This is a genomic window from Enterobacter sp. 237C8, assembly GCF_034106865.1.
Taxonomy (GTDB): domain Bacteria; phylum Pseudomonadota; class Gammaproteobacteria; order Enterobacterales; family Enterobacteriaceae; genus Enterobacter; species Enterobacter asburiae_B.
In genome coordinates, this window is sequence record NZ_JAWNDF010000002.1 from 230135 (window position 1) to 286560 (window position 56426).

Annotated in this window: 57 protein-coding genes (2 of these 57 running past the window's edge); 45 read left to right on the forward strand and 12 right to left on the reverse strand. The window is 56.2% G+C overall.

Translation table 11 applies throughout. The features are described 5' to 3' along the window. The 3 genes from fadI to sixA form a co-directional block, all read left to right on the forward strand. Positions 1-658 carry the 3' portion of an acetyl-CoA C-acyltransferase FadI gene (fadI, locus tag USF70_RS11020; RefSeq protein WP_320735630.1) on the forward strand. Its footprint begins 653 nt before the window's first position, so the window shows 658 of its 1311 coding nt (coding positions 654-1311); the start codon falls outside the window, past its left edge; the stop codon is at positions 656-658. Continuing rightward, a complete protein-coding gene (gene fadJ / locus USF70_RS11025) occupies positions 658-2805 on the forward strand; it encodes a fatty acid oxidation complex subunit alpha FadJ (protein ID WP_320735631.1) in 2148 nt (715 codons plus the stop codon). Before fadI ends, fadJ begins: the two co-directional genes overlap by 1 nt. 209 nt (positions 2806-3014) lie before the next feature. Then, on the forward strand, positions 3015-3500 hold the full coding sequence (gene sixA / locus USF70_RS11030; RefSeq protein WP_032659231.1) for a phosphohistidine phosphatase SixA: 486 nt from the start codon (positions 3015-3017) through the stop codon (positions 3498-3500). Positions 3501-3546: 46 nt separating this feature from the next. Here the strand turns inward: sixA and smrB are convergent, their stop codons facing one another. Beyond that, on the reverse strand, positions 3547-4098 hold the full coding sequence (gene smrB, locus USF70_RS11035) for an endonuclease SmrB (RefSeq protein WP_033146105.1): 552 nt from the start codon (positions 4096-4098) through the stop codon (positions 3547-3549). A gap of 145 nt (positions 4099-4243) precedes the next feature. Here smrB and prmB point away from each other — a divergent pair, with 145 nt between their 5' ends. The 6 genes from prmB to USF70_RS11065 are packed head-to-tail and all read left to right on the forward strand — an operon-like array spanning position 4244 to position 8795. Further along, positions 4244-5176: a 50S ribosomal protein L3 N(5)-glutamine methyltransferase gene (prmB, locus tag USF70_RS11040; protein ID WP_087823066.1), complete on the forward strand. Its 933-nt coding sequence runs from the start codon at positions 4244-4246 to the stop codon at positions 5174-5176. Positions 5177-5236: 60 nt separating this feature from the next. After that, positions 5237-6322 carry a chorismate synthase gene (gene aroC, locus USF70_RS11045; RefSeq protein ID WP_045888688.1) on the forward strand — a complete coding sequence of 362 codons (1086 nt, stop codon included), beginning with the start codon at positions 5237-5239 and terminating at the stop codon, positions 6320-6322. Between the two features lie 2 nt (positions 6323-6324). Continuing rightward, a complete protein-coding gene (gene mepA, locus USF70_RS11050; RefSeq protein WP_024908935.1) occupies positions 6325-7149 on the forward strand; it encodes a penicillin-insensitive murein endopeptidase in 825 nt (274 codons plus the stop codon). Beyond that, positions 7149-7958 (forward strand): sulfite exporter TauE/SafE family protein, encoded by an 810-nt coding sequence (locus USF70_RS11055; protein ID WP_232937506.1) that lies wholly within the window; start codon positions 7149-7151, stop codon positions 7956-7958. Before mepA ends, USF70_RS11055 begins: the two co-directional genes overlap by 1 nt. Continuing rightward, the gene (locus USF70_RS11060) at positions 7958-8503 is read left to right on the forward strand and encodes an elongation factor P hydroxylase (RefSeq protein ID WP_039263241.1); all 546 of its coding nucleotides are present in this window, start codon (positions 7958-7960) and stop codon (positions 8501-8503) included. Before USF70_RS11055 ends, USF70_RS11060 begins: the two co-directional genes overlap by 1 nt. Positions 8504-8516: 13 nt before the next feature. After that, positions 8517-8795 (forward strand): YfcL family protein, encoded by a 279-nt coding sequence (locus USF70_RS11065; RefSeq protein ID WP_023312573.1) that lies wholly within the window; start codon positions 8517-8519, stop codon positions 8793-8795. A 58-nt stretch (positions 8796-8853) separates the two neighbouring features. Here USF70_RS11065 and mnmC read toward each other — a convergent pair whose 3' ends face one another. Beyond that, positions 8854-10851: a bifunctional tRNA (5-methylaminomethyl-2-thiouridine)(34)-methyltransferase MnmD/FAD-dependent 5-carboxymethylaminomethyl-2-thiouridine(34) oxidoreductase MnmC gene (gene mnmC / locus USF70_RS11070; RefSeq protein WP_167818393.1), complete on the reverse strand. Its 1998-nt coding sequence runs from the start codon at positions 10849-10851 to the stop codon at positions 8854-8856. A 158-nt stretch (positions 10852-11009) separates the two neighbouring features. On the opposite strand from mnmC, the gene fabB reads away from it, so the two are divergent. Further along, the gene (gene fabB / locus USF70_RS11075) at positions 11010-12227 is read left to right on the forward strand and encodes a beta-ketoacyl-ACP synthase I (RefSeq protein WP_023336433.1); all 1218 of its coding nucleotides are present in this window, start codon (positions 11010-11012) and stop codon (positions 12225-12227) included. A gap of 208 nt (positions 12228-12435) precedes the next feature. Next, positions 12436-13614, forward strand: a complete 1179-nt coding sequence (locus tag USF70_RS11080) for an MFS transporter (protein WP_320735632.1) — start codon at positions 12436-12438, stop codon at positions 13612-13614. 84 nt (positions 13615-13698) lie between these two features. Here the strand turns inward: USF70_RS11080 and flk are convergent, their stop codons facing one another. Beyond that, positions 13699-14703 (reverse strand): flagella biosynthesis regulator Flk, encoded by a 1005-nt coding sequence (gene flk, locus USF70_RS11085; RefSeq protein WP_033146097.1) that lies wholly within the window; start codon positions 14701-14703, stop codon positions 13699-13701. A 113-nt stretch (positions 14704-14816) separates the two neighbouring features. On the opposite strand from flk, the gene pdxB reads away from it, so the two are divergent. The 15 genes from pdxB (at position 14817) to hisP (ending at position 28889) form a co-directional block, all read left to right on the forward strand. Further along, complete coding sequence (gene pdxB / locus USF70_RS11090) at positions 14817-15953, forward strand: 4-phosphoerythronate dehydrogenase PdxB (RefSeq protein WP_032659211.1); 1137 nt, start codon at positions 14817-14819, stop codon at positions 15951-15953. A gap of 67 nt (positions 15954-16020) precedes the next feature. Then, the gene (locus USF70_RS11095; RefSeq protein ID WP_047060627.1) at positions 16021-17034 is read left to right on the forward strand and encodes an aspartate-semialdehyde dehydrogenase; all 1014 of its coding nucleotides are present in this window, start codon (positions 16021-16023) and stop codon (positions 17032-17034) included. Beyond that, positions 17034-17846, forward strand: coding sequence for a tRNA pseudouridine(38-40) synthase TruA (gene truA, locus USF70_RS11100; protein WP_023312566.1), 813 nt, complete (start codon positions 17034-17036; stop codon positions 17844-17846). The genes USF70_RS11095 and truA overlap by 1 nt, the downstream gene beginning before the upstream one ends. Before the next feature lie 28 nt (positions 17847-17874). Next, positions 17875-18534 carry a DedA family protein gene (locus USF70_RS11105; protein ID WP_039263236.1) on the forward strand — a complete coding sequence of 220 codons (660 nt, stop codon included), beginning with the start codon at positions 17875-17877 and terminating at the stop codon, positions 18532-18534. A 154-nt stretch (positions 18535-18688) separates the two neighbouring features. Then, positions 18689-19594: an acetyl-CoA carboxylase, carboxyltransferase subunit beta gene (gene accD, locus USF70_RS11110; protein ID WP_003861408.1), complete on the forward strand. Its 906-nt coding sequence runs from the start codon at positions 18689-18691 to the stop codon at positions 19592-19594. 70 nt (positions 19595-19664) lie between these two features. Next, on the forward strand, positions 19665-20933 hold the full coding sequence (folC, locus tag USF70_RS11115) for a bifunctional tetrahydrofolate synthase/dihydrofolate synthase (RefSeq protein ID WP_219939973.1): 1269 nt from the start codon (positions 19665-19667) through the stop codon (positions 20931-20933). Next, positions 20923-21609: a cell division protein DedD gene (gene dedD, locus USF70_RS11120; RefSeq protein ID WP_039263233.1), complete on the forward strand. Its 687-nt coding sequence runs from the start codon at positions 20923-20925 to the stop codon at positions 21607-21609. The genes folC and dedD overlap by 11 nt, the downstream gene beginning before the upstream one ends. A 228-nt stretch (positions 21610-21837) precedes the next feature. After that, a complete protein-coding gene (cvpA, locus tag USF70_RS11125; protein ID WP_000262116.1) occupies positions 21838-22326 on the forward strand; it encodes a colicin V production protein in 489 nt (162 codons plus the stop codon). Positions 22327-22359: 33 nt separating this feature from the next. Beyond that, positions 22360-23877, forward strand: a complete 1518-nt coding sequence (gene purF, locus USF70_RS11130) for an amidophosphoribosyltransferase (RefSeq protein WP_024908947.1) — start codon at positions 22360-22362, stop codon at positions 23875-23877. 89 nt (positions 23878-23966) lie between these two features. Then, positions 23967-24536 carry a UbiX family flavin prenyltransferase gene (locus tag USF70_RS11135; RefSeq protein ID WP_029740194.1) on the forward strand — a complete coding sequence of 190 codons (570 nt, stop codon included), beginning with the start codon at positions 23967-23969 and terminating at the stop codon, positions 24534-24536. 291 nt (positions 24537-24827) lie between these two features. Further along, positions 24828-25610, forward strand: a complete 783-nt coding sequence (gene argT / locus USF70_RS11140) for a lysine/arginine/ornithine ABC transporter substrate-binding protein ArgT (RefSeq protein ID WP_023312560.1) — start codon at positions 24828-24830, stop codon at positions 25608-25610. A 226-nt stretch (positions 25611-25836) separates the two neighbouring features. Continuing rightward, entirely contained in the window at positions 25837-26619 is a 783-nt protein-coding gene (hisJ, locus tag USF70_RS11145) for a histidine ABC transporter substrate-binding protein HisJ (RefSeq protein ID WP_023336423.1), read from the forward strand. A gap of 88 nt (positions 26620-26707) precedes the next feature. Further along, entirely contained in the window at positions 26708-27394 is a 687-nt protein-coding gene (locus USF70_RS11150) for a histidine ABC transporter permease HisQ (RefSeq protein ID WP_023336422.1), read from the forward strand. After that, positions 27391-28107 carry an ABC transporter permease gene (locus tag USF70_RS11155; RefSeq protein WP_008502590.1) on the forward strand — a complete coding sequence of 239 codons (717 nt, stop codon included), beginning with the start codon at positions 27391-27393 and terminating at the stop codon, positions 28105-28107. The genes USF70_RS11150 and USF70_RS11155 overlap by 4 nt, the downstream gene beginning before the upstream one ends. A gap of 8 nt (positions 28108-28115) precedes the next feature. Next, on the forward strand, positions 28116-28889 hold the full coding sequence (hisP, locus tag USF70_RS11160) for a histidine ABC transporter ATP-binding protein HisP (RefSeq protein WP_023312558.1): 774 nt from the start codon (positions 28116-28118) through the stop codon (positions 28887-28889). Positions 28890-29039: 150 nt separating this feature from the next. On the opposite strand, the gene USF70_RS11165 is transcribed toward hisP, so the two are convergent. From USF70_RS11165 to yfcG, 4 genes are all read right to left on the reverse strand, one after another. Continuing rightward, positions 29040-29549, reverse strand: a complete 510-nt coding sequence (locus tag USF70_RS11165; RefSeq protein ID WP_320735633.1) for a GNAT family N-acetyltransferase — start codon at positions 29547-29549, stop codon at positions 29040-29042. A gap of 44 nt (positions 29550-29593) precedes the next feature. Beyond that, the gene (locus USF70_RS11170; protein WP_033146089.1) at positions 29594-30487 is read right to left on the reverse strand and encodes a TIGR01777 family oxidoreductase; all 894 of its coding nucleotides are present in this window, start codon (positions 30485-30487) and stop codon (positions 29594-29596) included. Between the two features lie 13 nt (positions 30488-30500). After that, positions 30501-30869 carry a dihydroneopterin triphosphate 2'-epimerase gene (gene folX / locus USF70_RS11175; protein ID WP_023312555.1) on the reverse strand — a complete coding sequence of 123 codons (369 nt, stop codon included), beginning with the start codon at positions 30867-30869 and terminating at the stop codon, positions 30501-30503. A 75-nt stretch (positions 30870-30944) separates the two neighbouring features. Then, entirely contained in the window at positions 30945-31574 is a 630-nt protein-coding gene (gene yfcG / locus USF70_RS11180; protein WP_023312554.1) for a GSH-dependent disulfide bond oxidoreductase, read from the reverse strand. A gap of 141 nt (positions 31575-31715) precedes the next feature. On the opposite strand from yfcG, the gene yfcF reads away from it, so the two are divergent. Genes yfcF through yfcD form a run of 3 tightly spaced genes read left to right on the forward strand, consistent with a single transcriptional unit; the run spans position 31716 to position 33578 of the window. Next, positions 31716-32360, forward strand: coding sequence for a glutathione transferase (gene yfcF / locus USF70_RS11185; protein ID WP_032643441.1), 645 nt, complete (start codon positions 31716-31718; stop codon positions 32358-32360). A 56-nt stretch (positions 32361-32416) separates the two neighbouring features. Then, positions 32417-32968: a phosphodiesterase gene (yfcE, locus tag USF70_RS11190; protein WP_320735634.1), complete on the forward strand. Its 552-nt coding sequence runs from the start codon at positions 32417-32419 to the stop codon at positions 32966-32968. Between the two features lie 55 nt (positions 32969-33023). Next, positions 33024-33578, forward strand: a complete 555-nt coding sequence (gene yfcD, locus USF70_RS11195) for an NUDIX hydrolase YfcD (RefSeq protein WP_023312551.1) — start codon at positions 33024-33026, stop codon at positions 33576-33578. Between the two features lie 3 nt (positions 33579-33581). Here yfcD and USF70_RS11200 read toward each other — a convergent pair whose 3' ends face one another. Continuing rightward, a complete protein-coding gene (locus USF70_RS11200; protein ID WP_033146085.1) occupies positions 33582-34601 on the reverse strand; it encodes a LacI family DNA-binding transcriptional regulator in 1020 nt (339 codons plus the stop codon). 234 nt (positions 34602-34835) lie between these two features. Between USF70_RS11200 and USF70_RS11205 the strand changes: the two genes are divergently transcribed. The 5 genes from USF70_RS11205 (at position 34836) to USF70_RS11225 (ending at position 38818) form a co-directional block, all read left to right on the forward strand. After that, a complete protein-coding gene (locus tag USF70_RS11205) occupies positions 34836-35279 on the forward strand; it encodes a PTS sugar transporter subunit IIA (RefSeq protein WP_047060619.1) in 444 nt (147 codons plus the stop codon). 80 nt (positions 35280-35359) lie between these two features. Next, the gene (locus tag USF70_RS11210; RefSeq protein WP_003861447.1) at positions 35360-35632 is read left to right on the forward strand and encodes a PTS sugar transporter subunit IIB; all 273 of its coding nucleotides are present in this window, start codon (positions 35360-35362) and stop codon (positions 35630-35632) included. A 21-nt stretch (positions 35633-35653) separates the two neighbouring features. Continuing rightward, positions 35654-37045, forward strand: coding sequence for a PTS ascorbate transporter subunit IIC (locus tag USF70_RS11215; protein WP_320735635.1), 1392 nt, complete (start codon positions 35654-35656; stop codon positions 37043-37045). After that, positions 37042-37872 carry a transketolase gene (locus tag USF70_RS11220; RefSeq protein ID WP_320735636.1) on the forward strand — a complete coding sequence of 277 codons (831 nt, stop codon included), beginning with the start codon at positions 37042-37044 and terminating at the stop codon, positions 37870-37872. The genes USF70_RS11215 and USF70_RS11220 overlap by 4 nt, the downstream gene beginning before the upstream one ends. Then, complete coding sequence (locus tag USF70_RS11225; RefSeq protein ID WP_023312546.1) at positions 37865-38818, forward strand: transketolase family protein; 954 nt, start codon at positions 37865-37867, stop codon at positions 38816-38818. The genes USF70_RS11220 and USF70_RS11225 overlap by 8 nt, the downstream gene beginning before the upstream one ends. A gap of 74 nt (positions 38819-38892) precedes the next feature. On the opposite strand, the gene pta is transcribed toward USF70_RS11225, so the two are convergent. Together pta and ackA are read right to left on the reverse strand one after the other, a co-directional pair. Further along, positions 38893-41034, reverse strand: a complete 2142-nt coding sequence (gene pta, locus USF70_RS11230; RefSeq protein WP_023312545.1) for a phosphate acetyltransferase — start codon at positions 41032-41034, stop codon at positions 38893-38895. A 76-nt stretch (positions 41035-41110) separates the two neighbouring features. Continuing rightward, entirely contained in the window at positions 41111-42313 is a 1203-nt protein-coding gene (gene ackA, locus USF70_RS11235) for an acetate kinase (protein WP_033146081.1), read from the reverse strand. Positions 42314-42650: 337 nt separating this feature from the next. Here ackA and yfbV point away from each other — a divergent pair, with 337 nt between their 5' ends. From yfbV to USF70_RS11255, 4 genes are all read left to right on the forward strand, one after another. Continuing rightward, on the forward strand, positions 42651-43106 hold the full coding sequence (yfbV, locus tag USF70_RS11240; RefSeq protein WP_048975401.1) for a terminus macrodomain insulation protein YfbV: 456 nt from the start codon (positions 42651-42653) through the stop codon (positions 43104-43106). 92 nt (positions 43107-43198) lie between these two features. Continuing rightward, the gene (locus USF70_RS11245) at positions 43199-43693 is read left to right on the forward strand and encodes a YfbU family protein (RefSeq protein WP_008502874.1); all 495 of its coding nucleotides are present in this window, start codon (positions 43199-43201) and stop codon (positions 43691-43693) included. A gap of 11 nt (positions 43694-43704) precedes the next feature. Continuing rightward, entirely contained in the window at positions 43705-44364 is a 660-nt protein-coding gene (locus USF70_RS11250; RefSeq protein WP_320735637.1) for a sugar phosphatase, read from the forward strand. Positions 44365-44439: 75 nt separating this feature from the next. Beyond that, a complete protein-coding gene (locus tag USF70_RS11255) occupies positions 44440-46272 on the forward strand; it encodes an SLC13 family permease (protein WP_033146079.1) in 1833 nt (610 codons plus the stop codon). Positions 46273-46353: 81 nt separating this feature from the next. Here the strand turns inward: USF70_RS11255 and yfbR are convergent, their stop codons facing one another. Both yfbR and alaA read right to left on the reverse strand, forming a co-directional pair. Then, positions 46354-46953, reverse strand: coding sequence for a 5'-deoxynucleotidase (gene yfbR / locus USF70_RS11260; protein WP_182931011.1), 600 nt, complete (start codon positions 46951-46953; stop codon positions 46354-46356). Positions 46954-47047: 94 nt separating this feature from the next. After that, on the reverse strand, positions 47048-48262 hold the full coding sequence (gene alaA, locus USF70_RS11265; protein WP_008500204.1) for an alanine transaminase AlaA: 1215 nt from the start codon (positions 48260-48262) through the stop codon (positions 47048-47050). 937 nt (positions 48263-49199) lie between these two features. On the opposite strand from alaA, the gene lrhA reads away from it, so the two are divergent. From lrhA to nuoG, 7 genes are all read left to right on the forward strand, one after another. Continuing rightward, positions 49200-50138, forward strand: coding sequence for a transcriptional regulator LrhA (gene lrhA, locus USF70_RS11270; protein ID WP_029741933.1), 939 nt, complete (start codon positions 49200-49202; stop codon positions 50136-50138). A gap of 631 nt (positions 50139-50769) precedes the next feature. After that, complete coding sequence (gene nuoA / locus USF70_RS11275; RefSeq protein WP_014171000.1) at positions 50770-51210, forward strand: NADH-quinone oxidoreductase subunit NuoA; 441 nt, start codon at positions 50770-50772, stop codon at positions 51208-51210. 15 nt (positions 51211-51225) lie between these two features. Continuing rightward, a complete protein-coding gene (gene nuoB, locus USF70_RS11280) occupies positions 51226-51900 on the forward strand; it encodes an NADH-quinone oxidoreductase subunit NuoB (protein ID WP_003861482.1) in 675 nt (224 codons plus the stop codon). A gap of 89 nt (positions 51901-51989) precedes the next feature. Next, entirely contained in the window at positions 51990-53792 is a 1803-nt protein-coding gene (gene nuoC / locus USF70_RS11285; RefSeq protein ID WP_023312537.1) for an NADH-quinone oxidoreductase subunit C/D, read from the forward strand. Positions 53793-53794: 2 nt separating this feature from the next. Further along, complete coding sequence (nuoE, locus tag USF70_RS11290) at positions 53795-54295, forward strand: NADH-quinone oxidoreductase subunit NuoE (protein WP_006176513.1); 501 nt, start codon at positions 53795-53797, stop codon at positions 54293-54295. After that, positions 54292-55629, forward strand: a complete 1338-nt coding sequence (nuoF, locus tag USF70_RS11295) for an NADH-quinone oxidoreductase subunit NuoF (protein WP_023312536.1) — start codon at positions 54292-54294, stop codon at positions 55627-55629. The genes nuoE and nuoF overlap by 4 nt, the downstream gene beginning before the upstream one ends. A 55-nt stretch (positions 55630-55684) precedes the next feature. Further along, positions 55685-56426 carry the beginning of an NADH-quinone oxidoreductase subunit NuoG gene (gene nuoG, locus USF70_RS11300; protein ID WP_126327509.1) on the forward strand. The gene runs 1982 nt beyond the window's last position, so 742 of the gene's 2724 nt are visible here — the first part of the coding sequence; its start codon is at positions 55685-55687; the stop codon falls past the right edge of the window.

Here is a 56426-nt window from a genome sequence, read left to right on the forward strand (position 1 = left end):
GGAAGGCAAGCTGGCCGACGAGGTCATGACCGCCTATATTCCCCCCTACCGTGAACCGCTTGCGGAAGATAACAATATTCGCGGCACCTCAACGCTGGCGGATTACGCCAAACTGCGCCCGGCGTTTGACCGCAAACACGGCACGGTGACGGCGGCGAACAGTACGCCGCTGACGGATGGTGCCGCCGCCGTGATCCTGATGACCGAATCCCGCGTGAAGGAGCTGGGCATCACTCCCCTGGGCTATCTACGCAGCTATGCCTTCACCGCCATTGATGTCTGGCAGGACATGCTGTTAGGTCCGGCGTGGTCCACGCCGCTGGCGCTGGAGCGCGCGGGGCTGACGCTGGCTGATTTAACCCTGATTGATATGCATGAAGCGTTTGCCGCGCAAACCCTGGCAAACGTACAGCTGCTGGCAAGCGAGCGTTTCGCGCGCGATGTGCTGGGCCGCGCCCATGCCACAGGCGAAGTGGATCAAAGTAAATTCAACGTGCTGGGCGGCTCTATCGCCTACGGTCATCCATTTGCCGCCACAGGGGCGAGGATGATCACGCAAACTTTACATGAACTCCGTCGCCGTGGCGGCGGGTTTGGCCTCGTTACCGCCTGTGCGGCGGGTGGCCTTGGCGCAGCAATGGTTCTGGAGGCTGAATAATGGATATGCCATCTGCATTTAATCTGACGGTTCGCCTCGATAACGTGGCCGTTATCACTATTGATGTGCCTGATGAAAAGATGAATACCCTGAAGGCCGAATTTGGTGTTCAGGTGCGCGCGATGCTAAAGCAGATCCGCGACAACAAAGCGATTCGTGGTCTGGTCTTTATCTCTGCCAAGCCGGATAACTTTATCGCCGGCGCGGATATCAACATGATCGCCCGGGCGCAAAGCGCTCTGGAAGCCGAAGAGCTGGCGCGTCAGGGCCAGCAGGTGATGGCGGAGATCAACGGTCTGCCGATCCCGGTTATTGCCGCGATCCACGGTGCCTGTCTGGGCGGCGGGCTTGAGCTGGCGCTGGCCTGTCACAGCCGGATTTGCACCGACGATGCGAAAACGATTCTGGGTCTGCCGGAAGTGCAGCTGGGCCTGCTGCCTGGCTCCGGCGGAACGCAACGGCTGCCGCGCCTGGTGGGCGTAAGCACGGCGCTGGAGATGATCTTAACCGGTAAACAGCTGCGTGCCCGCCAGGCGCTGAAAGCCGGTCTGGTCGATGACGTCGTGCCGCAGTCCATTTTGCTGGAGGCCGCCGTTGAGCTTGCGCTGAAAGGGCGTCAGGCAAAACATCCTCTGCCGGTACGTGAGCGCGTGCTGGCCGGCCCGCTGGGAAGAACGCTCCTGTTCAACATGGTGGGCAAAAAGACCGAACAAAAAACCAAAGGCAATTACCCGGCGGCAAAGCGGATCCTCGAAGTGATCGAGACCGGGCTGTCGCAGGGAAGCAGCAGCGGCTATGCCGCGGAGGCCAAAGCCTTTGGCGAACTGGCGATGACGCCGCAGTCGCAGGCGCTGCGCAGCATCTTCTTCGCCAGCACGGAAGTGAAAAAAGATCCGGGCAGCGAGGCGCAGCCCGCTCCGCTGCGTGCGATTGGCGTACTGGGTGGGGGGCTCATGGGTGGCGGAATTTCTTTTGTTACCGCCAGCAAAGGCAAATTGCCTGTACGAATCAAAGACATTAATCCTAAGGGGATCAATCACGCGCTACAGTACAGCTGGCAGAACCTTGATCAAAAGGTCAAGCGCCGCCATATCAAGGCAAGCGAGCGCGACAAAACCCTGGCGATGATCTCCGGTACGACGGATTACAGCGGTTTTGCTCACCGCGATCTGGTGATTGAAGCCGTGTTTGAAGATCTGGCGCTTAAGCAGCAGATGGTGGCAGACGTTGAGCAACATTGCGCCCCGCATACCATTTTTGCCTCCAATACGTCGTCATTGCCGATTGGCGATATCGCGGCGAAAGCCGCGCGTCCTGAGCAGGTGATTGGGCTGCACTTCTTTAGCCCGGTCGAAAAAATGCCGCTGGTGGAAGTTGTTCCGCACGTGACTACCAGTCCGCAAACTGTTGCCACCGTGGTGAAGCTGGCGAAAAAACAGGGCAAAACCCCGATTGTGGTAGCGGACAAAGCTGGCTTCTACGTCAACCGCATTCTGGCTCCCTACATTAATGAAGCAATGCGGTTGCTGACGGAAGGGGAGAAGATTGAGCACGTCGACGAGGCGCTGGTAAAGTTTGGTTTCCCCGTTGGCCCAATCCAACTTTTGGATGAGGTGGGAATAGACACCGGCACTAAAATTATACCAGTGCTGGAAGCTGCATATGGCGATCGTTTTAGCCCACCTGCAAACATTGTTTCTGCGATTTTGAAGGACGATCGCAAAGGCAGAAAAAATGAACGCGGTTTCTATCTTTACGGCGCGAAAGGGCGTAAAAGCAGGAAACAGGTCGACCCTTCGGTATATGGATTCATTTCGACCACAGGTCAGGGAAAACTGTCCGCCGTTCAGTGCGCTGAGCGCTGCGTGATGATGATGCTCAATGAAGCGGCGCGCTGTTTTGATGAGCAGGTGATCAAGAGTGCACGCGATGGTGACATCGGGGCGGTATTTGGCATTGGTTTCCCGCCGTTCCTTGGCGGCCCGTTCCGTTACATGGATACGCTCGGCGCGGGTGAAGTGGTTGCTATCCTGCAACGTCTGGCTTCGCAATATGGTCCACGGTTTACACCGTGTGACGAATTATTGCAGATGGCGGAACGCGGCCAGACATTTTGGCCTGCAAGGGAAACTGTCCTCGTAAGCTGAGGTCAAAGAAGGGTAAATCCTGAAGTGAATGGACCTGTTCTGGCGATTTTGTAAACAGAGATTGACTATACTTACGCCATTGAGGTAAAAAACAGCGTTTCATTCACCGAATGGATCAGGCACAATGCCCGGCCATCGGGTTTTCTACCTCTTAGCATTTATCGCGGGTAGTTAACGCCGGTGATTCTGGTTAACAAAAGCGGTGCAATATGCAAGTTTTTATCATGCGTCACGGCGACGCGGCACTCGATGCCGCCAGTGACTCAGTACGTCCTTTGACCGTCTGTGGCTGCGACGAATCTCGTCTGATGGCGACCTGGCTTAACGGTCAAAAAGTGGACATCGAACGCGTTCTGGTGAGTCCGTTCCTGCGTGCAGAACAGACGCTGGATGTGGTAGGGGAGTGTATGAACCTGCCGACCAGTGTAGATGTTCTCCCTGAACTCACCCCGTGTGGCGATGTAGGCCTTGTCAGCGCTTATCTTCAGGCGCTGTGCAATGAAGGTGTCGCTTCCGCGCTGGTCATTTCCCACCTGCCACTGGTTGGCTATCTGGTATCTGAGCTGTGCCCGGGCGAAACCCCGCCGATGTTCACGACATCCGCCATTGCCAATGTTTCTCTCGACGAAACGGGCAAAGGTGTCTTCAACTGGCAAATGAGTCCGTGCAACCTGAAGATGGCAAAAGCGATCTGACGTGACGTGCGATATGGCGGGGTGCAATGTGCTTCCCGCCATTCTGTCAGGGCAACTCTGGCGGCTGCCACTCTTCCACTTCAATCAACACCAGCAACGCGGCATCTCCGCCGTACTCTTTAGGTGCCTGATGAAAAGCCATGACGTGTGGGTGCTGAGCCAGCCACAGCGGCGTCTGTTGCTTGAGGATATGTTTACCGTGGCCGTGCATCACGCAGGCGCAAAAAACATGTTCACGGCGACAGGCGGCGATCAACGCCCCCAGCTCCTGTTTCGCCTGCATCTGCGTTAAACCGTGCAGATCGAGAAACAGCTCCGGCGAATAATCCCCGCGGCGTAATTTTTTCAGCTCAAAATGGCTGACGTCTTCGCGTACGTACTTCACAGCCCCTTGCGTGTTGAGCAGCGGCTGAAATTCATCTGAAAAATAGTGGCTGTTATCGGCCTGCTCCTGCAGAAGACGCTTGACCGGTACTTCGCTGATTTTTTTACGCAGCGGGCGATGGACGATGGTGTCCTGCGTGATTTTACGCGTCCCGGTCATCAGCTGACGGAAGAGCGCCTGATCCTCCTCGCTGAGCGATGTTTTCTTTTTCATTCGTCATTCTCATCTCGTATTTCCGACAGTGTACCCGACTAAAAGCATTTTTTAACCTCAAGCGAGACGCGTCATTGCTGATTTATCGCCGTCTTCATGGCAAACTAGCCGCCGAAAATTATGCGAGCATGCCCTGGAGGAAAGAGTGGATAAAATTTTTGTCGATGAAGCAGTAAACGAGCTGCATACCATACAGGACATGTTGCGCTGGTCGGTTAGCCGCTTCAGCGCCGCCAATATCTGGTACGGTCACGGTACCGATAACCCGTGGGATGAAGCCGTACAGCTGGTGCTGCCGTCTCTCTACCTGCCGCTGGACATTCCGGAAGACATGCGCACCGCGCGCCTGACTTCCAGCGAAAAACACCGCATCGTTGAGCGCGTGATCCGCCGCGTGAACGAGCGCATTCCGGTCGCCTATCTGACCAACAAAGCCTGGTTCTGCGGCCACGAGTTCTATGTCGATGAACGCGTGCTGGTGCCGCGCTCGCCGATTGGCGAGCTGATCAACAACCACTTTGAAGGCCTGATTGGCCATCAGCCGCAGCACATTCTGGATATGTGTACCGGCAGCGGCTGCATCGCCATCGCCTGCGCGTACGCCTTCCCGGAAGCGGAAGTGGACGCGGTAGATATCTCCACCGACGCGCTGGCCGTGACCGAGCACAACATCGAAGAGCATGGGCTCATCCATCACGTTACGCCAATTCGCTCTGACCTGTTCCGCGATCTGCCGACGCTGCAGTACGATCTGATCGTCACAAACCCGCCGTACGTCGATGCGGAAGACATGTCCGATCTGCCGAACGAATACCGTCACGAGCCGGAGCTGGGTCTGGCGTCAGGCTCTGACGGCCTGAAGCTGACCCGCCGCATTCTGGCCTGCGCGCCGGATTACCTGACCGACGACGGCGTTCTGATTTGTGAAGTGGGCAACAGCATGGTACATCTGATAGAGCAGTACCCGGATGTGCCGTTCACCTGGCTTGAGTTCGACAACGGCGGTGACGGCGTCTTTATGCTGACTAAAGCGCAGCTGCTCGGCGCGCGCGAACACTTCAGCATCTATAAAGATTAATCCAGCGGGCTTCGGCCCGTTTCACAACGCTCAAACACAAACTACAACATCGGAGCCGTGATGGCAGGAAACAGTATTGGACAGGTATTCCGCGTGACCACCTTTGGCGAGTCGCACGGGCTGGCGCTGGGCTGTATCGTTGATGGCGTACCGCCAGGCATCGAACTGACCGAAGCCGATTTACAGCACGACCTCGACCGTCGTCGCCCGGGCACCTCTCGCTACACCACGCAGCGTCGCGAGCCGGACCAGGTCAAAATTCTCTCCGGCGTCTTTGAAGGTCGCACCACCGGGACCAGCATCGGTCTGCTGATCGAAAACACCGATCAGCGCTCCCAGGACTACGGCGCCATCAAAGACGTCTTCCGTCCGGGCCACGCCGACTACACCTACGAACAAAAGTACGGCTTCCGCGACTATCGCGGCGGCGGACGTTCTTCCGCGCGTGAAACCGCGATGCGCGTGGCGGCAGGGGCGATTGCTAAGAAATACCTGCAGCAGAAATTTGGCATCGTTATCCGCGGCTGTCTGACCCAGATGGGCGACATTCCGCTGGCGATCAAAGACTGGGATCAGGTTGAACAAAACCCGTTCTTCTGCGCCGATGCCGACAAGCTTGAGGCGCTGGACGAACTGATGCGTGGCCTGAAAAAAGAGGGCGACTCCATTGGCGCGAAAGTGACCGTGGTGGCAGACGGCGTCCCGGCTGGCTGGGGCGAGCCGGTATTCGACCGTCTCGACGCCGACATTGCCCACGCGCTGATGAGCATCAACGCGGTGAAGGGCGTTGAGATTGGCGACGGCTTTGACGTGGTTCAGCTTCGCGGCAGCCAAAACCGCGATGAGATTACGAAAGCGGGCTTCCAGAGCAACCATGCGGGCGGCATCCTGGGCGGTATCAGCAGCGGGCAGCAGATTGTTGCCAACATCGCGCTGAAGCCAACTTCCAGCATCACCGTGCCGGGCCACACGATTAACCGCGATGGCGAAGAAGTTGAGATGATCACCAAAGGACGTCACGATCCGTGCGTGGGGATCCGCGCGGTGCCGATCGCAGAAGCGATGCTGGCGATCGTGCTGATGGATCACTTCCTGCGCCAGCGTGCGCAGAATGCGGATGTGACGACCACCATTCCACGCTGGTAAACATGAAAAAAACCGCAATTGCTCTGCTGGCGCTGCTTGCCAGTGGAGCCAGTCTGGCCGCGACGCCATGGCAAAAAATCACCCACCCGGTGGCGGGGAGCGCGCAGTCCATTGGCGCCTTTTCCAACGGCTGTATCGTCGGTGCCCAGGAGCTTCCTCTCCAGTCTGATACCTATCAGGTGATGCGCACCGATCAGCGACGTTATTTCGGCCACCCGGATCTGGTGCTGTTCATCCAGCGTCTGGGAAACCAGGTGCATAACCTTGGGCTGGGCACGATGCTGATTGGCGATATGGGGATGCCTGCCGGCGGTCGCTTTAACGGTGGACACGCCAGCCACCAGACCGGACTGGATGTCGATATCTTCCTGCAGCTGCCGAAAACGCGCTGGACCTCCGCCCAACTGCTGAAACCGCAGGCGCTGGATCTGGTGGCGAGCGACGGTAAGCGCGTTGTGCCGTCCCTGTGGACGCGGGACGTATCCAGCATGATCAAGCTGGCGGCAGAAGATAACGACGTCACGCGGATTTTCGTTAACCCGGCCATCAAGCAGCAGCTCTGCCTGGATGCCGGAACCGATCGCGACTGGCTGCGCAAAGTGCGCCCGTGGTTCCAGCATCGTGCGCATATGCACGTTCGTCTGCGCTGCCCGGCGAATAGCCTGGAATGTGAAGATCAGCCGCTACCTCCGCCAGGCGATGGCTGCGGTGCGGAACTGCAAAGCTGGTTTGAGCCGGCAAAACCTGGAACCTCTAAGCCTGAGAAGAAGACACCGCCTCCGTTGCCGCCTTCCTGCCAGGCGCTACTGGATGAGCATGTACTTTAATGGATAATTTCGTCGATCTGTTTATGGTGTCGCCGCTGCTGCTGGTGGTGCTGTTCTTTGTGGCCATGCTGGCCGGTTTTATCGACGCGCTCGCGGGCGGCGGCGGGTTGTTAACCGTGCCAGCGCTGCTGGCGGCGGGCATGAGCCCGGCGCAGGCGCTTGCCACCAACAAGCTGCAGGCCTGCGGCGGTTCGCTCTCGGCGTCGCTCTATTTTATCCGCCGCAAGGTGGTGAGCCTTGCCGATCAGAAGCTCAATATCCTGATGACCTTTATCGGCTCCACGTCGGGCGCGCTGCTGGTTCAGCACGTGCAGTCCGATATTTTGCGCCAGATCCTGCCGATTCTGGTCATCTGCATCGGGCTTTACTTCCTGCTGATGCCAAAGCTCGGTGAAGAAGACCGCCAGCGTCGCCTGTACGGCCTGCCGTTTGCCCTGATTGCCGGGGGTAGCGTGGGTTTTTACGACGGTTTCTTCGGGCCGGGGGCGGGTTCATTTTATGCGCTGGCGTTCGTGACGCTGGCCGGGTTTAACCTCGCCAAATCCACCGCCCATGCCAAAGTGCTCAACGCGACCTCAAACGTCGGCGGCCTGCTGCTGTTTATCATCGGCGGCAAGGTTATCTGGGCAACCGGATTTGTGATGATGGCAGGGCAGTTCCTGGGCGCGCGCGCGGGCTCGCGTCTGGTATTAAGCAAAGGACAAAAACTTATTCGCCCGATGATCGTCATCGTCTCGGCCGTAATGAGCGCCAAACTTCTTTATGACAGCCATGGACAGGAGATCCTCACCTGGTTGGGGATGCGCTAATGAACAGTACGCATAGATACGAACAGCTGATTGAGATTTTCGACGGTTGTTTTGCTGACGATTTTAATACCCGTCTGATTAAAGGCGACGACGAACCGATCTATCTTCCTGCTGATGCGGAGGTTCCGTATAACCGCATCGTCTTTGCCCACGGCTTTTATGCCAGCGGCTTGCACGAGATTTCGCACTGGTGCATTGCGGGGAAAGCGCGGCGCGAGCTGGTGGACTTCGGTTACTGGTACTGCCCGGACGGACGTGATGCCGCCACTCAGGGCCAGTTTGAAGATGTGGAAGTGAAGCCGCAGGCGCTGGAATGGCTATTCTGCGTCGCGGCGGGTTTCCCGTTCAACGTCAGCTGTGACAACCTCGAAGGCGACTTCGAGCCAGACCGTATCGTCTTCCAGCGCCGCGTTCACGCGCAGGTGATGGAATATCTTGAGAAAGGCATCCCCGAACGTCCGGCACGCCTGATCGAGGCCTTACAGAATTATTACCACACGCCGGTTATCACGGCGGAATGCTTCCCTTGGCCGGAAGATCTTTAACAGAGGAAAGAAGATGATCGCAGAATTTGAATCACGCATTCTGGCGTTAATTGATGACATGGTGGAACACGCCAGTGATGATGAGCTGTTCGCCAGCGGTTATCTGCGTGGTCACCTGACGCTCGCGGTAGCCGAGCTGGAAGCGGGGGACGATCACTCTGCCGACGCCGTTCACGCCGAAGTGGCCCGCAGTCTGGAGAAAGCCATTCAGGCCGGAGAGCTCTCGCCGCGCGACCAGTCGCTGGTGCTGGGCATGTGGGACACTTTGTTCCAGCAGGCGAAAGCGAAGTAAGTGTTTCACCTCCCTCTCCCTGTGGGAGAGGGACGGGGTGAGGGCACCAGACCGCACCCTACTTAACCTTCTTCCCCTTCAGCAGTTTCCGTACCCACAATCGATTCGGATTCAGCCCCGCAAGCGTAACCCTGTCCAGCGGAATCGGCTCGCCGCTCATTTGCGCGGCTAACACTTCCGCCAGCAGCGGCGCGGAACAGAGCCCGCGAGACCCTAATCCACCCAGCATAAACAGCTCCGGATACACCGGCGAGGTCACCGCCGTTTCCTTGCGTTCAGCAAGATCCTGATAGGCCTCAAGCGTCGCGTCGTAGTCCGGCACATTTCCCGCCATCGGCAGATGATCGCGGGTGGCGCAGCGCACGCCGCAGCGCGCGTCACCCTCGCTGACGTCAACCTCTTTCGCCCACGCCGCATCCGGGAAACAGTCAATCAGGCGCTGGCGGTTCTGGGCCTGATCCGCTTCGCTGTAGCGCATATCCGTTTCGCCACGATGATAGCTGGCCCCGATGCAGTGGTGGCCGTTAGACGGATTTTGCGGCGTCAGATAGCCGTCATAGCACAGCACCTGACGCAGTTTGTTCAGTTCGGGCGCGGAAGGAATATGGCTTACCTGGCCGCCGACCGGATAAACCGGCAATGACTCTGTCTGGATAAACTGGCTGATGTTATGCCCGTTTGCCAGCACAACGCTGGCATGACTCGCCTCTTTGCCATCGGCAAAACGCAGATTCCAGCGTTCTGTCCGGCTCAACGATTCAACCTTGTGAGCATAATGCGCCGTCAGCCCGCGCGACTGCACCAGGGCAATGACCGCCGCGGTCAGTTCAGCCGGGCACAGCCAGCCGCCGAGTGGATACTGAATGCCCCCACACCCGGTTTCCACGCCAGCGGTCTCTGCCACCTCTTGCGCACTTACCGCACGGGCAATCTCGTCAGGCAGACCCAGCGACAGCATCTGCGTGATTTTTTGCTGGCTCTTTTCATCCCAGCCGAGCTGCGTCACGCCGCACCAGTCATGGTCAAACGCCACCGGCAGGATATCGTACAGGCGACGAGCGAAGGTAAATGCCGCCGGGAAAAACCGGAACAGGGCCGGGTCGTGCGCGCTTAAAAGCGGATAGAGCGCCCCCTGGCGGTTGCCGGACGCACCGCTTGCTGGCGCGTCGTCAGCACAGTAGAGCGTGACCTGCCAGCCGCGGTGGAGAAGCGCGAGAGACAGCAGAGCGCTGGCGATCCCCCCGCCGACTATCGCCACCTCACGGGATGCGCTGGCGCCGCGTGCAAACCAGGGGGCACTTGCGGGGATGTCCAGCGTCTGCTCCATTCTGCCGACCAGCATGTCGCGCTTGCGGCCAAAACCTTTGGTTTTCTGCATGGTAAAGCCCGCCTCCTGCAGTCCGCGGCGGACAAAGCCTGCCGAGGTGAAGGTGGCAAGCGTTGCGTCCGGGCGCGCCAGCCGCGCCATCGCGCTAAACAGATGCTGGCTCCACATGTCCGGGTTTTTGGCGGGGGCAAAGCCGTCAAGGAACCAGGCGTCCACCGTCTGATTCATCGAATCATCGAGCGTATCGGTCAGGTCATTGATGTCGCCAAGCCATAAATCCAGCGTCACGCGTCCGCCGTCCAGAATCAGACGGTGGCAGCCGCCGATGTGGGGTGGCCACTGCGCCTGAAGCTGCTCCGCCCAGGCTGCAAGCTCTGGCCAGCGCTGATGAGCGAGCCGCAGATCGTGCGCGGTGAGCGGGAATTTTTCAAAACTGATGAAATGTAATCTTTGTAGCGTAGCCTCAGGGTGGGCAGCGTGAAACTGGTCAAACGCCTGCCAGAGGGTCAGAAAATTGAGCCCGGTGCCGAATCCGCTTTCCGCGACCACAAACAGGCTCCGGGGATGCTCCGGGAATCGGGTGCTGAGCTGGTTTCCATCGAGGAAAACATAGCGAGTTTCTTCGAGTCCGTTATCATTAGAAAAATAGACGTCATCAAAATCTCGGGAAACAGGTGTACCCTCAGCGTTGAATTCGAGGTTGGCGGGTTGTATAGCGTTTTGTTTCACGTAAGTTACTCGTCTGACAGGCAGTGGCACGATCTTAACGATGTGAGTCCATCGGTGCAAATTTCCGCAGAAAATGTCTGATCGGACTTGTTCGGCGTACAAGTGTACGCTATTGTGCGACTCGAAACTTACTATAGTGCGACTTACAGAGGTATTGAATGAAACGTGCAGTGATTACTGGCCTGGGCATTGTTTCCAGCATCGGTAATAACCAGCAGGAAGTCCTGGCATCTCTGCGTGAAGGACGCTCCGGGATCACTTTCTCTGAAGAGTTTAAAGATTCAGGTATGCGTAGCCACGTATGGGGTAACGTCAAACTGGACACCACCGGTTTGATTGACCGCAAAGTGGTTCGTTTCATGAACGATGCCTCTATTTATGCTTATCTCTCCATGCAGGAAGCGATCAAAGATTCCGGCCTGAGTGAAGAGGTTTATCAGAACAACCCGCGCGTGGGTCTGATCGCCGGTTCCGGCGGCTCATCAAAAGCGCAGGTATTCGGCGCTGACGCAATGCGTAGCCCGCGTGGTCTGAAAGCTGTAGGTCCGTACGTGGTCACCAAAGCTATGGGTTCTGCGGTTTCCGCGTGCCTGGCGACCCCATTCAAAATCCACGGTGTGAACTACTCCATCAGCTCCGCGTGTGCGACTTCCGCGCACTGCATCGGTAATGCTGTTGAGCAGATCCAGCTGGGTAAACAGGACATCGTATTTGCTGGCGGCGGCGAAGAGCTGGGCTGGGAAATGGCCTGTGAATTCGACGCGATGGGCGCACTGTCCACCAAGTACAATGAAACCCCGGATAAAGCCTCCCGTACCTATGATGCGCACCGTGACGGTTTCGTTATCGCTGGCGGCGGCGGTATGGTTGTGGTTGAAGAGCTGGAGCATGCCCTGGCACGTGGCGCGCACATCTACGCTGAAATCGTGGGCTACGGTGCAACGTCTGACGGCGCCGACATGGTTGCGCCATCCGGCGAAGGCGCGGTGCGCTGCATGAAGATGGCGATGCACGGCGTTGACACCCCAATCGACTACCTGAACTCCCACGGTACCTCTACTCCGGTAGGCGACGTGAAAGAGCTGGGTGCGATCCGTGAAGTCTTCGGCGACAACAGCCCGGCAATCTCCGCGACCAAAGCCATGACCGGTCACTCTCTGGGTGCGGCTGGCGTGCAGGAAGCGATCTACTCTCTGCTGATGCTGGAAAACGGCTTTATCGCGCCAAGCATCAACATCGATGAGATGGACGAGCAGGCTGCTGGCCTGAACATCGTGACCAAACCAACGGAAGCGACGCTGACCACCGTCATGTCAAACAGCTTCGGCTTCGGTGGCACCAACGCCACGCTGGTTATGCGTAAGCTGAAAGCATAAGTTTTACGTTTGATTCCGGAAGGGAGCCATAAGGCTCCCTTTTTTTATGCATTGACAAGCGGCTGATCTCACAGGCAAACTTCACCCCTCAACATTATCCTCGCGATAATGCGTAAGCGTTCAACGTCAACCAACGCACCTTAATCCTGATAATCAGGTAGAGGGGGCGTGGCATTTCCCCGCCTTACTCTTCATTTCGGAGTAAAGCATGACTGCAGTAACTCAAACAGAAACAACCCCTTCAGCGAACGTCTCGCTGTTCCGTATCGCTTTCGCGGTATTTCTGACCTATATGACCGTCGGCCTGCCGCTGCCGGTGATCCCGCTGTTCGTTCATCAGGAGCTGGGCTATGGCAACACCATGGTCGGCATTGCCGTGGGCATTCAGTTTTTAGCCACGGTATTGACCCGCGGTTACGCCGGACGGCTGGCGGATCAGCACGGTGCAAAACGCTCGGCGCTACAGGGGATGTTTGCCTGTGGGCTGGCGGGCGGCGCATGGCTGCTGGCTGCTCTGCTGCCGGTAGACGCCGCGTATAAGTTTGCGCTGCTGGTGCTGGGCCGCTTAATCCTGGGCTTTGGTGAAAGCCAGCTGCTGACCGGCACCCTGACCTGGGGAATGGGGCTGGTGGGGCCTGCGCGTTCCGGCAAGGTGATGTCCTGGAACGGTATGGCCATCTATGGCGCGCTGGCCGCAGGCGCACCGCTTGGGCTGCTGATCAATAGCCAGTTTGGATTTGCGGCGCTGGCCGCAACCACGATGGTTTTACCCCTAGTGGCGTGGGCGTTTAACGGCTCGGTGCGTAAGGTGCCCGCGCACAAAGGCGTGCGTCCTTCCCTGTGGAGCGTGGTTGGCCAAATCTGGCAGCCGGGTCTTGGCCTGGCGCTGCAGGGCGTGGGTTTTGCGGTGATTGGTACCTTCGTCTCGCTCTATTTTATGAGCCGCGGCTGGGCGAAGGCCGGTTTTACGCTCACCGCGTTTGGCGGCGCGTTTGTGCTGATGCGCGTTTTCTTCGGCTGGATGCCGGATCGCTTTGGCGGCGTGAAGGTAGCGGTGGCGTCGCTGGTGATTGAAACCGTCGGTCTGCTGCTGCTGTGGAATGCACCCGTGGCCTCCGTTGCGCTGCTTGGTGCGGCGCTGACCGGGTGCGGCTGTTCACTGATCTTCCCGGCCCTGGGCGTTGAAGTGGTGAAGCGCGTGGCCCCACAGGTGCGCGGTACGGCGCTGGGCGGCTATGCGGCCTTTCAGGATATCTCATACGGGGTAACCGGGCCGCTGGCCGGGGTGTTAGCCACCTCGTTTGGTTATCCGTCCGTCTTTCTGGCCGGTGCGGTTTCTGCAGTGGTTGGGATCGTGGTGACGCTGGTGGCGTTTCGCAGATCGTAGTTTTTGCCCGGTGGCGCTTCGCTTACCGGGCCTACAACCGCACTAGCCGTAGGCCGGGTAAGGTGAAGCCGCCACCCGGCAGTGTTAAGCAACCAGCCAGAAAATCGCCAGCGCAATCAGTAACGCAATAAACATCAATCCCGGACGCGCAGAGAGCGTTCTGAACGTCTCCACGACTGGCGCAAACAGCGGGCTGTAGATCGGCTGAATGTTTCTCACCTCCGGCACGCCGCCCTCGCGCTCGGCGCGGCGAACGAAGATTTGATTGAGCAGATCCTGCACCTGCGCGGTGGTCAGTACCGTTTGCGGCGTAGCCTGCCAGTTTTGCTGGGCGTAATCCCGAATGACTTCAAACTCGTGCGGCTCAAGCGGCTGCTTCAGTGCCGCCTGGACGGTATGCAGGGTAGGGGCATTCTGTGTGCTGAGCGTCTGGCGCGCCTGGAGCCAGGTCACCAGATGCGTAAACTGTCTGGCCGGGATTAACTCACCCGCCTTCACGCCGGACAGCTCCAGCATGGATTGCCAGATAAGCTTCGTCGGTTCGCCGGTGGCCGCAGCCAGCTTCGTCACCATCTGCTTGAGCGTGTTGTGCTCGGCAGGCAGCAGCGGACGCTCGGTCGCCGGGCGCACCTGAGGCTGCGGAATAGACAGCTCGTTGTTCTGCAGCAGGGTCAGCACGGTTTTGAGCTGGTCGGGCGTCAGTTGGCCCAGCGCGGTCTGACCATACTGCTGGCGAATAAAATCGCTCACCGCCTGCCGGTTATTACCCTGGCCCAGCAGCTCCGTCAGCTGAGCGACAATCTGGCGCGTGGTGTGGTTCTGCTGCGCGGTATTAATACGCTGGTTCAGGTTTTGCTCGGCCGCAGGGAAATGGCGCGACTGCAGCGGTGCGTCGTTCCTCACGCCTAAATCATGCTTTACCCCGGCCCAGACTTCCGCGTTTTGCTGTGAAGTCAGCGCAATCAGGCGCGTGATCAGTCGCTCCAGCACGGTGCGCTGTTGCGTGGATAGCGGTTGTTCACCGGCAACGTTTGGCGTGACGGGGCCTTCACCCGGAGGGCGTGGCGGCGTACCTGAAATGGGCTGCATCGTCAAAAATCCTTAAAGTCAAAACTCAGCGTAAACCAGGCATACATATATGCCTGGCGGCCAGATTATGGCACACTTGGCAGGTTTTCTTCCTCTCAAACAGGTACTCAGACGTGAAAATCCTCGTTGATGAAAATATGCCTTACGCCCGTGAGCTTTTTAGCCGCCTGGGTAACGTTAAGGCTGTCCCAGGTCGCCCGATCCCGGTCAACGAACTGGATGACGCAGACGCGCTGATGGTGCGCTCGGTGACCAAAGTAAATGAGGCGTTGCTCGCCGGTAAAGCGATTAAGTTTGTCGGAACCGCAACGGCAGGGACCGATCATGTGGATGATAAATGGCTGAAGCAGGCCGGAATCGGTTTTTCCGCCGCGCCGGGCTGTAACGCCATCGCCGTTGTGGAATACGTTTTCTCCTCCCTGCTGATGCTGGCCGAGCGCGACGGGTTTGCGCTGAAGGACCGCACCGTGGGGATTGTCGGCGTGGGTAACGTCGGCGGGCGCCTGCAAAAGCGCCTGGAAGCGTTAGGGATCCGCACGCTGCTGTGCGATCCGCCGCGTAAAGATAACGGCGATGACGGGGATTTCCGCTCGCTGGATGAGCTGGTTGAACAGTGTGACGTGCTGACGTTCCACACGCCGCTGTTTAAAGAGGGGCCGTATAAGTCGCTGCATCTTGCTGACGAGGCGCTGATCCGTCGTCTGAAGGCTGGCACTATTCTGATAAATGCCTGCCGTGGTCCGGTGGTAGATAACGCCGCGCTGCTGACATGCCTGAACGAAGGACAAGACCTCAGCGTGGTGCTGGACGTCTGGGAGCCGGAGCCGGATCTCAACGTTGAGCTGCTTAACAAGGTGGATGTGGGCACGGCGCATATCGCCGGTTATACCCTGGAAGGCAAAGCCCGCGGTACCACGCAGGTCTTCGAAGCCTACAGCGCCTTTATCGGCCATCCGCAGCAGGTGGCGCTGGATACCTTACTCCCCGCGCCTGAATTTGGCCGCATTACCCTGCATGGTCCGCTCGATCAGGCAACGCTGAAAAGGCTGGTGCATTTGGTGTATGATGTGCGCCGCGATGATGCGCTGCTGCGTAAAGTGGCGGGGATCCCGGGTGAGTTTGATAAGCTGCGCAAGAACTACGTTGAGCGCCGCGAGTGGTCTTCCCTGTATGTCATATGCGACGACGCCCCGGCGGCGACGCTGCTGCATAAGCTGGGATTTAACGCCGTTCATCACCCGGCGCATTAATGTCTTCTTAATGCTCCCTGTCGGATACTCCGGCAGGGACGCTTTTTTATTTCTGGAGTAAACCACCATGTCTGAAGGCTGGAACATTGCCATTTTAGGTGCTACGGGTGCCGTGGGTGAAGCCCTGCTCGAAACCCTTGCTGAGCGTCAGTTCCCGGTGGGCGATATCTATGCGCTGGCCCGTACCGACAGCGCAGGTGAGCATCTGCGTTTTAACGGTAAATCCGTCATGGTTCAGGACGCGACCGCGTTCGACTGGACGCAGGCGCAGCTGGCGTTTTTCGCCGCGGGCGCTGAAGCGACGGCTGCTTACGTTGAAGAGGCGACCAACGCTGGCTGCCTGGTGATCGACCTGAGCGGTCTGTTCTCAATGGAGCCGGATGTGCCGCTGGTGGTGCCGGACGTGAACCCGTTTGTGCTGGCTGACTACCGCAACCGTAACGTCATTGCGGTTCCGAACAGCCTCACCAGCCAGCTGCTGACCGCGCTGAAACCGCTGATCGACGACGGCGGCCTGTCGCGCATTACCGTCACCAGCCTGCTGTCCGCGTCCGCGAACGGCAAAAAGGCCGTTGACGCGCTGGCCGGGCAGAGCGCGAAGCTGCTGAACGGTATCCCGATTGACGAAGATGATTTCTTTGGCCGCCAGCTGGCGTTCAACATGCTGCCGCTGCTGCCGGACCGCGAAGGGTCTGTACGCGAAGAGCGCCGTATCGTCGATGAAGTGCGCAAAATTCTGCAGGACGATGGCCTGATGATTTCCGCGAACGTCGTGCAGTCTCCGGTCTTCTACGGCCACGCGCAGATGGTTGGCTTTGAAGCCCTGCGTCCGCTGGCGGCAGAAGAGGCGCGCGACGCGTTTGGCCGCGGTGAAGACATCGTGCTCTCCGAAGAGAGCGAGTTCCCGACCCAGGTTGGCGATGCCACCGGCAGCGCGCATCTTTCCGTTGGCTGCGTGCGTAACGATTACGGCATGCCGGAACAGGTTCAGTTCTGGTCCGTTGCCGATAACGTTCGCTTCGGCGGCGCGCTGATGGCGGTCAAAATCGCTGAAAAACTGGTGCAGGAGTACCTGTACTGATGTCAGACGTGGAACAAAAGCCGGTCCATAGAATTGCCCTCGGAATTGAGTACGACGGCAGTAAATATTATGGCTGGCAGCGTCAGAACGAGGTGCGCAGCGTCCAGGAGAAGCTGGAGAAAGCGCTCTCTCAGGTGGCAAACGAGCCGATTAACGTCCTGTGCGCGGGACGTACGGACGCGGGAGTTCACGGCACGGGACAGGTGGTGCACTTTGAAACCACCGCCGTGCGTAAGGATGCCGCCTGGACGCTGGGTGTAAATGCGAATTTGCCTGGTGACATTGCGGTGCGTTGGGTAAAAGCTGTGCCGGATGATTTTCACGCGCGCTTCAGCGCCACGGCGCGTCGCTACCGTTATGTCATCTACAACCAGCGCCTGCGTCCGGCGGTGTTAAGCCAGGGCGTCACGCATTTTTATGAACCGCTTGATGCAGAACGTATGCATCGCGCGGCGCAGTGTCTGATTGGTGAAAATGACTTTACGTCGTTTCGTGCGGTGCAGTGTCAGTCCCGCACGCCGTGGCGCAACGTCATGCACATAAACGTCAGCCGTTTTGGCGCATATGTGGTGGTGGATATCAAAGCCAATGCCTTTGTACATCATATGGTTCGGAATATTGTAGGCAGCCTGATGGAAGTGGGTGCCGGACACCAGCCGGAGAGCTGGATTGCAGACCTGCTGGCAGCGAAGGACAGAACGCTTGCGGCAGCCACGGCGAAAGCGGAAGGATTGTATCTGGTCTCAGTAGACTATCCGGATCGATTTGACCTGCCGAAACCGCCAATGGGCCCGCTGTTTTTAGCGGACTAAACAAAGGTGCAATTAGGGCTTAGACAATATGGACGTAATACGTTTTCTGATTGATTTCATTCTGCATATTGATGTTCACCTGGCGGAGCTGGTCGCGCAGTATGGCGTCTGGGTTTACGCCATTCTGTTCCTCATTCTGTTTTGTGAAACCGGTCTGGTCGTTACCCCATTCCTGCCAGGGGATTCACTGCTGTTCGTTGCCGGGGCGCTATCGGCGTTACCCACTAACGATCTGAACGTGCATCTTATGGTTGTGCTGATGGTGATTGCCGCCATTGTCGGTGATGCGGTCAACTATACGATTGGACGGGTGTTCGGTGAGCGGCTTTTCAGCAATCCTGATTCGAAAATTTTCCGTCGCAGCTATTTAGATAAAACCCATGCGTTTTATGAACGCCATGGCGGGAAAACCATTATCCTTGCGCGTTTTGTGCCTATTGTGCGCACATTTGCACCGTTTGTGGCGGGAATGGGGCATATGTCCTATCGTCATTTTGCGGCATACAACGTGGTTGGCGCGCTGCTGTGGGTACTGCTGTTTACCTACGCAGGCTATCTGTTTGGCGATCTCCCGGTAGTGCAGGAAAACCTTAAGTTACTGATTGTAGCGATTATTGTGCTTTCCGTACTGCCTGGCGTTATCGAAATCATTCGCCACAAACGTGCGGCGGCAAAACAAGCGAAATAAAGGCACGCTGGCGGTTCGACCACTTTTTTATCCAAAGTTTCGGGCTGTTATGTTTTAATGTGCAACATTCATGGTCTGTTGGAGGCAAAAATGGCATTATTCGCCTCTTATAGCAAAACTGGCATACGACCAGGTTCAGGCAGAAAGGTTATCAATGAGCTGGATTGAACGAATTAAAAGCAACATTACCCCAACGCGCAAAGCGAGCATTCCTGAAGGGGTATGGACGAAGTGTGATAGCTGCGGTCAGGTTCTGTATCGCGCAGAGCTGGAGCGCAACCTTGAGGTGTGTCCGAAGTGTGACCACCATATGCGTATGTCGGCGCGCAACCGCCTGCATAGCCTGCTGGACGAAGGCTCTCTGGTTGAGCTGGGTAGCGAACTTGAGCCAAAAGACGTGCTGAAGTTCCGCGATTCCAAAAAATATAAAGATCGTCTGGCCTCTGCACAGAAAGAGACCGGCGAGAAAGACGCGCTGATCGTCATGAAAGGCACCCTGCATGAGATGCCGGTTGTCGCCGCTGCCTTTGAGTTCTCCTTTATGGGCGGCTCAATGGGCTCCGTGGTCGGTGCGCGCTTCGTGCGTGCCGTTGAGCAGGCGCTGGAAGACAACTGTCCGTTGATCTGCTTCTCAGCCTCCGGTGGTGCACGTATGCAGGAAGCGCTGATGTCGCTGATGCAGATGGCGAAAACCTCTGCTGCGCTGGCGAAAATGCAGGAGCGCGGTCTTCCGTACATCTCCGTGCTGACCGACCCAACCATGGGCGGCGTCTCCGCGAGCTTCGCGATGCTGGGCGACCTGAACATCGCTGAGCCAAAAGCGCTGATCGGCTTTGCGGGTCCTCGCGTTATCGAGCAAACCGTTCGTGAAAAGCTGCCGCCTGGCTTCCAGCGCAGTGAGTTCCTCATTGAGAAAGGCGCTATCGATATGATCGTCCGCCGTCCGGAAATGCGCCTGAAGCTGGCGAGCATTCTGGCGAAGCTGATGAATCTGCCAGCGCCGAACCCGGATGAGCCGCGCGAAGGCGTGGTGGTACCGGATCAGGAACCCGAGGCCTGATAACTGAAAAGGGCAGGGCCGGTTGGCGCTGCCCTTTTGCTTTCTAATCTGTTAATGACAACCGGGCATTATGGAAAATAAAAGCATTCCCCAAGCCACGTCGCCCCTGGCCGCGTGGCTTTCTTATCTGGAAAACCTGCACAGTAAAACCATCGATATGGGGCTTGAGCGCGTAAGCCAGGTCGCCGCGCGTCTTGATGTGCTCAAACCGGCACCATTCGTATTTACCGTCGCGGGCACCAACGGTAAAGGCACAACCTGCCGCACGCTGGAATCTGTCCTGATGGCCGCGGGTTACAGGGTAGGCGTTTACAGCTCTCCACACCTAGTCCGCTATACCGAGCGCGTTCGCGTGCAGAACAGCGAGCTGCCGGAATCGGCGCATACGGCGTCGTTCGCGGAAATTGAAGCCGCACGCGGTGAGATCTCATTAACCTATTTTGAATACGGCACCCTGTCGGCGCTGTGGCTGTTCAAACAGGCGCAGCTGGATGTGGTGATCCTTGAGGTTGGCCTCGGCGGACGTCTTGATGCGACCAATATGGTTGATGCGGACGTGGCGGTGGTCACCAGCATCGCGCTGGACCATATCGACTGGCTGGGACCGGATCGTGAAAGCATTGGCCGCGAGAAGGCCGGTATTTTCCGGGCGAATAAACCCGCCGTGGTCGGCGAGCCGGACATGCCGCACACCATTGCTGACGTGGCAAACGAGAAGGGCGCGCGTCTGCTGCGCCGCGGCGTTGACTGGCAGTATGAGGTTCAGGATAACGGCTGGCGCTTCAGCGATGCCCAGGGCGCGCTGGACAACCTGCCGCTGCCGCAGGTGCCGCAGCCGAACGCGGCCACCGCGCTGGCGGCACTGCGCGCCAGCGGATTAGCGGTCAGCGAGCAGGCAATCCGCGACGGCATTCAGAGCGCAATTCTGCCCGGGCGCTTCCAGATTGTCAGCGAGTCACCGCGCCTGATTCTGGACGTGGCGCATAACCCGCATGCGGCGGCGTATCTCGCGGGACGTCTCAAATCGTTACCAAAAACCGGGCGCGTGCTGGCGGTTATCGGTATGCTTCATGATAAAGATATCGGCGGGACGCTGGCCTGCATGGAGACTGTGGTCGATAGCTGGTATTGTGCTCCTCTGGAGGGGCCGCGCGGCGCGACGGCTGAGCAGTTGATGGAACATCTCGGCAAAGGCGCAATCTATAGTAGCGTGGCTCAGGCCTGGCATGCCGCGATGGCGGATGCTAAACCAGAAGATACCGTGCTGGTGTGTGGTTCATTCCACACGGTGGCACATGTCATGGAAGTGATGGACGCGGGGAGAACCGGTGGCGAGTAAGTTTCAGAACCGTTTAACAGGAACCATTGTGCTGGTCGCGCTCGGAGTGATTATCCTCCCGGGTCTGCTCGACGGGCAGAAAAAGCATTATCAGGACGAGTTTGCCGCTATTCCGCTGGTGCCGAAACCGGGTGACCGCGATGAGCCGGATATGCTGCCAGCGGCGACGCAGGCGCTGCCTGCTCAGCCGCCGGAAGGCGCGGCGGAAGAGGTGCGCGCAGGCGATGCCGCCGCCCCGTCGCTCGATCCGTCTCGTCTGGCGGCAGCGAGCAGCAGCGATATCGATCCGGTGCCGGTAGAGCAGCCTAAACCCGTTGAAAAACCGAAGCCGGTTGAGAAGCCGCAGCCGAAACCGCAGCGAGATAAAGCCGCAGAGCAGCTGGCTGCCGCATCAGAAACCCCACCGCCGGCAAAACAAGACGCGGCACCGACCGGAAAAGCGTACGTTGTGCAGCTCGGCGCGCTGAAAAACGCCGACAAAGTTAACGAGGTCGTGAGCAAACTGCGCAGTGCGGGATATCGTGTTTACACTTCACCTTCCACGCCGGTGCAGGGTAAAATTACCCGTATCCTCGTGGGGCCAGAAGCGTCCAAAGATAAGCTTAAAGGTTCGCTCGGCGAGCTGAAGCAGATCTCCGGCCTGAGCGGTGTGGTGATGGGCTACAGCGCGAACTGATAAGATCTTACCCAACCTCGGAGTGGTTTGTTCCCTCTCCCTTGAGGAAGAGGGCCGGGGTGAGGGGGAGCAGACGTCCACAGAGACGTCAAATGAACCGTGGCGTTGAACATTTTTTCAGCGCCTTTTTTATTTACGCGCGGGAAGGAAATCCCTACGCAAACGTTTTCTTTTTCTGTTAGAATTCGCCCCGAACTGGATGACAGGGCGTTAAATCGTGGGACACATATGGTCTGGATTGATTACGCCATCATTGCGGTGATTGGTTTTTCCTGTCTGGTTAGCCTGATCCGTGGCTTTGTTCGTGAAGCGTTATCGCTGGTAACCTGGGGTTGTGCTTTCTTTGTTGCCAGTCATTACTACACTTACCTGTCTGTCTGGTTCACGGGCTTTGAAGATGAACTGGTCCGAAACGGAATTGCCATCGCGGTGCTGTTTATCGCAACGCTGATTGTCGGCGCTATCGTGAATTACGTGATAGGTCAGCTGGTCGAGAAAACCGGTCTGTCAGGAACGGACAGGGTGCTCGGGATCTGTTTCGGGGCGTTACGAGGCGTGCTGATTGTGGCCGCGATCCTGTTCTTCCTGGATACCTTCACCGGGTTCTCCAAAAGCGAAGACTGGCAGAAATCGCAGCTCATTCCAGAGTTCAGCTTCATCATCAGATGGTTCTTTGACTATCTGCAAAGCTCGTCGAGTTTTTTGCCCAGGGCATAAACCCTGAGATGTGGCTTAACGAGGAAAAGACGAATGTGCGGTATTGTCGGTATCGCCGGTTTCATGCCGGTAAACCAGTCGATTTATGACGCGTTAACGGTGCTTCAGCACCGTGGGCAGGATGCTGCGGGTATCATCACCATTGATGCAAACAACTGCTTCCGTTTACGCAAGGCGAATGGCCTGGTAAACGATGTGTTTGAAGCCCGCCATATGCAGCGTCTGCAAGGTAATATGGGGATCGGTCACGTTCGTTATCCTACTGCTGGCAGTTCCAGCGCCTCCGAGGCACAGCCTTTCTACGTCAACTCACCGTATGGCATCACCCTTGCTCATAACGGCAACCTGACCAACGCGCATGAGCTGCGTAAAAAGCTGTTCGAAGAGAAACGTCGCCACATTAACACCACCTCTGATTCTGAAATCCTGCTCAATGTGTTCGCCAGCGAGCTGGATAACTTCCGTCACTACCCGCTGGAAGCAGACAACATCTTTGCTGCGATTGCCGCGACCAACCGCCAGATCCGCGGCGCGTACGCCTGCGTAGCGATGATCATCGGTCACGGCATGGTCGCCTTCCGCGATCCAAACGGCATTCGTCCCCTGGTGCTCGGCAAGCGCGACCTTGGCGATGGCCGTACCGAATATATGGTTGCCTCTGAGAGCGTGGCGCTGGATACCCTGGGCTTTGAGTTCCTGCGCGACGTTGCGCCGGGCGAAGCGGTTTATATCACCGAGAAGGGCCAGCTGTTTACCCGCCAGTGTGCCGATAACCCGGTCAGCAACCCGTGCCTGTTTGAATACGTTTACTTTGCCCGCCCGGATTCCTTCATCGACAAGATTTCCGTCTACAGCGCGCGCGTCAACATGGGCACCAAGCTGGGCGAGAAGATTGCCCGCGAGTGGGACGATCTCGACATCGACGTGGTTATTCCTATCCCGGAAACCTCCTGCGATATCGCGCTGGAGATCGCCCGCATCCTGGACAAGCCATACCGTCAGGGCTTCGTGAAGAACCGCTACGTTGGCCGCACCTTTATCATGCCGGGCCAGCACCTGCGCCGTAAGTCCGTGCGCCGCAAGCTGAACGCCAACCGCGCGGAATTCCGCGACAAGAACGTTCTGCTGGTGGATGACTCCATCGTTCGCGGCACCACCTCTGAGCAGATTATCGAGATGGCGCGCGAAGCGGGTGCGAAGAAAGTTTACCTGGCCTCTGCAGCGCCGGAGATTCGCTTCCCGAACGTGTACGGCATCGATATGCCAACCGCCAACGAACTGATCGCTCACGGGCGTGAAGTGGATGAAATTCGCCAGATCATCGGTGCCGACGGCCTGATTTTCCAGGATCTGAACGATCTCATCGACGCGGTGCGTGCCGAGAACCCGGAAATTCAGCAGTTTGAATGCTCCGTGTTCAACGGTATTTACGTGACCAAAGACGTTGACCAGCAGTACCTCGACTATCTTGATTCTCTGCGCAACGACGATGCGAAAGCCGTGCAGATGCAGAACGATCTTGAAAGCTTAGAGATGCACAACGAAGGTTGATGGTCCGGCAGGTGAGGGCGAACGCCCTCACTTGCAACTCCCCGCAAAATCCTGCACAGTCTGCCCTGAAATCAGTAAGGGCGAAAATCATGAAACGACTCATTGTTGGGCTCAGCGGCGCCAGCGGCGCGATCTACGGCGTACGTCTGTTACAGGTTCTGCGTAACGTGGCGGAAGTCGAGACCCATCTGGTGATGAGCCAGGCGGCGCGGCAGACCCTCTCTCTGGAAACCGATCTCTCCCTGCGCGATGTTCAGGCACTGGCGGACGTGGTTCACGATGCCCGTGATATCGCCGCCAGCATCTCTTCAGGCTCGTTTAAAACGGCCGGCATGGTTATCCTGCCCTGTTCGATTAAAACGCTCTCCGGCATTGTGAACAGCTATACCGATACCCTGGTAACGCGCGCGGCGGATGTGGTGCTGAAGGAGCGTCGTCCTCTGGTGCTCTGCGTGCGGGAAACGCCGCTGCATCTCGGCCATCTGCGTTTAATGACCCAGGCCGCCGAGCTTGGGGCCATCATCATGCCGCCGGTTCCGGCGTTTTATCATCGCCCGACCTCGCTGGACGACGTGATCAATCAGACCGTTAACCGCGTGCTGGATCAGTTTGACATCGACCTGCCTGAAGATCTCTTCACCCGCTGGCAAGGGGCCTGATTCTGTGCACAAACAGAGTGCATGAAAAGAGACGTTGCCCTGTTTCAGGGCAATTATGCAACGGCGATCATATCCTCGACATTTAATTCGTTTTTTCCCTTTTTCTCTTTCCGGTTCGTTCGGCAGACCTGCTATCTTTCACCATTAAGGCAATATCGCAACGTTTTATTAACATATTTAACGTCGAAGTTTTGACCAGACGGCAATGTGGCATAAGACCTGCAAGATGAAGCCTGCAACACAACACACAACACAATACATAATAAAATCACGGTACTTGAGGGTAAATGTATGAAGAAGACGGTTCTGGCTCTGTCTTTGCTCGTGGGGTTAAGTGCGGCAGCAGGTAGCTACGCAGCGCTTCCACAGACGGTTCGTATCGGTACAGACGCAACCTACGCGCCATTCTCTTCCAAGGATGCGAAAGGCGATTTCGTGGGGTTTGATATCGATCTGGGAAATGAAATGTGCAAACGCATTGCGGTGAAATGCACATGGGTGGGCAGCGACTTTGACGCGTTAATCCCGTCGCTGAAAGCCAAGAAAATCGACGCCATTATCTCTTCTCTCTCCATCACCGAAAAACGCCAGCAGGAGATTGCCTTCTCTGACAAGCTCTACGCCGCGGATTCTCGCCTGATTGCGCCGAAAGGCTCCCCGATTAAGCCCACCATCGACTCGCTGAAAGGCAAGCATGTTGGCGTGCTTCAGGGGTCGACGCAGGAAGGTTATGCCAATGCGACCTGGCGTGAGAAGGGCGTAGACGTGGTGGCTTACCAGAACCAGGATCTGATTTACTCTGACCTGGCCGCAGGCCGTCTGGATGCGGCATTCCAGGATGAAGTCGCCGCGAGCGAAGGCTTCCTGAAACAGCCTGCGGGTAAAGACTATGCGTTTGCGGGCCCGTCGGTAAAAGACAAAAAATACTTTGGTGACGGCACCGGTATTGGCCTGCGTAAGGATGATACCGAGCTGAAAGCCGCCTTCGACAAAGCCTTTGCAGAGCTGCGTAAAGACGGTACTTACGACAAACTGGCGAAGAAATACTTCGACTTCAACGTATACGGTGAATAATGCCTGACGCTAACGCACCGCAAAGGTGCGTTGCGGGAGCGGTTGACCCAATGCGGTGCATTTGTTGCACCGTATTGGATCGCTTTGTGCATACTTACGCATTTATAATGCAAAAATTCCCGCCTTAAGGGCATTAGTCTTTGCCTGAAAGAGGGGATTAATGGCACATTAGCACCACCCCGTCGTCGTAAAAATCCCGTATGAAGACAGTTTGTTGAGGACAAATATGAAAAAACTCGTGTTGTCACTATCTCTGGTGCTGGCCTTTTCCAGCGCCACCGCGGCATTCGCAGCCATTCCGCAGAAAATTCGGATTGGTACCGATCCAACCTATGCGCCGTTCGAATCGAAGAATTCAAAGGGTGAACTGGTCGGTTTTGACATCGATCTGGCCAATGAGCTGTGCAAACGCATCAAAGCACAGTGTACCTACGTTGAGAACCCGCTGGATGCGCTGATCCCGTCCCTGAAAGCGAAAAAAATCGACGTAATTATGTCCTCGCTCTCCATCACCGAAAAACGCCAGCAGGAGATTGCCTTCACCGACAAACTCTACGCGGCCGATTCTCGTCTGGTGGTGGCTAAAGCTTCTGACATTCAGCCAACGCTGGAGTCCCTGAAAGGCAAACGCGTCGGCGTGCTGCAGGGCACCACGCAGGAAACCTACGGCAACGAACACTGGGCACCGAAGGGGATTGAAATCGTCTCCTATCAGGGCCAGGAAAATATCTACGCTGACCTGACGGCAGGCCGAATTGATGCGGCATTCCAGGATGAAGTCGCGGCAAGCGAAGGCTTCCTGAAAACGCCGGTGGGTAAAGATTACAAGTTTGGCGGCCCGTCCATTAAAGACGTGAAGTTGTTTGGTGTGGGCACCGGCATGGGCCTTCGCAAAGAAGACAACGAGCTGCGTGAGGCGCTGAACAAAGCGTTTGCTGAAATGCGCGCTGACGGCACCTACGACAAGCTGGCGAAAAAGTACTTTGATTTTAATGTTTACGGCGGCTAATCGCCCCGTCAAATAACGTGCGGCCCCTCCCGATGCGGGAGGGGAAAAGACACGGTTCCACCACTCACGATACGACAGGGCTCGCGGTATGCTGTACGGATTTTCTGGCGTTATTTTACAGGGCGCGCTTGTCACCCTTGAGCTGGCTATCAGCTCCGTGGTGCTGGCGGTGCTGATAGGTCTGGCGGGCGCAGGGGCGAAGCTTTCGGCTAACAAACCGCTGGCGCTCATATTTGAAGGCTACACCACGCTTATTCGCGGCGTTCCCGATCTGGTGCTGATGCTGCTTATCTTTTACGGTCTGCAGATTGCGCTTAACAGCGTAACGGACGCGATGGGCATGGGACAAATTGATATCGACCCGATGGTGGCCGGTATTATTACCCTCGGTTTTATCTACGGTGCCTACTTCACTGAAACCTTCCGCGGCGCTTACATGGCCGTGCCGAAAGGCCACATTGAGGCGGCAACCGCATTTGGTTTTACCTCTTCACAAACGTTTCGTCGGATTATGTTCCCGGCCATGATGCGCTATGCGCTGCCGGGCATCGGCAACAACTGGCAGGTTATCCTCAAAGCGACAGCGCTGGTCTCGCTGCTCGGTCTGGAAGACGTCGTGAAAGCGACTCAGCTGGCGGGCAAGAGCACCTGGGAGCCGTTCTACTTTGCGGTGGTCTGCGGCGTGATTTATCTGGTCTTTACGACCGCCTCCAATGGTGTGCTGCTTCTGCTCGAGCGTCGCTACTCCGTGGGTGTGAAGAGGGCTGACCTGTGATTGAGATTATTCAGGAATACTGGAAATCGCTGCTGTGGACGGATGGCTACCGCTTTACCGGCGTGGCGATTACGCTCTGGCTGCTGATCTCCTCCGTGGTGATGGGCGGCATTCTGGCGGTGTTTCTTGCCATTGGCCGCGTGTCGAACAATAAATTTATCCAGTTCCCGATCTGGCTGTTTACCTACGTGTTTCGCGGTACGCCGCTGTACGTGCAGCTGCTGGTGTTCTATTCGGGAATGTATACGCTTGAGATCGTAAAAGGCACTGAGATGCTGAATGCGTTCTTCCGCAGCGGCCTGAACTGTACGGTGCTGGCGTTGACGCTCAACACCTGCGCCTACACCACCGAGATTTTCGCCGGGGCAATTCGCTCTGTCCCTTACGGTGAGATTGAAGCGGCGCGCGCGTACGGCTTTTCCTCGGTGAAGCTTTATCGCTGCATTATTCTGCCGTCGGCACTGCGTATCGCGTTACCGGCGTACAGTAACGAAGTGATTTTGATGCTGCACTCCACCGCGCTCGCCTTTACCGCGACGGTGCCGGATCTGCTCAAAATCGCGCGCGATATTAACTCCGCGACCTATCAGCCGTTTACCGCGTTTGGCATTGCGGCGGTGCTCTATTTAATTATCTCTTATGTTCTGATTAGCCTGTTCCGTAAGGCTGAAAAACGCTGGTTGCAGCATATAAAACCTTCTTCGACGCACTGAGAAAGATGATGGCTGAGAACAAATTAAACGTTATTGATTTGCACAAACGCTACGGCGAACATGAAGTGCTGAAAGGGGTGTCGCTGCAGGCGAATGCGGGCGACGTGATCAGTATTATCGGCTCATCCGGCTCGGGTAAAAGTACCTTCCTGCGCTGCATTAACTTCCTCGAAAAACCGAGCGAAGGCTCGATTGTGGTGAGCGGGCAGAATATTAACCTGGTCCGTGATAAAGACGGCCAGCTGAAGGTCGCGGATAAACACCAGCTGCGCCTGCTGCGTACGCGCCTGACGATGGTGTTCCAGCACTTCAACCTCTGGAGCCACATGACTGTGCTGGAGAACGTGATGGAAGCACCGATTCAGGTGCTGGGCCTGAGCAAGCAGGAAGCCCGCGAGCGCGCGGTGAAATACCTGGCGAAAGTGGGTATCGACGAGCGCCAGCAGATGAAATACCCGGTGCATCTCTCCGGCGGTCAGCAGCAGCGCGTCTCCATCGCGCGCGCGCTGGCGATGGAGCCCGAAGTGCTGCTGTTCGACGAACCGACTTCCGCGCTGGACCCTGAACTCGTTGGCGAAGTGCTGCGCATCATGCAGAAGCTGGCCGAAGAGGGCAAAACGATGGTGGTGGTGACGCACGAGATGGGCTTCGCCCGTAACGTCTCGAACCACGTTATCTTCCTGCATCAGGGGAAAATTGAAGAGCAGGGCCACCCGGACGAGGTGCTGGCGAACCCGCAAAGCCCGCGTCTGCAGCAGTTCCTGAAAGGGTCGTTGAAGTAGGTTTTGCCTTTCCCCCTCTCCCTGTGGGAGAGGGGCGGGGTGAGGGCATCAGACCGCAGTGCAGCCCAATCGCCCGGTGGCGCTTCGCTTACCGGGCCTACGGACTGGGTGTTCTCCCTCTCCCTGTGGGAGAGGGTTGGGGTGAGGGCATCAAGCCGCACCGCACTCCAACCGATACACCCAGTCGTCATAGCGCACGCCGTCAATTTCATACGCCTTTTCCAGCACCTGCGTACGCACAAACCCGGCTTTCTCCAGCACCCGCACCGAACCGCCGTTATCTGCCAGCACGTACGCGTTAATCGCTTTCACGCGGGTCTGGTTAAACGCGTAATCACACACCGCGCGCAGCGCCTCGCTGGCAATCCCTTTTCCCTGCGCGGCAGGCACAACCGTATAGCCAATATCGGCCTCTTCACGATTCTCAGGGCTGATTTGCAGGCCGATATCGCCCAGCGGCGTATCGTCCTCCAGAGAGCGGATCACAAAGACATGCTCCGCCATCAGGCGCGCGGCAAACACGCGGCGGGTCTCTTTTTCCGGCGCGATGGCGGCCATGTAGCGCATGATGCTGCGATCTTCACGCAGCGAACGGAAGAAGGCCCAGTCAGTGGGTTCGAAAGGAGTGAGGTGAAGCCGGGGTGTGGTGATGGTTGCCATTGTTACGCCATATCTTCGGAACATGGCCTGTCACTGTAACATATTCACCGCACCACATCCCCCAGCGCCTCTTCTAATTCATACCAGCGGAACGCAAACCCGGCCGCTTCCAGCCGTTTTGGCAGCGCCCGCTGTCCGCCTAATACCAGCACAGAGGCTTCCCCCATCATCAGGCGAATGACCGTGGCAGGCACGCGCAAAATCGCCGGGCGGTGCAGGGCATGACCCAGCGCGTGGGCGAACTGTTCGTTACGCACCGGATACGGCGCAACCATGTTAAACGGCCCGCGCAGATCGTTATCCAGCAGCCAGAGAATACCGTTGACCATATCGTCGATATGGATCCAGGCCAGATACTGACGGCCATTACCGATCGGCCCACCGAGTCCAAGCCGGAAAGGGGGAAGCATCTTCGCCAGAATGCCGCCCTTCGGCGCAAGCACGACGCCGGTCCGCAGCAGGCAGACGCGGGTACGATCGCTCTGCGCCGCGCAGGCGATACGCTCCCACTGGGCGCAGAGCTTATGGGTAAACTCGTTATGCGGCGGCTCTTCCTCGGTCACCACCACCTCGCCGAGATCGCCGTAATAGCCTACCGCTGAACCTGAAATCAGCACCGAAGGCGGCGTGTGGCTATTGCGGATCAGCTCGACCAGCTTTTCAGTAATGTTCCACCGGCTGCTGCATAACAGCTGTTTTTGCTCTTCCGTCCAGCGCTTATCGGCGATGGGTTCACCCGCGAGGTTAATGACGGCGTCGAAGCCGTCCAGATTTTGCTGCTCGGCCAGATTTTTCCAGATATCGATACCCGCCCCGAGCACCTGGCGCGCTTTCTCCGGGCTGCGCGTGACCACGGTAATGTCGTGATGCAAGGCCTGCAGACGCGCAATGAGGTGACGACCAATAAGGCCCGTGCCGCCGGTCAGCAAAATCTTCATACAACCTCCAGGATTACGCCTGGCGTCGCCAGCTTAGCGTCATGGAGACGGAATCGGCGTAGCGCAGGGCGTGAAGTTTATCGATCTCAACTTCAGCATAAGTGACCCAGTGATGTTCGCGTGCGATATCGAGCACATCCTGAGTTAATTTTTCCAGCAGAGAGAAGCGGTTATTCTCCACGTACTGAATGATGTTTTTGGTAATTGTGCGGTAGTTCAGCGCGTCGTTGATGTCTTCGCTGGCCCGCGCTTTGTCTGCGGGATAGTGAATTACCACGTTAATGACAATATCCTGACGGTTGGCGATCTCTTCCTCTTTGATGCCGATGAAGGTGCGCAAGCGTAAATTTTTTATGCGAATAATAGCGTCTGGCTGTGACATTGCAGGTCTTCTCCGTGTCAGTATTTCCTGCTCATCATACATGAGAGGCTCGCAGGCACCCAGCCTCATAGCGGGTTAAATCTGCTGGATTTTTTGCATCGCTCGCTCGGTGGCCGGGCGGGTCCGAATGCGCTCAAACCAGTTATTCACCGCCGGGTAAGCGGCCAGGTCAATTCGGTGTTTTTCATGCGTATTCACCCACGGCCAGCAGGCGATGTCGGCAATACTGTAATGATCGCCCCCGAGCCACGGCGTTTTCTTCAGCCGACGGTTCAGAACGTCATAGAGCCGTTGAGTCTCAACCTGATAGCGTTCTATTGCATAAGGAATGGGCTGCGGGGCGTAAGCGGTAAAATGATGATTTTGCCCCAGCATGGGCCCCAGCCCGCTCGCCTGCCAGAAGAGCCATTGCAGGGTATGGTGACGCTCGCGCAGTTCGCCGCTCAGCAATTTGCCGGTTTTCTCCGCCAGGTAGAGCAAAATTTCACCGGATTCAAACAGGCTCAGCGGCCTGCCCCCGTCCGCCGGCTGGTTATCAATAATGGCCGGGATTTTATTATTCGGCGAGATAGCCAGAAAGAGAGGGCTGAACTGTTCGCCTTTGCTGATATCCACGCGAATGATCCTGTAATCCAGCTCGGCTTCTTCAAGAAAGAGGGTGATCTTATGGCCGTTTGGGGTAGGGGCGTAATAAAGGTCGATCATTCTCAACTCCTGTCCATGCGAATAGTGGTGCCATGACAAATGAGTATAGGTGGTTGTTGTAAATCGTGAGTTTTCATCAAGTGACAGCGAGGCAAAGAGATTATATGTTGAGTAAAAACCCGATCAGCCGATGAGGATGTTATGAACCAGCCCGTAATCACGTTGTGGTCCGATGCGAATTTCTTTTCTCCCTATGTTATGAGCGTATACGTTGCGCTGGCCGAAAAAGGACTCACTTTTACGCTGAAGACCGTTGATCTCGACGGCGGTGAGCATCTCAAGCCACAGTGGCAGGGTTACGACCTGACCCGACGCGTGCCGGTGCTGGAGATCGACGGTTTTGCCCTGAGCGAATCGTCGGCGATTGATGAATATCTGGAAGATAGGTTCGCGCCGCCCGAGTGGGAGCGGATCTATCCGCACGACCTGCAAAAACGCGCGCGGGCGCGGCAGATCCAGGCGTGGCTGCGAAGCGATCTGGTGCCAATTCGCGTGGAACGCTCAACGGACGTCGTGTTTGCCGGGGTCAAAAAGCCAGCGCTCAGCGCAGAAGGCCGTGAAAGCGCGCAAAAACTGATTGAAACCGCCACCTCGCTCCTCGCACACGGCAACCCGAACCTGTTCGGCGAGTGGTGCATCGCCGACGCCGATCTGGCGTTGATGCTAAACCGCCTGATCCTCAACGGCGATGAGGTGCCGCAGCTGCTGGTGGATTATGCCGCGTTTCAGTGGCAGCGCGCCTCCGTGCAGCGCTATGTGGCACTCTCGGCTAAGCGCGCGGGCTGATAAGCCCTGACGCTTCAGGTATGATGGGGGCAGTCTGTTTTCCCGAGGAGTGACTGATGAAACTGATGTTTGCGTCGGATATCCATGGATCGCTGCCCGCTACCGAGCGTGTCCTTTCCCTGTTTGCACAAAGCGGCGCGCAGTGGCTGATTATTCTGGGGGATGTCCTCAACCACGGCCCGCGCAACGCGCTGCCGGAGGGCTACGCTCCGGCGCAGGTCGCGGAAAAGCTCAACCCGTTTGCCTCGCGCATTATTGCCGTTCGCGGCAACTGCGACAGCGAGGTGGACCAGATGCTGCTGCATTTTCCCCTTACCGCGCCATGGCAACAGGTGCTGCTGGAACAAAGCCGCCTGTTCCTGACGCACGGGCATCTTTTTAGCCCGGATAATCTCCCGGCGCTCGCGGCTGGCGATGTCCTGGTTTACGGTCATACTCATATTCCGGTTGCTGAAAAACGCGGTGAGATTTATCACTTCAATCCGGGTTCGGTCAGCATACCGAAAGGCGGTTATCCTGCGAGCTATGGCATGCTGGATGGAAATACCCTGAGCGTTATCGCACTTAATGATCAGCAAGTTATTGCGCAGGTAGCGATTAATCCGTAAGTTACACCTCAACTGCAAACGCGCCGAAAGAGCGCTTAGAAGAGAAGGTTTCCCGATGGTGGAGCAGAGTCATTTGGCAAGTACAGAGTGGGTTGACATTGTCAGCGAAGAGAATGAAGTGATCGCGCAGGCAAGCCGCGAACAAATGCGTGCGGAGCGTCTGCGTCACCGCGCAACATACATCGTTGTGCACGACGGTATGGGCAAAATTCTGGTCCAGCGCCGCACGGACACCAAAGATTTTCTCCCGGGTATGCTGGATGCCACCGCTGGCGGTGTTGTCCAGGCAGATGAAGTGCTGCTGGATTCCGCACGTCGAGAAGCAGAAGAAGAGTTAGGCATCGCCGGTGTGCCGTTTGCCGAGCACGGTCAGTTCTATTTCGAAGACGAAAACTGCCGCGTCTGGGGCGGGCTGTTTAGCTGCGTCTCCCACGGCCCGTTCGCTCTCCAGGAAGAAGAGGTGAGTGAAGTCAGCTGGATGACGCCGGAAGAGATCACAGCGCGTTGTGACGAGTTTACGCCGGATTCGTTAAAAGCGCTGGCGCTGTGGATGACCCGCAACGCCAAAAACGAATCGACCAAATCAGAGAAAGAGGAAGAAGCTGAGTAAGCGTCAGCAACTCTCTCTCAGACACAGACTGGACGCGATGGGCTTTTGATCGCGCCAGTCCCCGTCATTCAGACGCTCCAGTAGCGCGTTCCCGGCTTCAACGCCAATCTTACGATGCGGCACCGCCATCGTCGTCAGCGGCGGCTGACAGACGCGGCTCACGTCGCTATCGCCAAAGCCGACCACCGCCAGATCGTCCGGCACCTTGATTCGTCTGCGCTGACACTCGTACAGCGCCCCGCAGGCCAGCTCGTCAGAGACGCATACCAGCGCATCCAGTTCCGGCCACGCCAGCAGGAATTCAGGCAGCTGTGCCGCGCCGGTCGAGAAGCTCGGCGGCATCGCCGCGTTAATGACCCGGTTCGGCGACATATGGTGGCGAAGCATGGCTTTGTACCAGCCCTGCAAATGCTGCTGGAAAATCCACTGCTCCTGGTTGGCGCAAAGCAGGCCAATATTTTGGTAGCCGCGCTTAATCACCATTTCCGTAAGTTCATACATGGCCGCTACGTTATCAATCCCGATATTCATATCAATCGGGTCGGCGCGCATGGCACCCATTTCCATCACCGGAATAGAGGCGTTTTTCAGCCAGTGGCGAACGGTATCGGTATGTTCAACGCTGAGCAGGATAGCGGCGGCAATATTCGATGCCAGCAGCGTCTCCAGCAATTTCTCCTCCTGCTCAAGACGATGCTGGGATTCAGCCAGCATGATCTGATACCCGGCAGGCTGTAGCACCTGCTGTAGTCCGGCGAACATCTCCGAGCATCCGGCTTCGGAGAGGTTAGGCACCACCATGGCTATCGTCCATGACGACGCCGAGGCCAGCGCGCTGGCGGCAAGATTAGGCATATAACCCAGCTCCTGCACGGCAGCTTCAATTTTTTCACGTAGTTTATCGGAAACCTGTTCGGGCGTGCGGAGTGCACGGGACACGGTCATCGTGCCCACACCGGCAAGCTGTGCGACATCGGCGAGTGTCACTTTACCGGTACTGCGCCGTTTTCGGGTTAGAGACATACACCTTCCTGCTGACCAGACGCGTTCTTCATTTCCTTCGCTTCACGTGACAGGCAGTATACGCCTTAAATCCCTTTTTTTGCTGTGATTTAGCGCCGTGATCGCAATTTGATAGCGCTATCACATTTCTGCATGTTAACGGTTGGTAGCGCTATCTTTGTGATCGCGATCGCAGTCATTCAGCGATGTGTTGAATAAAGTTTGCTCATCTTTAGCGTGTAGCGGGAGTGAAAAATGCTCAAAAAATGGATATATGATACAACCATCACGCTACAGGATAGCGTGGAAAACTGGCCGCAGGCGCTTGAGCTGTGCGCGAAGCCGCTTCTGGATTTGCAGGTGATTGAGCCTGAATACGTCACGGCCATCATCCAGCAGCACCACACGTTAGGACCCTATTATGTGCTGGCACCAGGGCTGGCGATGCCGCACGCGCGGCCGGAGGAAGGCGCCAAAGGACTGGGGTTGTCTTTATTAAAACTAAAACAGGGCGTCTCGTTTGGTGCCGGTGAGTTTGACCCTGTCGATGTGATTATTATGCTCGCGGCACCGGATAAACATAGCCACATCGAAATGATATCCGCACTCGCAGAATTATTTTCCAGCGACGAGGATATGGAGAAACTGCATCAGGCGAATACCCTGGAGGAAATTAAAACGATTATTGACCGCTTCTGATTTAATTCTTTAATCCGATTATTCACAACATTACGCGACAGCGTGATGGGGCGTGCTCTACTCAAAATAAGGGGACAACAATGAAAATCATGGCTATTTGCGGCTCCGGCCTGGGCAGCAGTTTTATGGTCGAAATGAATATTAAAAAGGTACTTAAAAAACTGGAGATTGAGGCTGAGGTTGAACATTCCGATCTCTCCTCGGCCACGCCGGGCGCGGCCGATCTGTTCGTGATGGCAAAAGACATTGCGGCCAGCGCCAGCGTGCCGGAAAGCCAGCTGGTGGTGATTAACAACATCATCGACATCAACGAACTTGAAGCGCAGCTGCGCGCCTGGTTCGAAAGACAATAACCCTGATAAGGCGAGGTGGATATGTTTATCCTTGAAACGCTGAATTTCGTTGTTGATATTTTAAAAGTCCCTTCGGTGCTGGTCGGCTTAATTGCGCTTATTGGTCTGGTTGCGCAGAAAAAAGCGTTTTCGGACGTGGTGAAAGGGACGATTAAAACCATTCTTGGCTTTATTGTGCTGGGCGGCGGTGCCACGGTGCTGGTGGGGTCATTAAATCCTTTGGGCGGTATGTTTGAGCACGCCTTTACGATTCAGGGCATTATTCCAAACAATGAAGCGATTGTGTCAATTGCGCTGGAAAAATACGGTGCAGCGACCGCGCTGATTATGGCCTTCGGCATGGTGGCGAATATTATCGTCGCGCGCTTTACCCGCCTGAAGTACATCTTCCTGACCGGGCACCACACGTTTTATATGGCGTGCATGATTGGCGTGATCCTGACGGTAGCGGGCTTTGAGGGCGTGGGGCTGGTCTTTACCGGCTCGCTGATCCTCGGCCTGATCATGGCCTTCTTCCCGGCGATTGCCCAGCGCTACATGAAGCGCATTACCGGCAACGATGAGATTGCCTTCGGCCACTTCGGCACGCTGGGCTACGTGCTGTCCGGCTGGATTGGCAGCAAGGTGGGCAAAGGCTCCCGCTCAACCGAAGAGATGAACCTGCCGAAGAACCTGAGCTTCCTGCGCGACAGCTCGATCTCCATCTCCCTGACCATGATGATTATCTACCTGATCATGGCGGTGAGCGCCGGTCGTGAGTACGTGGAGGCCAACTTCAGCGGCGGTCAGAACTACCTGGTCTACGCCATCATCATGGCGATCACCTTCGCGGCGGGCGTGTTCATCATCCTGCAGGGCGTACGCCTGATTCTGGCGGAAATCGTTCCGGCCTTTACCGGCTTCTCGGAAAAGCTGGTGCCGAACGCGCGTCCTGCGCTGGACTGCCCGGTTGTGTATCCGTATGCGCCAAACGCGGTGCTGATTGGCTTCCTGTTCAGCTTCCTCGGCGGGATTGTAGGGTTGTTCATCTGCGGTCAGTTTAGCTGGGTGCTGATCCTCCCGGGCGTGGTGCCGCACTTCTTCACCGGCGCAACGGCGGGCGTGTTCGGTAACGCCACCGGCGGACGCCGCGGGGCAATGATTGGCGCCTTTGCTAACGGCCTGCTGATCACCTTCCTGCCGGTCCTGCTGCTGCCGGTGCTGGGCGCCATTGGCTTTGCCAACACCACCTTCTCGGACGCCGACTTTGGCGCGGTCGGAATTGTCCTCGGCAACCTGGCGCGCTTCCTGTCGCCGCTTGCCATCACCGGACTGGTTGTGGCGTTGTTCGCGCTGCTGGTGGCGTACAACGTCTTCGCGAAAAACAAACCTGCGGGCGGTAACGCGCAGGAAAACACCGGAGCCAAATCATGAATGAGAAAGAGATAACCGAACTCGCGCGTCAGATCCGTCTTGAGACGCTGAAATCCCTGACGCAGCTGGGCTTTGGACACTATGGCGGCAGTATGTCAGTGGTTGAAACCCTGTCCGTACTGTACGGCGCGGTGATGAAAATCGACCCGGCGGATCCGGACTGGCCGGAGCGAGACTATTTTGTCCTGTCGAAAGGTCATGCGGGCCCGGCGCTCTACAGCACGCTGGCGATCAAGGGCTACTTCCCGGTGGAAGAGCTGAGCACCCTGAACCAGAACGGCACGCGCCTGCCAAGCCACCCGGACCGTCTGAAAACGCGCGGCGTGGACGCCACCACCGGTTCGCTGGGGCAGGGGATCTCAATTGCCGGCGGTATGGCGCTCTCGCACAGGCTGGCGGGGCGACCGAACCGCGTCTTCTGCATCGTCGGTGACGGCGAGCTGAACGAGGGGCAGTGCTGGGAAGCCTTCCAGTTTATCGCTCATCATCGCCTTAACAACCTGACGGTGTTCGTGGACTGGAACAAACAGCAGCTCGACGGCGAGCTGGACGAAATTATCAGCGCGTTCGACCTGGAGGGGAAATTCCGCGCCTTTGGCTTTGACGTGGCGACGGTGAAGGGCGACGACATCCCGGGACTGCTGGCGGTGACGTCGCGTATCCCGGCTGCCGACGCGCGTCCGTTAGTCGTCATCCTCGACAGCATCAAAGGGCAGGGGGTGCCGTACCTGGAACAGCTCAGCAACTCGCACCACCTGCGGTTGACCGCGGAGAGCAAAGCGGCCCTCAACGAGACGATTCGCCAACTGGAGGCTTCACATGATTAAGGTTGCACCGGCAGGAGAGAAAGACGCCGTTGAGATGCGTAAGGTCTACGCGGGCTTCGTGGCAAAGCAGATTGAGGCAGGAAGCGAGATTATCGCCCTGGAAGCGGATCTGATGAGCTCGATGGCGATGGACGGCGTGGCGCGCGATTATCCGCAGCACGTGATTAACTGCGGCATTATGGAGGCCAACGTCATCGGCACCGCGGCGGGGCTGTCGCTTACCGGGCGTAAACCGTTCGTTCATACCTTCACCGCGTTTGCCAGCCGTCGCTGCTTCGACCAGCTGTTTATGTCCCTGGACTATCAGCGCAACAACGTGAAGGTAATTGCCTCGGATGCGGGCGTGACGGCCTGCCATAACGGCGGGACGCATATGTCGTTTGAGGATATGGGCATCGTACGCGGTCTGGCGCATTCGGTGGTGCTGGAGGTGACCGACGCGGTGATGTTTGAGGACGTGCTGCGCCAGCTTATCGACCTCGAAGGCTTCTACTGGGTACGCACCATCCGTAAGCAGGCGCCGAGCGTGTATGCCCCGGGCTCAACCTTCACCATTGGTAAAGGCAACGTGCTGCGCGAAGGAACCGATATTACCCTGATTGCCAACGGCATCATGGTGGCGGAAGCGCTGGAAGCGGCGCGCCAGCTTGAGCAGGAGGGGGTCAGCGCGGCGGTCATCGACATGTTTACCCTGAAGCCCATCGACCGGATGCTGGTGAAAAACTACGCCGAGAAAACCGGTCGCATCGTCACCTGTGAAAACCACAGTATTCACAACGGCCTGGGATCGGCGGTGGCGGAGGTGCTGGTGGAAACCTGCCCGGTACCGATGCGGCGGGTGGGCGTCAAGGAGCGTTACGGCCAGGTGGGGACACAGGATTTCCTGCAGAAGGAGTATGGCCTGACGGCACATGACATTGTATCGGCGGCGCGAGAGCTGCTGTAAATAAAAAAGGCGACCCGTTAAGTGGTCGCCTTTTTGTTGCCCGGTAAGCGCTGGCGCCACCGGGCTTTTTAACATTACTGCTGCTGCGAAGACTGGATCGCGGTCAGCGCGATGGTGTAGACGATATCGTCAACCAGCGCGCCACGAGACAGGTCGTTCACAGGTTTGCGCATGCCCTGCAGCATTGGCCCGATGGAGATCAGGTCTGCTGAACGCTGCACCGCTTTATAGGTGGTGTTACCGGTGTTCAGATCCGGGAAGATGAACACGGTAGCGCGACCTGCAACCGGCGAGTTCGGCGCTTTGGATTTCGCAACGTCGGCCATCACGGCGGCGTCGTACTGCAGCGGGCCGTCGATCATCAGGTCAGGACGTTTTTCCTGCGCCAGACGGGTCGCTTCACGTACTTTCTCTACGTCGCTACCAGCACCAGAGGTACCGGTGGAGTAGGAGAGCATTGCTACGCGCGGTTCGATACCGAAGGCAATCGCGGAGTCCGCGGACTGGATAGCGATTTCTGCCAGCTGTTCTGCGGTTGGATCCGGGTTGATCGCGCAGTCGCCGTAAACGTAAACCTGTTCAGGCAGCAGCATGAAGAACACGGAAGAAACCAGAGAGCTGCCTGGCGCGGTTTTGATCAGCTGCAGCGGTGGACGGATGGTGTTCGCCGTGGTGTGAACCGCACCGGAAACCAGACCGTCAACTTCGTCCTGCTCAAGCATCAGCGTGCCCAGCACCACGTTGTCTTCCAGCTGTTCGCGCGCAACGGCTTCGGTCATGCCCTTGCTCTTACGCAGCTCAACCAGACGAGCAACGTAGCTCTCGCGAACCACTTCAGGGTCAACGATTTCGATGCCAGCGCCCAGCTCAACGCCCTGAGACGCCGCAACGCGGGTGATCTCATCCGGGTTACCCAGCAGCACACAGGTCGCGATGCCGCGCTCTGCACAGATAGCAGCCGCTTTAACGGTACGTGGTTCGTCGCCTTCTGGCAGAACAACGCGTTTGCCCGCTTTACGCGCCAGCTCGGTCAGCTGATAACGGAATGCTGGAGGAGACAGGCGGCGGCTGCGCTCGGAGGTTGCAGTCAGGGATTCGATCCAGTCTGCGTTGATGTAGCCCGCAACGTATTCCTGAACTTTCTCGATACGCTCGTGGTCATCAACCGGCACTTCCAGGTTGAAGCTCTGCAGGCTCAGGGAGGTCTGCCAGGTGTTGGTATTCACCATGAAGACCGGCAGGCCGGTCGCAAACGCGCGTTCGCACAGCTTGCTGACGCGTGGGTCCATCTCGTAGGCACCGGTCAGCAGGATCGCACCGATTTCCACGCCGTTCATCGCGGCCAGGCAGGCGGCAACCAGTACGTCAGGACGGTCTGCGGAGGTTACCAGCAGGGAACCTGCGCGGAAGTGTTCCAGCATGTGCGGAATGCTGCGCGCACAGAAGGTCACGGACTTCACGCGGCGGGTGTTGATGTCGCCTTCGTTAACGATGGTAGCGTTCAGGTGACGCGCCATATCGATTGCACGGGTGGCAATCAGATCGAAGCTCCATGGCACCGCGCCCAGTACTGGCAGAGGGCTAGATTCCTGCAGCTTAGCCGGGTCAACTTTGATGACTTTCGCTTTGGAAGAGTCGTCGAAAATCTCGGACAGGTCAGGGCGAGTACGTCCCTGCTCATCCACCGGTGCGTTCAGCTTGTTCACGATCACGCCGGTGATGTTGGTATTTTTCGCGCCGCCGAAGCTGCTGCGCGTCAGTTCGATACGCTCGTTCAGCTGCTCTGGGGTGTCGGTGCCCTGAGACATCACGAAAACGATCTCTGCGTTCAGGGTTTTCGCGATTTCAAAGTTAAGAGACTGGGCAAACTGGTGTTTGCGCGTCGGGACCAGGCCTTCAACCAGCACCACTTCCGCGTCTTGCGCGTTAGCATGGTAGTTGGCGATGATCTCTTCCATCAGCACGTCTTTCTGGTTGCTGGACAGCAGAGACTCAACGTGGCTCATCTTCAGCGGTTCAGCCGCTGGCAGATTGGAGTTCTTGCGAACGATAGTGGTGGTCTGGTCTGGCGCATCGCCACCAGCACGTGGCTGGGCGATTGGCTTAAAGACGCTCAGACGAACGCCTTTGCGTTCCATAGCACGGATAACGCCAAGGCTGACGCTGGTCAGGCCGACGCTGGTTCCGGTAGGGATCAGCATAATAGTACGGGACACGGTTTATCCTCTTTCGTTACCGCCGCAATTGGGCGGGTTACAAAACAGCACCGCCAGCATTGCTGGCGGTGTGGAATCAGGCAGTCAGGCGGTGCGCGTCTTGCGCAATGACCAGTTCTTCGTTAGTTGGGATAACGAGAGCAGGGCGGGTGCCTTCTTTGTTGATGAAGCCAGACTTGCCGAAGCGGGCAGCCAGGTTACGCTCGTGATCAACGTCGAAGCCCAGAACGCCCAGTTTGCCCAGGGACAGTTCACGAACCATTGCCGCGTTCTCACCGATACCACCGGTGAAGATAACCGCGTCCAGACGACCGTCCATCAGCGCAGTGTAAGAGCCGATGTACTTCGCCAGACGGTGGCAGTAAACGTCCATTGCACGTTTAGCGTCTTCTTTCTCTGCGTAGTTGTCTTCAACGTAACGGCAGTCGCTGGTGACTTCGGTCAGACCCAGCAGGCCAGACTCTTTGGTCAGCATTTTGTTGATCTGGTCAACGCTCATGCCCAGGGTGTCGTGCAGGTGGAAGATGATCGCCGGGTCGATGTCACCGGAACGGGTACCCATCACCAGACCTTCCAGCGGGGTCAGACCCATGGAAGTATCAACACATTTACCGTTGCGGATAGCAGAAACAGAACCACCGTTGCCCAGGTGGCAGGTGATGATGTTCAGTTCTTCAACCGGCTTGTTCAGAACTTTTGCGGCTTCCTGAGTCACATAGAAGTGGCTGGTGCCGTGCGCGCCGTAGCGACGTACGCCGTGTTCTTTGTACAGGCTGTATGGCAGGGCATAGAGGTAAGACTCTTCCGGCATGGTCTGATGGAACGCGGTGTCGAATACGGCCACGTTTTTGTCTTTCAGATTCGGGAAGGATTTCAGCGCTTCAGCGATACCGATCAGGTGAGCCGGGTTGTGCAGCGGTGCGAAGGACGCAGAGTCCTTGATGCCCTGGATCACAGATTCGTCGATCACGACGGAGCTGGTGTATTTTTCGCCGCCGTGGACGATACGGTGACCAATCGCAGTCAGCTGAGCAGACAGTTCTGGTTTTTGTGCCAGAATAGTGTTAACGATAAAGTTCAGCGCTTCACTGTGAGCGGCGCCTGCACCTAAAGCCGCTTCTTGTTTGCTGCCGTCCATCTTCCACTTGATACGTGCTTCAGGCAGATGGAAACATTCGGCCAAACCAGAGAGGTATTCGTCACCGTTGAGCGCATCGATGATGGCGAATTTCAGTGAGGAGCTACCGCAGTTCAGAACCAGTACTAACTTACTCGACATGGAAGTACCTATTATTGATACGTGGCTAAAAAAACGTCAGTGAGTCTAACAGCGTAACGCATGAGGACTCAGACATTTATGATTAACATCATGCCAAACGAACATTGTGGCATGATGGAAGAAATAACTATGATTTTATGCCATTTTGCACAATTTTCAGCCAATGGCATAATATGCAATAATTTGACGAGTTAATGATTCTCGTCTAGGGCCCTATCAGGCTGGCACAGGATACCCGATACGGGGTAGAGATGACAAAATATTTTGAACGTTGTCATAGCTTGTTGTGGTTTTGCACGAAAATTTTAATTTTTATATGTGAAGTTGAGGTACAGCCATGTCGACACCAGAGAACCCGTCCGTAAATTTCTTTAGTCTGTTTCGTCGGGGACAGTATTACGCAAAGACGTGGCCGATGGAAAAGCGCCTTGCGCCGATGTTCATTGAGAATCGCACTATCCGCGCCACGCGCTATGCGATTCGCTTTATGCCGCCTGTCGCTGTCTTTACGCTGTGCTGGCAGATTGCGTTGGGCGGCCAGCTTGGCCCTGCCGTCGCGACGGCGCTCTTCGCCTTAAGCCTGCCGATGCAAGGCCTGTGGTGGTTAGGTAAACGGTCCATCACTCCGCTTCCCCCTTCTATTTTACACTGGTTTTATGAAGTGCGCGGAAAACTGGAGGAGGCCGGACAGGCGCTCGCCCCGGTCGAAGGCAAGCCGGACTACCAGGCGCTGGCGGACACGTTAAAGCGCGCTTTTAAGCAACTGGATAAAACATTTCTCGATGATTTGTGATTGATCATCGAAACGACGACGAAAAGAAGGCACAGTAACAATCAGTTACCGTGTCTTTTTTTTAAAGTGCAATGCGCTACAGGAGTCGAAAGATGGAAATGACCCATGCTCAACGTCTGATTTTGTCCAACCAGTACAAGATGATGACTATGCTTGATCCCGATAACGCTGCGCGCTACAGCCGCCTGCAAACCATCGTCGAACGCGGTTTTGGTTTGCAAATGCGCGAACTGGACCGCGAGTTTGGCGAGCTGAAAGAAGAAACCTGTCGCATCGTGATCGACATTATGGAGATGTATCACGCCCTGCACGTGTCCTGGACGAATCTCAAAGATCAGCAGTCCATCGACGAGCGCCGCGTGACCTTCTTAGGCTTTGATGCCGCAACGGAAGCGCGTTATCTGAGCTATGTTCGCTTTATGGTGAATACAGAAGGGCGCTATACCCACTTTGACGCGGGCACCCACGGCTTCAACGCGCAGACCCCTATGTGGGATAAATATCAGCGAATGCTAAGCGCGTGGCACGCCTGCCCGCGTCAGTACCATTTAAGCAGCAACGAAATTCAACAAATCATTAATGCCTGACGGAGGTGCGTGTGCAGTGTAGAGGTTTTCTGTTTGATCTGGACGGTACGCTGGTGGATTCGCTGCCGGTTGTGGAGCGTTCCTGGTGCCATTGGGCTGACAGACATGGCATAGAGCATCAGGACGTGCTGAATTTTATCCATGGCAAACAGGCCATCACCTCGCTACGGCACTTCCTGGCCGGACGCTCTGAGGACGAAATTCAGGCGGAGTTCAAATACCTGGAACATATTGAAGCCACGGATACGGACGGCATCACAGCCTTACCGGGCGCGCGCGAGCTGCTTGAGCATCTGAACGAAGCGCAGATCCCGTGGGCTATCGTTACCTCAGGCTCCATTCCCGTCGCCCACGCCCGTCACAAGGCGGCAGCTCTGCCGACGCCAGAAGTGTTTATCACGGCGGAGCGCGTAAAGCGCGGTAAACCGGAGCCCGACGCGTTTTTACTGGGCGCTGAACTGCTGGGCCTCGAGCCTGAAGAGTGCGTGGTGGTGGAAGACGCGGCCGCTGGCGTACTGGCCGGGCTGAACGCCGGAAGCCACGTTATCGCGGTGAATGTTCCGGCGGGATCTCCCCGCCTGGAGGAGGCAGACTTTGTGCTGGATTCACTGACGGCGCTGGCTGTTTCGAAAGCCTCTGACGGGGTTGTAACCGTCTCGCTAAAAATGTAATCACATGATATAGCCCCACATTGCTGGGGCTTTTTTATGGCAAAATTCCTCATCTCCCACTGACAAGGACATGTTGTGAACGGTGAACTGATTTGGGTCCTGAGCCTGCTTTTAATCGCCATCCTTCTTTTTGCAACGGGCAAGGTACGCATGGACGCCGTCGCCTTGTTTGTCATCGTCGCGTTTGTGCTGAGCGGTACGCTCACGCTGCCGGAAGCCTTCTCCGGGTTTAGCGATCCCAACGTTATCCTGATTGCCGCCCTGTTTATTATTGGTGATGGGCTGGTGCGTACCGGCGTGGCGACCATCATGGGATCGTGGCTGGTGAAGGTGGCGGGCAGCAGCGAAACCAAAATGCTGATCTACCTGATGGTGACCGTCGCCGGGCTGGGAGCGTTTATGAGCTCAACGGGCGTGGTCGCCATCTTTATCCCGGTGGTGCTGAGCGTCTCCATGCGGATGCAGATCTCGCCGTCGCGCCTGATGATGCCCCTGAGTTTTGCCGGTTTGATTAGCGGCATGATGACGCTGGTGGCAACGCCGCCGAACCTGGTCGTCAACAGCGAGCTGATCCGGGAAGGATTCCAGGGCTTCAGTTTTTTCAGCGTCACCCCGCTTGGGCTGGTCATTCTGGTGATGGGCGTGGTCTACATGCTGCTGACCCGGTTTGCCCTGAAAGGTGAAAAACAGGACAAAAATAAAGAAGGGTGGAAGCGACGCACCTTCCGCGATCTGATTAAAGAGTACCGTCTCACCGGGCGCGCGCGCCGTCTGGCTATTCGTCCCGGCTCGCCGATGGTGGGACAGCGTCTTGACGACCTGAAGCTGCGTGAGCGCTATGGCGCAAACGTGATTGGCGTAGAGCGCTGGCGTCGTTTTCGCCGGGTTATTGTCAACGTCAACGGGGTGTCGGAATTCCGCGCGCGGGACGTCCTGCTGATTGATATGTCGACCGCGGACGTGGATCTGCGCGAGTTTTGCAGCGAGCAGCTGCTGGAACCGATGGTGCTGCGCGGGGAGTATTTCTCCGATCAGGCACTGGATGTCGGCATGGCCGAAGTATCGCTGATCCCGGAATCGGAACTGCTGGGCAAAACCGTGCGGGAAATGGGGTTCCGAACCCGCTATGGCCTGAATGTCGTGGGGTTGAAGCGCGATGGCGTAGCGATGGAAGGGGCGGTGGTGGATGAGCCGATCCTGCTGGGCGATATCTTCCTTGTTGTTGGTAACTGGAAGCTAATTAGCCAGCTTGGGCAAAAAGGGCGCGATTTTGTGGTGCTCAACATGCCTGTCGAGGAGAGCGACGCGTCGCCTGCGCACAGCCAGGCGCCCCACGCGATTTTTTGTCTGGTGCTGATGGTGGCGCTGATGCTGACCGATGAAATTCCCAATCCGGTCGCGGCAATCATCGCCTGCCTGTTGATGGGCAAATTCCGCTGCATTGACGCCGAAAGCGCCTATAAAGCCATTCACTGGCCGAGCATTATCCTGATCGTCGGGATGATGCCCTTCGCCCTGGCGCTGCAAAAAACCGGCGGGGTGGATCTGATTGTTAAAGGCTTAATGGACGTTGGCGGCGGGTATGGGCCGTACATGATGCTGGTCTGTCTGTTTATCATGTGCGCCACCATCGGTCTGTTTATCTCCAATACCGCGACGGCGGTACTGATGGCGCCGATTGCGCTGGCGATGGCCAAATCCATGGGCGTGTCGCCGTATCCCTTTGCGATGATGGTCGCAATGGCGGCCTCCGCGGCATTTATGACGCCGGTCTCTTCACCGGTGAATACGCTGGTGCTGGGGCCCGGGAATTATAAGTTCAGTGATTTCGTGAAGCTGGGCGTGCCGTTCACCGTGCTGGTGATGGTGGTGTGCGTGGTGTTGATACCGGTCCTGTTCCCGTTCTGATAATTTTGCCGGGTGGCGGCTGCGCCTTACCCGGCCTGTAACCCGCAGGCCCTGCAAGCGCAGCGCCGCTGGGCAAACAGATTATAACGGTGAATCCTGGCTAATCTCATCCAGCGACAGATGGAAGCTTGGCACAAACACCTGCATAAAATAGTCCATCTCTTCGCTGCGTCGGGATTCCAGCGTTTTTTCCAGACGCGTTTTCGCCAGTAAAAATTCGTTATTCCCCGCAGACAGCTCTTCCAGACACTTCAGATAGGCGCAGAGCGCGTCGGCCTGCTTGACCAGCGACTTTTCATCTTCCGTGTACTGAAGCTCATCGATGAGCGGCTCAAAAATGTCGCGCAACTCATCCGGCACCATGTCAATCAGCTTCTGCTGGGCAATTTTCTCGATGGCCTTATATTCCTGCGCAATTTGCGAGTTGAAATATTTCACCGGCGTGGGCAGGTCGCCGGTCAGCACTTCTGACGCATCGTGGTACATCGCCAGCAGGGCGATGCGCTCTGGATTGACCTGGCCGTTGAATTTGCGGTTTTTAATGGCGGCCAGCGCATGAGCAACCATGGCAACCTGCAGGCTGTGCTCTGACACGTTCTCTGTGCGCACGTTGCGCATCAGCGGCCAGCGGTTGATGAGTTTCAGGCGGGAGAGGTGGGCAAAGAAATGACTCTGACTCATAGGTTACCTTTTGTCTTCACTGCGACAGGCATTCATTGTGCGGGGAGGGGAGGGAAGATGCAAATCAGGCTACCGAAGTAGCCTGATTTTAAGATTACTGATGGTATCCGGAGAGGAAGCGTCCGAAGCGGCTGATGGCCATTTCGAGGTCATCTTCGCGCGGCAGCGTCACGATACGCACGTGATCCGGCCACGGCCAGTTAAACGCCGTCCCCTGAACCAGCAGCACTTTTTCCTGAAGCAGGAAATCCAGCACCATTTTCTGATCGTCATGAATATTGAAGCGCTTCGCGTCAATTTTCGGGAACATATACAGCGCGCCATTCGGCTTCACGCAGGAGACGCCCGGGATATCGTTGATCAGCTCCCACGCGCGGTTACGCTGTTCGTACAGGCGACCACCGGGAACGATGAACTCGCTAATGCTCTGATAGCCGCCGAGCGCCGTCTGGATCGCGTGCTGCGCCGGAACGTTGGCACATAAACGCATCGAGGCCAGCATCTCCAGCCCTTCGATATAGCCTTTGGCGTGCTTTTTCGGGCCGTTCAGTACCATCCAGCCCTGACGGAAACCGGCCACGCGGTAGGTTTTAGACAGGCCGTTAAAGGTGACGGTCAGCAGATCCGGGGCCAGCGCAGCGATTGAGTGGTGCTGTGCCGCGTCGTACAGGATCTTGTCGTAGATTTCGTCGGCAAAGATGATCAGGTTGTGCTGGCGGGCGAGCTCGACGATCTCCATCAGCAGCTCTTTTGAGTACACCGCGCCCGTTGGGTTGTTCGGGTTAATGATCACGATGCCGCGCGTACGGGGCGTGATTTTTGCGCGAATATCATCGAGGTCCGGGAACCAGTCGGAGGACTCGTCGCACAGATAGTGCACGGCTTTCCCGCTCGACAGTGATACGGCAGCCGTCCACAGCGGATAGTCCGGCGCGGGCACCAGCATTTCGTCCCCGCTGTTCAGCAGCGCCTGCATCGCCTGCACGATCAGTTCGGAAACGCCATTGCCGATATAGATATCTTCAACGGTAACATCACGCATACCGCGCGCCTGGTAGTGCTGCATGATGGCTTTACGTGCGGAGTAAAGTCCTTTTGAATCGCAATAGCCTTGTGCAGTAGGAAGGTTGCGGATCACATCAACCAGAATTTCATCCGGCGCTTCAAAACCAAATGGCGCAGGGTTACCAATGTTGAGTTTCAGAACCTTGTTGCCTTCCTCTTCAAGGCGTTTTGCCTCTTTCAGAACCGGGCCGCGGATGTCATAACAGACGTTATCTAGCTTGCTGGATTTTTCGATAGGGGACATGAACCTTTAACCTTTTCGCTATTATTGCCGCTCCCTGCCGTGGAAGTCAGCACGGAATAATGTACTCCCCCCTCGCTTCGTTTTGAAGGGTGTGCAGTAGAAGATTTTGTGCCTGGAGCAAAATTTTGATAAATCTTTTTCGCTGTGCGTTAGCTTTTTTACTGTCTTAAAGTTGTGCGCATGGCACGATGATAGGTTAAATGTGCTATTCATTTGTCAGAATTCTGTATATTGTGCTGGTAAAAATAAGTGGTGAACCTGACAACGGTAGCAATCACCCTGCGTGACTTTTCGTAAAACCTGAATGCTTGATACATGTTCCTGTAAAAGCATAATGTGGCTAAAAGTTACTCATGTGAAATTAATGTTAAGTGCCATTAATGAATGGTCTTAATCTAAATTAAAATTTATTTATTATTAACCTATAAAATGCAACTTTAGTTAATTTTAATAAAATTAGTTTAGAAGCTTAACATTCTTCTTTAATCCTCAATATTGCAATAAGACTTATAAATAAAGTGGATTTGGGTTAAGATGTCTTTCAGGAAAGCAGAGGACAGATGCAAAAATTTTGTATATCTGGCACTGACTTTTCGAATTAATTGATTGTTATTGTTGGAGTTATCTCTGGCTGGAATGTGTCGCACATCTCCTGCTACGTTGACAGCGCTGCGATAAAGATGGCAGAAAAGGTGTTATACCTTTAATGTAATTTACATAAACCTGCGAACATCTAAATATCCTGAACGTTTAAGAGAATAAAAATAACGTCATGAAACGTGCTTTCTGACTGTTGATATAAAGCAGCACAATAACTATCTGTCAGGCAGTCTGCCGGGCCGGGATGCGAGGGAAAACCTTCAGAGGGAATTGCTTAACTGTTACACACAGCTTCAACCCGGGCAGCTCCGCACGAGCAACCTGAAAGTGAATAGATATGATAAATGCAAATCGTCCGATAATGAATCTCGACCTCGATCTGCTGAGAACGTTTGTTGCGGTCGCCGATCTCAACACTTTTGCAGCAGCTGCTGCCGCCGTTTGCCGAACTCAGTCCGCCGTTAGCCAGCAAATGCAGCGGCTGGAGCAACTGGTTGGTAAAGAGCTTTTTGCACGTCACGGGCGTAATAAGCTCTTAACGGAACACGGTATTCAGCTACTGGGTTATGCCAGGAAAATTCTTCGCTTTAATGATGAAGCATGTATGTCATTAATGTTTAGCAACCTTCAAGGGGTGCTAACGTTAGGCGCATCTGATGAGTCAGCGGATACTATATTGCCGTTTCTTCTCAACCGTATTAGTTCGGTTTATCCGAAGCTTGCGCTGGACGTTAGCGTAAAACGTAATGCCTTTATGGTTGAGATGTTAAATGAGCACAAAGTCGACCTTGTGGTGACGACGCATCGTCCCGGGCAGTTTGATTGCCTGACGCTGCGCACATCACCTACACACTGGTATTGCGCAGCCGAGTACGTGCTGCAAAAAGGGGAGCCGGTTCCGCTGGTCTTGCTGGATGACCCGAGCCCGTTCCGCGATATGGTGCTCACGGCGCTGAATGAGGCCAACATTCCGTGGCGTCTGGCGTATGTGGCTTCCACGCTGCCAGCGGTTCGTGCCGCCGTGAAGGCCGGTCTGGGCGTAACGGCCCGTCCGGTAGAGATGATGAGCCCCGATCTGCGCGTTCTGGGGAAATCCGACGGTCTTCCTGCGCTGCCGGATACGGAGTATCTGCTCTGCCACAATTCGTCCAGCCATAACGAGTTGGCCAAAGTGGTGTTCGAGGCGATGGAAAACTACCATAACCCGTGGCAATTCGAGCGCGTTACCTCCGAAGGGGGGGATGACTCCCTGATCGTCGAAGGGGATTTTGAGTGATCGATAGCTCAATATTCTGGTAACAAAATGTAAGTGTAAAAAACAGCCACTCGTGTGATTTTCACATGCAGTGGCTTTTTTTACGCAATAATACCCGCTTATGGCGCAAGGGTTTTCAGGATACTCTCTTATTTATCAATAAGCTGAATACTTTTGCTTAAAACTTGTCCGTTTTCCGTTCTAACTTCGCCCATATCCCTCTCATGTTAAAAAAACAGGAAATATGTTGCCGTTTTCCATGTTGAATTAACAAAAGCGTGTCGCAGATCAAGAAAATACTCCTATTTGGGGGGAGGAATCGTTGGCAAATCCTGTCAAAATAGGAGGGTTATTTTTTTTACTTCCGAAACGGACACGATTCAACAACATACATTTGACGGAATGTCATGCACCCACCAGGGTTAAAGGGCACCAAATGTTAATGAGAATCGCTCGATGTAATTTAATGTGAAGAAACCTTTGTTAAAGTTGACAATAGGTTATAGAAAGGAGTAAAAAACCCCATCATTTTGCTGTCTACGTCTCATTTCTGACAGTTAGTGTAAGGTTATTTGTTCCTCCCCATGAATCGATGTGATGCCCATCTGCCAGCAAGAGCAGTGTCGTTGGTATCACTTTTGATGAGTAAGCAATGAGTATGTCAACATCCACAGAAGTCATCGCTCATCACTGGGCATTCGCAATCTTTCTTATTGTAGCCATTGGCCTGTGCTGCCTGATGTTAGTCGGCGGCTGGTTCCTGGGCGGTCGCGCCCGTGCAAGGCACAAAAACACACCTTTCGAATCAGGTATTGATTCAGTAGGTTCCGCTCGCTTACGCCTGTCTGCCAAGTTCTATCTGGTAGCCATGTTCTTCGTCATCTTCGACGTGGAAGCGCTTTACCTTTTCGCATGGTCAACGTCCATCCGCGAAAGTGGTTGGGTGGGCTTTGTCGAGGCCGCAATTTTCATTTTAGTGCTACTGGCCGGTCTGGTTTATCTGGTGCGTATTGGCGCGCTTGACTGGACGCCTGCGCGTTCACGTCGTGAACACATCAACCCGGAAAACAGTATCTCTAATCGTCAGCAGTAACAGCGAGGCAATAAGATGGATTATACGCTCACCCGCATAGATCCTAACGGTGAGAATGACCGTTACCCCCTGCAAAAACAGGAGATCGTAACCGACCCCCTGGAGCAAGAAGTCAATAAAAGCGTGTACATGGGCAAGCTCGAACATGCCATGCACGATATGGTCAACTGGGGTCGTAAGAACTCCATCTGGCCTTACAACTTTGGTCTTTCTTGCTGCTACGTTGAAATGGTGACGTCATTCACTGCGGTGCATGACGTTGCGCGTTTTGGGGCCGAGGTACTCCGTGCTTCCCCGCGTCAGGCTGACCTGATGGTGGTTGCCGGTACGTGCTTTACCAAGATGGCACCTGTTATTCAGCGTCTGTATGACCAGATGCTGGAGCCAAAATGGGTTATCTCCATGGGCGCATGTGCAAACTCTGGCGGTATGTACGACATTTATTCCGTCGTGCAGGGCGTAGATAAATTTATCCCAGTGGATGTGTACATCCCGGGTTGTCCGCCACGTCCGGAAGCCTACATGCAGGCGCTGATGCTGCTGCAGGAATCTATTGGTAAAGAACGTCGCCCACTGTCGTGGGTTGTTGGCGATCAGGGTGTGTATCGCGCGAACATGCAGTCTGAGCGCGAGCGTAAACGTGGTGAACGTATTGCCGTCACCAATCTGCGTACGCCTGACGAAATTTAATTTGCGCCTGTAGGCCTGGAGAACACCTTCGCATATCACTACTCAAATAGCGCGAAGCCAGGCTCAACAGTCACCACGGACCATTTGCAATGGTGAACAATATGACCGACTTAACCGCGCAAGAAGCCGCCTGGCAGACCCGGGATCATCTGGATGACCCAGTCATTGGCGAACTGCGCAACCGTTTTGGGCCGGATGCCTTTACTGTTCAGGCTACCCGCACCGGGGTACCCGTTGTTTGGGTGAAGCGTGAGCAATTGCTGGAAGTTGTCGATTTCCTTAAGAAATTGCCAAAACCGTACGTCATGCTGTTTGACTTACACGGCATGGATGAACGTCTGCGTACCCACCGCCAGGGTCTCCCTGCTGCGGATTTTTCCGTTTTCTACCACCTGATCTCAATAGACCGTAATACGGATATCATGCTCAAGGTGGCATTGTCTGAAAACGACATGCATCTGCCGACGATCACCAAACTTTTCCCGAACGCGAACTGGTATGAGCGTGAAACATGGGAAATGTTCGGCATGACCTTCGACGGCCACCCGCATCTGACGCGCATCATGATGCCGCAGACTTGGACCGGCCACCCGCTGCGTAAAGACTACCCTGCGCGTGCAACCGAATTCGATCCGTTTGAGCTGACCAAAGCCAAGCAGGACCTGGAAATGGAAGCGCTGACCTTCAAGCCGGAAGACTGGGGCATGAAGCGCGGTACCGACAACGAGGACTTTATGTTCCTTAACCTCGGTCCAAACCACCCGTCTGCGCACGGTGCATTCCGTATTATCCTTCAGCTTGATGGCGAAGAGATTGTCGACTGCGTTCCGGACATCGGCTACCACCACCGTGGCGCTGAAAAGATGGGCGAGCGTCAGTCCTGGCACAGCTACATTCCGTATACCGACCGTATTGAGTACCTCGGCGGCTGCGTCAACGAAATGCCATACGTGCTGGCCGTTGAGAAACTGGCGGGTATCGTTACGCCGGATCGCGTTAACGTGATTCGCGTTATGCTGTCAGAACTGTTCCGTATCAACAGCCACCTGCTGTACATCTCCACGTTCATTCAGGACGTCGGCGCGATGACCCCGGTCTTCTTCGCCTTTACCGACCGTCAGAAAATCTACGATCTGGTGGAAGCGATTACCGGTTTCCGTATGCACCCTGCCTGGTTCCGTATCGGCGGCGTGGCACACGATCTGCCGCGCGGCTGGGACCGTCTGCTGCGTGAGTTCCTCGACTGGATGCCAAAACGTCTGGCGTCATACGAGAAAGCCGCGCTGCGTAACACCATCCTGAAAGGCCGTTCCCAGGGCGTTGCTGCCTACGGCGCGAAAGAAGCGCTGGAGTGGGGTACGACAGGTGCAGGCCTGCGTGCGACCGGTATTGATTTCGACGTGCGTAAAGCCCGTCCTTACTCTGGCTACGAGAACTTCGACTTTGAAGTCCCGGTGGGCGGCGGTGTTTCCGACTGCTACACCCGCGTGATGCTGAAAGTGGAAGAGCTGCGCCAGAGTCTGCGCATCCTTGAGCAGTGCCTCAACAACATGCCGGAAGGCCCGTTCAAGGCGGATCACCCGCTGACGACGCCGCCACCGAAAGAGCGCACGCTGCAGCATATCGAAACCCTGATCACCCACTTCCTGCAGGTTTCCTGGGGTCCGGTCATGCCGGCGCAAGAATCCTTCCAGATGATTGAAGCGACCAAGGGTATTAACAGTTACTACCTGACCAGTGACGGCAGCACCATGAGCTACCGTACCCGCGTGCGTACGCCGAGCTTTGCGCACCTGCAGCAGATCCCGTCCGCCATCCGCGGCAGTCTGGTCTCCGACCTGATTGTGTATCTGGGTAGTATCGATTTTGTTATGTCAGATGTGGACCGCTAATTATGCACGAGAATCAACAACCACAAACCGAGGCTTTTGAGCTGAGTGAAGCAGAACGTGCCGCCATTGAGCACGAGATGCACCACTACGAAGACCCGCGTGCGGCGTCCATTGAAGCGCTGAAAATCGTACAGAAACAGCGTGGTTGGGTGCCGGATGGGGCGATCTATGAGATCGCGAAAGTGCTGGGTATTCCGGCAAGTGACGTAGAAGGCGTAGCCACGTTCTACAGCCAGATCTTCCGTCAGCCGGTCGGCCGCCATGTGATCCGCTACTGTGACAGCGTTGTCTGCCACATCACCGGTTATCAGGGCATTCAGGCTGCGATTGAGAAAAAGCTCAATATCAAGCCGGGCCAGACCACGTTCGATGGACGCTTTACCCTGCTGCCAACCTGCTGCCTGGGTAACTGCGACAAGGGGCCGACCATGATGATTGATGAGGATACTCACAGCCATCTGACGCCGGAAGCGATTCCTGACCTGCTGGAGCAGTACAAATGAAAACTGTAATTCGTACTGCTGAGACGCATCCGCTGACCTGGCGTCTGCGCGATGACAAACAGCCGGTATGGCTCGACGAATACCAGAGCAAAAACGGCTATGCCGGCGCGCGTAAAGCCCTTGGCGGCATGGCGCCGGATGACATCGTTAACGCGGTGAAAGACTCCGGCCTGAAAGGGCGCGGCGGTGCGGGCTTCTCCACCGGTCTGAAGTGGAGCCTGATGCCGAAAGACGAATCCATGAACATCCGTTACCTGCTGTGTAACGCCGATGAAATGGAGCCGGGCACCTATAAAGACCGCCTGCTGATGGAACAGCTGCCGCACCTGCTGGTGGAAGGCATGCTGATCTCCGCGTTTGCGCTGAAAGCGTACCGTGGCTACATCTTCCTGCGCGGTGAGTACATCGAAGCAGCGGAAAACCTGCGTCGCGCGATTGCCGAAGCCACCGAAGCGGGCCTGCTGGGTAAAAACATCCTGGGCACCGGCTTTGACTTTGAACTGTTCGTGCACACCGGCGCAGGGCGTTATATCTGCGGCGAAGAAACCGCGCTGATTAACTCCCTGGAAGGCCGCCGCGCGAACCCGCGTTCCAAGCCACCGTTCCCGGCAAGTTCCGGCGTATGGGGTAAACCGACCTGCGTAAACAACGTTGAAACCCTGTGTAACGTTCCGGCTATCCTCGCCAACGGCGTGGAGTGGTATCAGGGCATCTCCTCAAGCAAAGATGCCGGTACCAAGCTGATGGGCTTCTCTGGTCGCGTTAAAAATCCTGGCGTCTGGGAACTGCCGTTCGGTACCACCGCACGTGAAATTCTTGAGGACTACGCTGGCGGCATGCGCGATGGCCTGAAATTCAAAGCCTGGCAGCCGGGTGGGGCAGGGACCGACTTCCTGACCGAAGCCCATCTTGACCTGCCAATGGAATTCGAAAGCATTGGTAAAGCAGGCAGCCGTCTGGGTACGGCGCTGGCGATGGCCGTCGACCACGAGATCGGCATGGTCTCGCTGGTGCGTAACCTGGAAGAGTTCTTCGCCCGCGAGTCCTGCGGCTGGTGCACACCGTGCCGTGATGGCCTGCCGTGGAGCGTGAAGATCCTGCGTGCAATCGAACGTGGCGAAGGCCAGCCTGGGGATATCGAGACGCTTGAGCAACTGTGTCGATTCTTAGGCCCGGGTAAAACCTTCTGTGCCCACGCACCGGGTGCCGTCGAACCTCTGCAGAGCGCGATCAAATATTTCCGCGACGAGTTCGAAGCAGGCATCAAGCAGCCGTTCAGCAATACCCATGCTATCAATGGGATTCAGCCGAACCTGCTTAAAGCGCGCTGGTAACGACAAGAATTTTGATTAACGCTCGGTTTCGACCGAGCCAACTGGAAGCATGCTAATGGCTACGATTCATGTAGACGGCAAAGAATACGAAGTCAACGGGGCGGACAACCTGCTGGAAGCTTGTCTGTCTCTTGGCCTCGATATTCCGTACTTTTGCTGGCATCCGGCGCTGGGCAGCGTCGGTGCTTGCCGCCAGTGTGCGGTGAAGCAATATCAAAACGCGGAAGACACGCGTGGTCGCCTGGTGATGTCCTGTATGACGCCAGCCACCGAAGGCACTTTTATTTCGATTGATGACGAAGAAGCGAAACAGTTCCGCGAAAGCGTTGTGGAATGGTTGATGACCAACCACCCGCACGACTGTCCGGTCTGTGAAGAGGGCGGTAACTGCCACCTTCAGGATATGACCGTGATGACCGGCCACAGCTTCCGTCGCTATCGCTTTACCAAGCGTACCCACCGTAACCAGGACCTGGGGCCGTTCATCTCTCACGAAATGAACCGCTGCATCGCCTGCTACCGCTGCGTGCGTTACTACAAAGACTACGCAGACGGTCAGGATCTGGGCGTATATGGCGCGCACGATAACGTCTACTTCGGTCGTCCGGAAGACGGTACGCTTGAAAGCGAATTCTCCGGTAACCTGGTAGAAATCTGCCCGACCGGTGTATTCACGGATAAAACTCACTCCGAGCGTTACAACCGCAAATGGGACATGCAGTTTGCGCCAAGCATCTGCCAGCAGTGTTCCCTCGGCTGTAACACCAGCCCGGGTGAGCGTTACGGCGAGCTGCGTC

Excerpts from the sequence above, each read along its gene's own strand:
- USF70_RS11080 (WP_320735632.1), top strand. The coding sequence starts at position 12,436 with ATGACTGCAGTAACTCAAACAGAAACAACCCCTTCAGCGAACGTCTCG.
- yfcE (WP_320735634.1), top strand. The coding sequence starts at position 32,417 with ATGAAACTGATGTTTGCGTCGGATATCCATGGATCGCTGCCCGCTACC.
- argT (WP_023312560.1), top strand. The coding sequence starts at position 24,828 with ATGAAGAAGACGGTTCTGGCTCTGTCTTTGCTCGTGGGGTTAAGTGCG.
- hisP (WP_023312558.1), top strand. The coding sequence starts at position 28,116 with ATGGCTGAGAACAAATTAAACGTTATTGATTTGCACAAACGCTACGGC.
- USF70_RS11055 (WP_232937506.1), top strand. The coding sequence starts at position 7,149 with ATGGATAATTTCGTCGATCTGTTTATGGTGTCGCCGCTGCTGCTGGTG.
- nuoE (WP_006176513.1), top strand. The coding sequence starts at position 53,795 with ATGCACGAGAATCAACAACCACAAACCGAGGCTTTTGAGCTGAGTGAA.
- truA (WP_023312566.1), top strand. The coding sequence starts at position 17,034 with ATGTCAGACGTGGAACAAAAGCCGGTCCATAGAATTGCCCTCGGAATT.
- USF70_RS11150 (WP_023336422.1), top strand. The coding sequence starts at position 26,708 with ATGCTGTACGGATTTTCTGGCGTTATTTTACAGGGCGCGCTTGTCACC.
- USF70_RS11065 (WP_023312573.1), top strand. The coding sequence starts at position 8,517 with ATGATCGCAGAATTTGAATCACGCATTCTGGCGTTAATTGATGACATG.
- lrhA (WP_029741933.1), top strand. The coding sequence starts at position 49,200 with ATGATAAATGCAAATCGTCCGATAATGAATCTCGACCTCGATCTGCTG.
- accD (WP_003861408.1), top strand. The coding sequence starts at position 18,689 with ATGAGCTGGATTGAACGAATTAAAAGCAACATTACCCCAACGCGCAAA.
- yfcG (WP_023312554.1), bottom strand. The coding sequence starts at position 31,574 with ATGATCGACCTTTATTACGCCCCTACCCCAAACGGCCATAAGATCACC.
- hisJ (WP_023336423.1), top strand. The coding sequence starts at position 25,837 with ATGAAAAAACTCGTGTTGTCACTATCTCTGGTGCTGGCCTTTTCCAGC.
- nuoF (WP_023312536.1), top strand. The coding sequence starts at position 54,292 with ATGAAAACTGTAATTCGTACTGCTGAGACGCATCCGCTGACCTGGCGT.
- flk (WP_033146097.1), bottom strand. The coding sequence starts at position 14,703 with ATGCAGCCCATTTCAGGTACGCCGCCACGCCCTCCGGGTGAAGGCCCC.
- fabB (WP_023336433.1), top strand. The coding sequence starts at position 11,010 with ATGAAACGTGCAGTGATTACTGGCCTGGGCATTGTTTCCAGCATCGGT.
- yfcF (WP_032643441.1), top strand. The coding sequence starts at position 31,716 with ATGAACCAGCCCGTAATCACGTTGTGGTCCGATGCGAATTTCTTTTCT.
- folC (WP_219939973.1), top strand. The coding sequence starts at position 19,665 with ATGGAAAATAAAAGCATTCCCCAAGCCACGTCGCCCCTGGCCGCGTGG.
- USF70_RS11220 (WP_320735636.1), top strand. The coding sequence starts at position 37,042 with ATGAATGAGAAAGAGATAACCGAACTCGCGCGTCAGATCCGTCTTGAG.
- USF70_RS11060 (WP_039263241.1), top strand. The coding sequence starts at position 7,958 with ATGAACAGTACGCATAGATACGAACAGCTGATTGAGATTTTCGACGGT.
- USF70_RS11105 (WP_039263236.1), top strand. The coding sequence starts at position 17,875 with ATGGACGTAATACGTTTTCTGATTGATTTCATTCTGCATATTGATGTT.
- USF70_RS11165 (WP_320735633.1), bottom strand. The coding sequence starts at position 29,549 with ATGGCAACCATCACCACACCCCGGCTTCACCTCACTCCTTTCGAACCC.
- USF70_RS11200 (WP_033146085.1), bottom strand. The coding sequence starts at position 34,601 with ATGTCTCTAACCCGAAAACGGCGCAGTACCGGTAAAGTGACACTCGCC.
- nuoA (WP_014171000.1), top strand. The coding sequence starts at position 50,770 with ATGAGTATGTCAACATCCACAGAAGTCATCGCTCATCACTGGGCATTC.
- alaA (WP_008500204.1), bottom strand. The coding sequence starts at position 48,262 with ATGTCCCCTATCGAAAAATCCAGCAAGCTAGATAACGTCTGTTATGAC.
- USF70_RS11135 (WP_029740194.1), top strand. The coding sequence starts at position 23,967 with ATGAAACGACTCATTGTTGGGCTCAGCGGCGCCAGCGGCGCGATCTAC.
- USF70_RS11095 (WP_047060627.1), top strand. The coding sequence starts at position 16,021 with ATGTCTGAAGGCTGGAACATTGCCATTTTAGGTGCTACGGGTGCCGTG.
- USF70_RS11245 (WP_008502874.1), top strand. The coding sequence starts at position 43,199 with ATGGAAATGACCCATGCTCAACGTCTGATTTTGTCCAACCAGTACAAG.
- nuoB (WP_003861482.1), top strand. The coding sequence starts at position 51,226 with ATGGATTATACGCTCACCCGCATAGATCCTAACGGTGAGAATGACCGT.
- USF70_RS11170 (WP_033146089.1), bottom strand. The coding sequence starts at position 30,487 with ATGAAGATTTTGCTGACCGGCGGCACGGGCCTTATTGGTCGTCACCTC.
- nuoC (WP_023312537.1), top strand. The coding sequence starts at position 51,990 with ATGGTGAACAATATGACCGACTTAACCGCGCAAGAAGCCGCCTGGCAG.
- fadJ (WP_320735631.1), top strand. The coding sequence starts at position 658 with ATGGATATGCCATCTGCATTTAATCTGACGGTTCGCCTCGATAACGTG.
- folX (WP_023312555.1), bottom strand. The coding sequence starts at position 30,869 with ATGTCACAGCCAGACGCTATTATTCGCATAAAAAATTTACGCTTGCGC.
- USF70_RS11205 (WP_047060619.1), top strand. The coding sequence starts at position 34,836 with ATGCTCAAAAAATGGATATATGATACAACCATCACGCTACAGGATAGC.
- ackA (WP_033146081.1), bottom strand. The coding sequence starts at position 42,313 with ATGTCGAGTAAGTTAGTACTGGTTCTGAACTGCGGTAGCTCCTCACTG.
- cvpA (WP_000262116.1), top strand. The coding sequence starts at position 21,838 with ATGGTCTGGATTGATTACGCCATCATTGCGGTGATTGGTTTTTCCTGT.
- yfbV (WP_048975401.1), top strand. The coding sequence starts at position 42,651 with ATGTCGACACCAGAGAACCCGTCCGTAAATTTCTTTAGTCTGTTTCGT.
- USF70_RS11225 (WP_023312546.1), top strand. The coding sequence starts at position 37,865 with ATGATTAAGGTTGCACCGGCAGGAGAGAAAGACGCCGTTGAGATGCGT.
- USF70_RS11215 (WP_320735635.1), top strand. The coding sequence starts at position 35,654 with ATGTTTATCCTTGAAACGCTGAATTTCGTTGTTGATATTTTAAAAGTC.
- mepA (WP_024908935.1), top strand. The coding sequence starts at position 6,325 with ATGAAAAAAACCGCAATTGCTCTGCTGGCGCTGCTTGCCAGTGGAGCC.
- yfcD (WP_023312551.1), top strand. The coding sequence starts at position 33,024 with ATGGTGGAGCAGAGTCATTTGGCAAGTACAGAGTGGGTTGACATTGTC.
- sixA (WP_032659231.1), top strand. The coding sequence starts at position 3,015 with ATGCAAGTTTTTATCATGCGTCACGGCGACGCGGCACTCGATGCCGCC.
- yfbR (WP_182931011.1), bottom strand. The coding sequence starts at position 46,953 with ATGAGTCAGAGTCATTTCTTTGCCCACCTCTCCCGCCTGAAACTCATC.
- USF70_RS11210 (WP_003861447.1), top strand. The coding sequence starts at position 35,360 with ATGAAAATCATGGCTATTTGCGGCTCCGGCCTGGGCAGCAGTTTTATG.
- purF (WP_024908947.1), top strand. The coding sequence starts at position 22,360 with ATGTGCGGTATTGTCGGTATCGCCGGTTTCATGCCGGTAAACCAGTCG.
- aroC (WP_045888688.1), top strand. The coding sequence starts at position 5,237 with ATGGCAGGAAACAGTATTGGACAGGTATTCCGCGTGACCACCTTTGGC.
- smrB (WP_033146105.1), bottom strand. The coding sequence starts at position 4,098 with ATGAAAAAGAAAACATCGCTCAGCGAGGAGGATCAGGCGCTCTTCCGT.